General features: G+C 33.2%; 53 protein-coding genes and 1 other RNA gene (2 of these 54 cut by a window edge). 27 read left to right on the forward strand and 27 right to left on the reverse strand.

Annotated features, from left to right (window positions below):
• From V6246_RS03845 to V6246_RS03865, 5 genes are all read left to right on the forward strand, one after another.
• Positions 1-374, forward strand: the final stretch of a protein-coding gene (locus V6246_RS03845) for a glutaminase (RefSeq protein WP_341559034.1). It extends 541 nt beyond the left edge of the window; 374 of the gene's 915 nt are visible here — the last part of the coding sequence; its start codon lies off the left edge, out of view; the stop codon is at positions 372-374.
• 39 nt (positions 375-413) lie between these two features.
• A complete protein-coding gene (locus V6246_RS03850) occupies positions 414-1,247 on the forward strand; it encodes a sugar nucleotide-binding protein (RefSeq protein WP_341559035.1) in 834 nt (277 codons plus the stop codon).
• Between the two features lie 54 nt (positions 1,248-1,301).
• Entirely contained in the window at positions 1,302-1,598 is a 297-nt protein-coding gene (locus V6246_RS03855; RefSeq protein WP_042495300.1) for a 4a-hydroxytetrahydrobiopterin dehydratase, read from the forward strand.
• 148 nt (positions 1,599-1,746) lie between these two features.
• Complete coding sequence (locus V6246_RS03860) at positions 1,747-2,466, forward strand: YebC/PmpR family DNA-binding transcriptional regulator (RefSeq protein WP_341559036.1); 720 nt, start codon at positions 1,747-1,749, stop codon at positions 2,464-2,466.
• 56 nt (positions 2,467-2,522) lie between these two features.
• Complete coding sequence (locus V6246_RS03865; RefSeq protein WP_341559037.1) at positions 2,523-3,497, forward strand: Gfo/Idh/MocA family protein; 975 nt, start codon at positions 2,523-2,525, stop codon at positions 3,495-3,497.
• 13 nt (positions 3,498-3,510) lie between these two features.
• Here V6246_RS03865 and V6246_RS03870 read toward each other — a convergent pair whose 3' ends face one another.
• The 8 genes from V6246_RS03870 to V6246_RS03905 form a co-directional block, all read right to left on the reverse strand.
• On the reverse strand, positions 3,511-4,257 hold the full coding sequence (locus V6246_RS03870) for an NYN domain-containing protein (protein WP_341559038.1): 747 nt from the start codon (positions 4,255-4,257) through the stop codon (positions 3,511-3,513).
• A gap of 395 nt (positions 4,258-4,652) precedes the next feature.
• Positions 4,653-5,201 carry a 1-acyl-sn-glycerol-3-phosphate acyltransferase gene (locus V6246_RS03875; protein WP_341559039.1) on the reverse strand — a complete coding sequence of 183 codons (549 nt, stop codon included), beginning with the start codon at positions 5,199-5,201 and terminating at the stop codon, positions 4,653-4,655.
• A 1-nt stretch (position 5,202) separates the two neighbouring features.
• The gene (locus V6246_RS03880) at positions 5,203-6,285 is read right to left on the reverse strand and encodes an iron-containing alcohol dehydrogenase family protein (protein ID WP_341559040.1); all 1,083 of its coding nucleotides are present in this window, start codon (positions 6,283-6,285) and stop codon (positions 5,203-5,205) included.
• A gap of 48 nt (positions 6,286-6,333) precedes the next feature.
• Positions 6,334-6,951, reverse strand: a complete 618-nt coding sequence (locus V6246_RS03885) for a CatA-like O-acetyltransferase (RefSeq protein WP_341559041.1) — start codon at positions 6,949-6,951, stop codon at positions 6,334-6,336.
• Between the two features lies 1 nt (position 6,952).
• Positions 6,953-7,657, reverse strand: coding sequence for an HAD family hydrolase (locus tag V6246_RS03890; protein ID WP_341559042.1), 705 nt, complete (start codon positions 7,655-7,657; stop codon positions 6,953-6,955).
• Positions 7,648-8,376 carry a 3-deoxy-manno-octulosonate cytidylyltransferase gene (gene kdsB, locus V6246_RS03895; protein WP_341559043.1) on the reverse strand — a complete coding sequence of 243 codons (729 nt, stop codon included), beginning with the start codon at positions 8,374-8,376 and terminating at the stop codon, positions 7,648-7,650. Before kdsB ends, V6246_RS03890 begins: the two co-directional genes overlap by 10 nt.
• Positions 8,377-8,481: 105 nt before the next feature.
• Positions 8,482-9,048: a DUF4126 domain-containing protein gene (locus V6246_RS03900; RefSeq protein WP_159020474.1), complete on the reverse strand. Its 567-nt coding sequence runs from the start codon at positions 9,046-9,048 to the stop codon at positions 8,482-8,484.
• Positions 9,049-9,222: 174 nt separating this feature from the next.
• The gene (locus V6246_RS03905; RefSeq protein WP_341559044.1) at positions 9,223-10,662 is read right to left on the reverse strand and encodes an ATP-dependent DNA helicase; all 1,440 of its coding nucleotides are present in this window, start codon (positions 10,660-10,662) and stop codon (positions 9,223-9,225) included.
• Positions 10,663-10,792: 130 nt separating this feature from the next.
• Between V6246_RS03905 and V6246_RS03910 the strand changes: the two genes are divergently transcribed.
• From V6246_RS03910 to rsmD, 3 genes are read left to right on the forward strand one after another with little or no spacing between them, the layout of a single operon-like run.
• Complete coding sequence (locus tag V6246_RS03910) at positions 10,793-11,530, forward strand: hypothetical protein (RefSeq protein WP_341559045.1); 738 nt, start codon at positions 10,793-10,795, stop codon at positions 11,528-11,530.
• Positions 11,514-12,344: a DUF3822 family protein gene (locus V6246_RS03915; RefSeq protein ID WP_341559046.1), complete on the forward strand. Its 831-nt coding sequence runs from the start codon at positions 11,514-11,516 to the stop codon at positions 12,342-12,344. Before V6246_RS03910 ends, V6246_RS03915 begins: the two co-directional genes overlap by 17 nt.
• The gene (gene rsmD / locus V6246_RS03920; RefSeq protein WP_341559047.1) at positions 12,344-12,883 is read left to right on the forward strand and encodes a 16S rRNA (guanine(966)-N(2))-methyltransferase RsmD; all 540 of its coding nucleotides are present in this window, start codon (positions 12,344-12,346) and stop codon (positions 12,881-12,883) included. Before V6246_RS03915 ends, rsmD begins: the two co-directional genes overlap by 1 nt.
• A 74-nt stretch (positions 12,884-12,957) precedes the next feature.
• Here the strand turns inward: rsmD and rnpB are convergent.
• Positions 12,958-13,302: RNase P RNA component class A (gene rnpB / locus V6246_RS03925), an RNA gene on the reverse strand.
• 401 nt (positions 13,303-13,703) lie between these two features.
• Between rnpB and V6246_RS03930 the strand changes: the two genes are divergently transcribed.
• The 3 genes from V6246_RS03930 to V6246_RS03940 all read left to right on the forward strand — a co-directional run bounded on the left by V6246_RS03930 (position 13,704) and on the right by V6246_RS03940 (position 16,680).
• Positions 13,704-15,437 carry a DNA polymerase III subunit gamma/tau gene (locus V6246_RS03930; RefSeq protein WP_341559048.1) on the forward strand — a complete coding sequence of 578 codons (1,734 nt, stop codon included), beginning with the start codon at positions 13,704-13,706 and terminating at the stop codon, positions 15,435-15,437.
• Positions 15,438-15,717: 280 nt separating this feature from the next.
• Entirely contained in the window at positions 15,718-16,260 is a 543-nt protein-coding gene (locus V6246_RS03935) for a DUF4240 domain-containing protein (RefSeq protein ID WP_341559049.1), read from the forward strand.
• Positions 16,261-16,317: 57 nt separating this feature from the next.
• Positions 16,318-16,680: a hypothetical protein gene (locus tag V6246_RS03940; protein WP_341559050.1), complete on the forward strand. Its 363-nt coding sequence runs from the start codon at positions 16,318-16,320 to the stop codon at positions 16,678-16,680.
• A 20-nt stretch (positions 16,681-16,700) separates the two neighbouring features.
• Here V6246_RS03940 and V6246_RS03945 read toward each other — a convergent pair whose 3' ends face one another.
• From V6246_RS03945 to V6246_RS03955, 3 genes are all read right to left on the reverse strand, one after another.
• On the reverse strand, positions 16,701-17,177 hold the full coding sequence (locus tag V6246_RS03945) for a hypothetical protein (protein WP_341559051.1): 477 nt from the start codon (positions 17,175-17,177) through the stop codon (positions 16,701-16,703).
• Between the two features lie 144 nt (positions 17,178-17,321).
• The gene (locus tag V6246_RS03950; protein ID WP_341559052.1) at positions 17,322-17,798 is read right to left on the reverse strand and encodes an Hsp20/alpha crystallin family protein; all 477 of its coding nucleotides are present in this window, start codon (positions 17,796-17,798) and stop codon (positions 17,322-17,324) included.
• Positions 17,799-17,993: 195 nt separating this feature from the next.
• A complete protein-coding gene (locus V6246_RS03955; RefSeq protein ID WP_341559053.1) occupies positions 17,994-19,172 on the reverse strand; it encodes a DUF3095 domain-containing protein in 1,179 nt (392 codons plus the stop codon).
• 184 nt (positions 19,173-19,356) lie between these two features.
• Between V6246_RS03955 and V6246_RS03960 the strand changes: the two genes are divergently transcribed.
• Together V6246_RS03960 and V6246_RS03965 are read left to right on the forward strand one after the other, a co-directional pair.
• The gene (locus V6246_RS03960; RefSeq protein ID WP_341559054.1) at positions 19,357-19,926 is read left to right on the forward strand and encodes a hypothetical protein; all 570 of its coding nucleotides are present in this window, start codon (positions 19,357-19,359) and stop codon (positions 19,924-19,926) included.
• Position 19,927: 1 nt separating this feature from the next.
• Entirely contained in the window at positions 19,928-20,509 is a 582-nt protein-coding gene (locus V6246_RS03965) for a tRNA-(ms[2]io[6]A)-hydroxylase (protein ID WP_042501210.1), read from the forward strand.
• 49 nt (positions 20,510-20,558) lie between these two features.
• Here V6246_RS03965 and V6246_RS03970 read toward each other — a convergent pair whose 3' ends face one another.
• From V6246_RS03970 to V6246_RS03985, 4 genes are all read right to left on the reverse strand, one after another.
• On the reverse strand, positions 20,559-21,086 hold the full coding sequence (locus tag V6246_RS03970; protein WP_341559055.1) for a porin family protein: 528 nt from the start codon (positions 21,084-21,086) through the stop codon (positions 20,559-20,561).
• Positions 21,087-21,185: 99 nt separating this feature from the next.
• Positions 21,186-22,091 carry a Ppx/GppA phosphatase family protein gene (locus V6246_RS03975; RefSeq protein WP_341559056.1) on the reverse strand — a complete coding sequence of 302 codons (906 nt, stop codon included), beginning with the start codon at positions 22,089-22,091 and terminating at the stop codon, positions 21,186-21,188.
• A 1-nt stretch (position 22,092) separates the two neighbouring features.
• The gene (ppk1, locus tag V6246_RS03980) at positions 22,093-24,159 is read right to left on the reverse strand and encodes a polyphosphate kinase 1 (RefSeq protein ID WP_159020489.1); all 2,067 of its coding nucleotides are present in this window, start codon (positions 24,157-24,159) and stop codon (positions 22,093-22,095) included.
• Between the two features lie 176 nt (positions 24,160-24,335).
• Positions 24,336-24,821 carry a SixA phosphatase family protein gene (locus V6246_RS03985; protein ID WP_341559057.1) on the reverse strand — a complete coding sequence of 162 codons (486 nt, stop codon included), beginning with the start codon at positions 24,819-24,821 and terminating at the stop codon, positions 24,336-24,338.
• Positions 24,822-25,281: 460 nt separating this feature from the next.
• On the opposite strand from V6246_RS03985, the gene V6246_RS03990 reads away from it, so the two are divergent.
• The 10 genes from V6246_RS03990 to V6246_RS04035 all read left to right on the forward strand — a co-directional run bounded on the left by V6246_RS03990 (position 25,282) and on the right by V6246_RS04035 (position 43,336).
• Positions 25,282-25,812 (forward strand): hypothetical protein, encoded by a 531-nt coding sequence (locus V6246_RS03990; protein ID WP_341559058.1) that lies wholly within the window; start codon positions 25,282-25,284, stop codon positions 25,810-25,812.
• Positions 25,813-25,844: 32 nt separating this feature from the next.
• Complete coding sequence (locus tag V6246_RS03995; protein ID WP_341559059.1) at positions 25,845-34,424, forward strand: HYR domain-containing protein; 8,580 nt, start codon at positions 25,845-25,847, stop codon at positions 34,422-34,424.
• A gap of 11 nt (positions 34,425-34,435) precedes the next feature.
• Positions 34,436-35,362, forward strand: coding sequence for a PorP/SprF family type IX secretion system membrane protein (locus tag V6246_RS04000; RefSeq protein WP_341559060.1), 927 nt, complete (start codon positions 34,436-34,438; stop codon positions 35,360-35,362).
• Positions 35,363-35,453: 91 nt separating this feature from the next.
• On the forward strand, positions 35,454-37,379 hold the full coding sequence (locus V6246_RS04005; RefSeq protein ID WP_341559061.1) for an OmpA family protein: 1,926 nt from the start codon (positions 35,454-35,456) through the stop codon (positions 37,377-37,379).
• A 72-nt stretch (positions 37,380-37,451) separates the two neighbouring features.
• A complete protein-coding gene (locus V6246_RS04010; RefSeq protein WP_341559062.1) occupies positions 37,452-39,389 on the forward strand; it encodes an OmpA family protein in 1,938 nt (645 codons plus the stop codon).
• Positions 39,390-39,636: 247 nt separating this feature from the next.
• Positions 39,637-40,152 (forward strand): DUF3124 domain-containing protein, encoded by a 516-nt coding sequence (locus V6246_RS04015; protein WP_341559063.1) that lies wholly within the window; start codon positions 39,637-39,639, stop codon positions 40,150-40,152.
• A 79-nt stretch (positions 40,153-40,231) separates the two neighbouring features.
• Entirely contained in the window at positions 40,232-40,897 is a 666-nt protein-coding gene (locus V6246_RS04020) for a hypothetical protein (protein WP_341559064.1), read from the forward strand.
• A gap of 375 nt (positions 40,898-41,272) precedes the next feature.
• Positions 41,273-41,809: a DUF6933 domain-containing protein gene (locus V6246_RS04025; protein ID WP_341559065.1), complete on the forward strand. Its 537-nt coding sequence runs from the start codon at positions 41,273-41,275 to the stop codon at positions 41,807-41,809.
• A 281-nt stretch (positions 41,810-42,090) separates the two neighbouring features.
• Positions 42,091-42,552: a hypothetical protein gene (locus V6246_RS04030; protein WP_341559066.1), complete on the forward strand. Its 462-nt coding sequence runs from the start codon at positions 42,091-42,093 to the stop codon at positions 42,550-42,552.
• Positions 42,553-42,856: 304 nt separating this feature from the next.
• Positions 42,857-43,336: a hypothetical protein gene (locus V6246_RS04035; RefSeq protein WP_042503486.1), complete on the forward strand. Its 480-nt coding sequence runs from the start codon at positions 42,857-42,859 to the stop codon at positions 43,334-43,336.
• An 84-nt stretch (positions 43,337-43,420) separates the two neighbouring features.
• On the opposite strand, the gene V6246_RS04040 is transcribed toward V6246_RS04035, so the two are convergent.
• The 3 genes from V6246_RS04040 to V6246_RS04050 are packed head-to-tail and all read right to left on the reverse strand — an operon-like array spanning position 43,421 to position 46,046.
• Positions 43,421-44,914, reverse strand: coding sequence for a hypothetical protein (locus tag V6246_RS04040; RefSeq protein ID WP_341559067.1), 1,494 nt, complete (start codon positions 44,912-44,914; stop codon positions 43,421-43,423).
• A 12-nt stretch (positions 44,915-44,926) separates the two neighbouring features.
• On the reverse strand, positions 44,927-45,511 hold the full coding sequence (locus V6246_RS04045; RefSeq protein ID WP_341559068.1) for a hypothetical protein: 585 nt from the start codon (positions 45,509-45,511) through the stop codon (positions 44,927-44,929).
• On the reverse strand, positions 45,495-46,046 hold the full coding sequence (locus V6246_RS04050) for an RNA polymerase sigma factor (protein WP_042498780.1): 552 nt from the start codon (positions 46,044-46,046) through the stop codon (positions 45,495-45,497). Before V6246_RS04050 ends, V6246_RS04045 begins: the two co-directional genes overlap by 17 nt.
• Before the next feature lie 202 nt (positions 46,047-46,248).
• Between V6246_RS04050 and V6246_RS04055 the strand changes: the two genes are divergently transcribed.
• The gene (locus tag V6246_RS04055; protein WP_341559069.1) at positions 46,249-46,803 is read left to right on the forward strand and encodes a DUF2911 domain-containing protein; all 555 of its coding nucleotides are present in this window, start codon (positions 46,249-46,251) and stop codon (positions 46,801-46,803) included.
• Positions 46,804-46,883: 80 nt separating this feature from the next.
• On the forward strand, positions 46,884-47,969 hold the full coding sequence (gene meaB / locus V6246_RS04060; RefSeq protein WP_341559070.1) for a methylmalonyl Co-A mutase-associated GTPase MeaB: 1,086 nt from the start codon (positions 46,884-46,886) through the stop codon (positions 47,967-47,969).
• Here meaB and V6246_RS04065 read toward each other — a convergent pair.
• From V6246_RS04065 to V6246_RS04100, 8 genes are all read right to left on the reverse strand, one after another.
• On the reverse strand, positions 47,940-48,512 hold the full coding sequence (locus V6246_RS04065; RefSeq protein ID WP_341559071.1) for a phosphatase PAP2 family protein: 573 nt from the start codon (positions 48,510-48,512) through the stop codon (positions 47,940-47,942). The two genes, meaB and V6246_RS04065, sit on opposite strands and share 30 nt — an antisense overlap.
• 83 nt (positions 48,513-48,595) lie before the next feature.
• Positions 48,596-48,823, reverse strand: a complete 228-nt coding sequence (locus tag V6246_RS04070; protein WP_042503473.1) for a hypothetical protein — start codon at positions 48,821-48,823, stop codon at positions 48,596-48,598.
• A gap of 68 nt (positions 48,824-48,891) precedes the next feature.
• On the reverse strand, positions 48,892-50,271 hold the full coding sequence (locus V6246_RS04075) for an MATE family efflux transporter (protein ID WP_341559072.1): 1,380 nt from the start codon (positions 50,269-50,271) through the stop codon (positions 48,892-48,894).
• Between the two features lie 95 nt (positions 50,272-50,366).
• Positions 50,367-51,308 (reverse strand): NAD(P)H-dependent flavin oxidoreductase, encoded by a 942-nt coding sequence (locus tag V6246_RS04080; protein ID WP_341559073.1) that lies wholly within the window; start codon positions 51,306-51,308, stop codon positions 50,367-50,369.
• Positions 51,308-52,963 carry a S8 family serine peptidase gene (locus V6246_RS04085; RefSeq protein WP_341559074.1) on the reverse strand — a complete coding sequence of 552 codons (1,656 nt, stop codon included), beginning with the start codon at positions 52,961-52,963 and terminating at the stop codon, positions 51,308-51,310. Before V6246_RS04085 ends, V6246_RS04080 begins: the two co-directional genes overlap by 1 nt.
• Positions 52,964-52,987: 24 nt before the next feature.
• On the reverse strand, positions 52,988-54,175 hold the full coding sequence (mnmA, locus tag V6246_RS04090) for a tRNA 2-thiouridine(34) synthase MnmA (RefSeq protein ID WP_341559075.1): 1,188 nt from the start codon (positions 54,173-54,175) through the stop codon (positions 52,988-52,990).
• A gap of 213 nt (positions 54,176-54,388) precedes the next feature.
• Positions 54,389-55,093, reverse strand: a complete 705-nt coding sequence (locus V6246_RS04095; RefSeq protein ID WP_341559076.1) for a toxin-antitoxin system YwqK family antitoxin — start codon at positions 55,091-55,093, stop codon at positions 54,389-54,391.
• A gap of 92 nt (positions 55,094-55,185) precedes the next feature.
• On the reverse strand, positions 55,186-56,769 hold the full coding sequence (locus V6246_RS04100) for a S41 family peptidase (RefSeq protein ID WP_341559077.1): 1,584 nt from the start codon (positions 56,767-56,769) through the stop codon (positions 55,186-55,188).
• A gap of 322 nt (positions 56,770-57,091) precedes the next feature.
• Between V6246_RS04100 and smpB the strand changes: the two genes are divergently transcribed.
• Both smpB and V6246_RS04110 read left to right on the forward strand, forming a co-directional pair.
• Positions 57,092-57,550, forward strand: coding sequence for an SsrA-binding protein SmpB (gene smpB, locus V6246_RS04105; RefSeq protein WP_042498759.1), 459 nt, complete (start codon positions 57,092-57,094; stop codon positions 57,548-57,550).
• A gap of 6 nt (positions 57,551-57,556) precedes the next feature.
• Positions 57,557-57,671 carry the beginning of a hypothetical protein gene (locus V6246_RS04110; protein ID WP_341559078.1) on the forward strand. The gene runs 455 nt beyond the window's last position, so 115 of the gene's 570 nt are visible here — the first part of the coding sequence; the start codon lies at positions 57,557-57,559; its stop codon lies off the right edge, out of view.

Genomic DNA, 57,671 nt, shown 5'->3' on the forward strand with positions numbered 1-57,671 from the left:
CGGTAAACGATGTTTTAGATTTTTATTTTCAACAATGTTCATTAGAGATGACGTGTAGCCAACTGACAAAAACATTTTCGTTTTTGTCAAATAAAGGCACCTGTATGTTAGATAAAGTACGCCTTACAGAAACTCAAGCAAAACGTATAAATGCCATAATGCTTACTTGTGGGTTTTACGATGAGGCTGGAGAGTTCGCTTTTGAGGTGGGCTTACCAGGTAAATCTGGTGTTGGTGGTGGTATTGTAGCGCTTCTACCCGATAATTTTACTATTGCAACATGGTCTCCAGGACTAAATAAAAAAGGAAATTCTAAACTTGGCATGTTGGCTTTAGAGGCTTTTACGACTAAAACAAAGTTATCCATTTTCTAAGTTACTATTAACTTATAAATGGCTTAAGAAGTTTGATGTATGATAAAGCGAGAAAGTAAACATAGAATTCTAATTTTAGGAGTAAGTGGCTTTTTAGGAAGCGCCATTTACAAAGAGCTTCTTCCCTATTTCAGAACCTCGGGCACTTATAATACATCGAACAAAACCTTAGAAAAAAATCATCAGTTTTTCCATTATAATTATGAAGAAGATGATATTTACGAAATTCTAGATATTGTAAAACCAACTATCATTATTTCGGCACTTCGTGGCGATTTTTCTAAACAAGTTATGCTTCATCGTCACTTGGCCGAGTATTTACTATTAGAAAACACCAAACTCATCTTTTTATCTTCGGCAAACGTATTTGATGCCTACAGCAAATACCCAAGTTACGAACAAGATAAAACGCTTAGTAATAGTATTTATGGACACTTCAAAATTAAAATTGAAAACATGCTTCTGCGCTTACCAAAAAAGAAAGTGGCTATTGTAAGGTTACCTATGGTTTTTGGTCCACATGCCCCAAGGTTAACAGAAATACTTCAACTTATAGATTTAAACGAACCTATTGAAGTTTTTCCTAATTTAGTAATGAATGTCACTTCTGATAATAAATTGACACAGCAAATTCATTACATCATCAACCGAAATAAATCGGGTATTTTCCATCTAGGAAGTAATGATTTAGTACATCACGACGATTTTATAAAAGAAATTATAGAAACCCTTCATCTAGAACATAAAGCAAAATACAAACAAGTTTTCACAACCAACGATGAGCGCTATTTAGCTGTTTTACCAAAATTCAACAAGCTACCAAAACACTTACAATTGGTGAGTCAGGATATTTTATCAGAATTAAGAAAATGAGCATATTATCCGTAAATAAATCACTAATTTAGTCTCTTCAAAAACATATAAATAATGATGAAACTTTCCGAAGACGATATAGAAAAAAGATTGCTTCAATACCCAGATTGGGAGTATTATGAAAATGCAATTCACGCCGAATTTGAATTTGATAATTTTAAAGATTGCTTTAGCGCCATGAGTCGTATAGCCTTTGAATGCGAAGCTTTAAACCATCATCCAGATTGGAGTAATGTTTACAATGTGCTCAATATTTCAATCTCTACGCACGATGCAGATGGTGTAACAGCCAAAGATTTTAAACTAGCCAAAGCCATAGATAGCATTGTAGTGCCTGAAGACGAGGAATAATTTGTATTTCTGCTGAAGGTTTTTAACTTTGTGCGATTAAAATAATAGACGTGTTTTCGCTTTCGCGGAAATATAACAATAATAGTGAAGTTGATACATCTAAAATATCCAGATGCATTAAGATCACATCAACTAAAAGAATGTAATTATGGGAAGAGCTTTTGAATTTAGAAAAGCAAGAAAAATGAAACGTTGGTCTGCTATGAGCAAAGCCTTTACACGTATTGGTAAAGATATTGTTATGGCGGTTAAAGAAGGAGGACCCGATCCTGCAAGTAACTCGCGTTTACGTGCTGTAATACAAAATGCTAAGGCTGTAAACATGCCTAAGGATAATGTAGAACGTGCCATTAAAAAAGCAAGTGAAAAAGGCCAAGGCGATTATAAAGAAGTTCTTTTTGAAGGCTATGCACCACATGGTATTGCTGTTTTAGTAGAAACTGCAACAGATAACAATACCAGAACAGTTGCTAATGTACGTAGCTATTTTAACAAATGTGATGGTAGTTTAGGTACTTCTGGTTCTGTAGTTTTTATGTTCGACCATACTTGTAATTTTAGAATTGATGCGGAAGGATTAGACCCTGAAGAATTAGAACTTGAATTTATCGATTTTGGTGCAGAAGAAGTATTTGCCGATGATGATGGTATTTTAATTTACGCACCTTTTGAAAGTTTTGGAGCCATTCAAGCTGAATTAGAATCTCGAGAAATTGAAATTTTATCTTCTGGATTTGAACGCATTCCACAAGTAACAAAACCCTTATCTGCGGAAGAAGCTGCCGATGTAGAAAAGCTTTTAGAAAAACTTGAAGAAGATGATGATGTGCAAAACGTATATCATACCATGGAAGAAAGTGCTGAGTAATATTCAACTTAATATATTAAAGAGAACTTAGCGGTTCTCTTTTTTTTGCTTTTTATATGAAAACAATAAACTGGGGAATAATAGGTTGCGGGAATGTAACCGAAGTTAAAAGCGGACCTGCTTACAAACTTACAAGTGGTTTTAATATTGAAGCCGTGATGCGTCGTGATCGAGAAAAACTTGAAGATTATGCTAAGCGTCACAACATCAATAAAACATATACAGATGCAGATGCACTTATTAATGATAGTAGCATTGACGCCGTTTATATAGCAACGCCACCCGATAGCCATAAACTTTATGCTTTGAAGGTTGCTGCCGCTGGAAAACCATGTTGTATTGAAAAGCCACTAAGTCCAAGTTATGCTGATAGTTTAGAAATATATAATGCTTTTAAAGAAAAAAACATCCCACTATTTGTAGCCTATTATCGTAGATCTTTACCACGGTTTTTAAAAGTTAAGGAATGGTTAGCCAATAACTTTATTGGCGATGTTAGGCATATATCGGCACATTTAAGTAAACCTGCAAACCAAACCGATTTATTAAAAAAAGATAATTGGCGAACAGATTCTAAAATTGCACCCGCAGGTTATTTTGATGATTTAGCGAGCCATGGATTAGATTTATTCACCTTCTTTCTCGGTGATATTGAAAATACCAAAGGCTTTAGTTTAAACCAACAAAATTTATATTCTGCTAAAGATGCCGTTACCGCATCTTGGTTACATAAAAATGGTATTACAGGCTCTGGAACCTGGAACTTTGGATGTAGTGATCATGTAGACCATGTTACTATTTATGGTAGTAAAGGCACCATTGAATTTTCTGTATTTCATGAAAACCCAATTGTACTAAAAAGCGAATCTAAAACTCAATCGTTAGTTATTGAAAACCCCAAACATATACAAACACCACATGTGGAAAACATGAAAGCGGTTTTGTTCAATGAATTGGCTGCACATCCTTCTTCAGGAAAAACAGCATTGCATACCAGCTGGGTAATGGATAAAATTTTAGATAAGCTCTAAAAATACTACTTTACTATTTGTTTTTTACATAAATCAACTTAAAACGTCCGTTAGTTTGATCACGTTGCTCCATTTCAAATTGTGGTAAAGATTTAAACAGTGGTGTTAACTTCTGGAAACCAAAGTTTCGAGAATCGAAGTTAGGTTGCTTTTTAAGAATTAGAGAGCCTACATCTCCTAAAAATGCCCAACCATCATCGTCTGCAGCATCATCTACAGAGTTCTTCAACATCTTAATAATTTTTGGTGTTATGTTGTATAGATTCTCTTTTTTAGGCTTCACTCCTTTCTTGTCCTTACTAACGTCTTCATCTTCATCGCTATCCTTAGCAAGAATTTCTAGATAGATAAATTTATCGCAAGCCACAATAAAAGGGTTCGGTGTTTTCTTTTCACCCATACCATAAACCACCATAGCGGCTTCTCGTAATCGGGTTGCTAATTTTGTGAAATCGCTATCTGATGATACTAAACAAAAACCGTTTACCTTTTCAGAATATAGAATATCCATAGCATCGATAATCATTGCTGAATCTGTAGCATTCTTACCTGTTGTATAGCCGTACTGTTGTATTGGTGTTATAGCATTTTCCAAAAGCACATTTTTCCATTTGGAAAGATGCGGTTTTGTCCAATCACCATAAATTCGCTTAATTGTTGGTGTGCCATATTTGGCTATTTCCTCCATCATTTCAGAAATATATCTAGATGGTATGTTGTCGCCATCGATTAGAACGGCAATTTTTGTGTCTTTTATCATAATTATTAAAGATAAAAAAATATAATAGATTCTATATTTTCTTTTTATTATTTTTTATGGAATTTTCACTAAAAAATAACTGGCCTTTATTTTGGCATATTGTTACCAGATAAATTGCGTTAAGGATTGTAGCATTGTTGAAGCTCTTTTTGTGTTGTTGCACCTATTGCAACACAAAAAAGCGACTGCGGAAAGCCTGACCCTTGGGGAACGACGCCATTACAAAAAACACGTTAAAATTAGGAATAAAAAAAAGCTATATTCTTTGAGAGACATAGCTTTTGGAGTTTTAGTTGAAAATTCTGTTTCTTTTTAGGGACAAACAATTGTTTACTTTATGTTTCAGGATTCGCAACTAATCTATTAATTTCAAATATTATGCCATTTTTAATGACTTATGAATATTTGGATACTTTTCCTTTTACATCTTTAAAAAATGCTCTAAGCACTTCGAAATCTGCTTCGGCATTATCTGTTGGATAAAATGGTTCTGAAATTTTGTTTTGCTTATTTTCAAAATCTAGAGTAAACATGATTATTGGAACGTTGGCTTGTTTAGCGATATAGTAAAAACCGGTTCGCCATTGGTCAACTTTTTTTCTTGTGCCTTCAGGCGCTAGAGTCATTCTAAACTCTTCTTTTTCTTTAAAAAGTTTAGCTATAGCATCTACCTTATTCTCGTTATTTTGACGGTTAATTGGTGCGCCTCCTAAAGCTCTAAAAAACCATGCTACCGGAAATACAAATAACTCTTTTTTACCAACAAAATTGGTTTTAACTTGAATTACAGCACGCAATAAAACGCCAATATAAAAGTCATGCCAACTGGTGTGTGGTGCAGCAATAATAACCGCTTTTTTAACCGTATCTTTTGAGAAATCTGTGTTACCAACAATTTGCCAGCCTAAAACTTTAAAATAGATAACTTTGGCTAGCCATTGCATATTATATTTTTTTGTAAATTCCCTTTAATTTTTCTGGTGTTATAGTTTCTTTCCAGTTTTTACCTATTGCATTTTCCCAAAGTGGCTCTAAACTTAATGCCACACGAATCATAGTATCAAACTGCTCATCGGTTAATTTTGCACAAATACCTGTTGGTAACTCTATGTTATGTTTTGCTTTCATTTGTTTAAAAATGGCAACACCTTCTGGGTAAAACTCTTCTAAATGATCGAAAACTAAACAGTTACCAATACCATGTTTTACACCTAATAAAAACGATAAACCGTAACTCATGGCATGTGCCACACCTACTTGAGAGTAAGCAATACTCATACCTCCGTGCCAGCTGGCCATCATTAATTTATCTTGAGATTCTTCTTCAGATAAATCGCCATCTAAGAATATTTCTTTACATAAATCGAACGATTTTTCTCCGTACGTTTTACTAAACTCGTTTAAGTACGTACCGTTTAAAGACTCTACACAATGCACATAGCAATCCATACCTGTGTAAAACCATTGGTCTTTTGGCACATCTTTAGATAATTCTGGATCTAAAAGTACTTGATCGAAGGGTGTAAAATCACTATTAATTCCTAATTTAAGTTTTGGACCTGTAAGTATAGTTGTTCTGGATACCTCTGCTCCTGTTCCTGAAATTGTAGGAATACCAACGTGATAAATAGCTGCGTTTTTTACTAAATCCCAACCTTGGTAATCTTGAGCTTCGCCCTCGTTTGTTATTAAAAGCGCTACGGCTTTCGATAAATCTAACAAGCTACCTCCACCAATACCAATAATACCAGATGGACGCTCTTTAGATTTTAATATTATATCTTCAACAAGTTCGTCAACTTGCGTAGTTTTAGGCTCTTCTTTAGATGAAACAAATATAATTCTGTCATCATAAGAAAGGTCTATTCTAGATGTTAACCAAGCGTTGTTTTTAAAAACGTCGTCTATTAAGAAAATAAAAGGCGCATGGATACTAGATCGTTTTGGGGCTAAAACGTCGTTTATTTGATTGAAACTACCTCTGCCAAATATAACTCTAGGCACCATTGGAAAGTTTTTGTAACTCATTTGTTAGGTTTTCTTTTACGAAATGTAAAAATACTATTAATTTAAATTTTACTGGTTTAAAAACTGCTGAAATTTCTTAGAAAAAAGTCCCACATGGTATCCGTCGACTAAGGCGTGGTTTACATGTACGGACACATTCATAATTAATTCGTCATTTATAAGGGTTGCCTTCCCAAAAGATAATTTTGGAACGCTATCTACAAGCCCAGAATTAGGTTCTTTGTGTGCTATAAAATTGACCCAAGGTAATGCAGAACAATGAATACAATCCTGACCATTAACTGGGGGAAACAATTCTGTTGTACTTTTAATACGGTTTTTCTCTGCGTCTAAGTTTTTAGAAAATGTTTCTAAATTCTCATTATAAGTCACAAATGAAAAACCAAAGGTATTATCGTCTCTTAAAATGGTTGGTGATGTGTGTATCACATCATAAGCAACAACCTGCCCGTTTTCAATTCTATATTTAAAGTTTTCTATCGCGTTAATGGCACGCATACAATCGTGCAAATATCGAGTAAAAAAGCTTGTTTTTGTTTCCTTAGAAACTTGATATGCCTTGGTGACATTGAATGGTATAGTTACAGCAAACGAAGGGTCGGCTAAGCCCGAAAAATGTTCGAAATGCTGTTTTCTATTCCAAGTATTTATATCGATTACTTTCAAATTAATTAATAAGTTTTAAAAGTTCGGTTAATGTATTTATAGTTCTGTAATCTTTCCCGTTGGTTTCCTTTTCGGTAACTTGTTCGTGTGCCCAAGTGGTATGAAAAGGTACGTGTATAGCCTGAGCTTTTAAATTCACTAAGGGTAAAACATCTGATTTCAATGAATTTCCTATCATTAAAAATTCCGAAGGCTTCACATCTAAACGGTTTAACATTTGAGAATAATTATCTTCTTGCTTATCACTTAAAACTTCAATGTGGTGAAAATAATTGGTTAAACCCGATTTCTCTAATTTACGTTCCTGATCTAGTAAATCGCCTTTGGTTGCTAGAATAAGTCTATAGTTTTTTGATAGATTTTCTAAAACTTCTTCTACGCCATCTAAAAGTTCCACAGGTTTATTAAGCATATTTTTACCGATGTTTAAAATAGCTTCTATGGTTTTATTAGAAACCGTATAGTTCGATAGTTCCAATGCGACTTCTACCATCGATAAAGTAAACGCTTTTATACCGTAACCGTATAAGGGTAAATTGCTTATTTCTTTTTTGAAAAGTTCTTGATCAATTTTATTAGGCGTTTCATATTTTGATAATAACCTACCAATTTCATCTTCGGCTTCTCGAAAATAAGTTTCGTTTACCCAAAGTGTATCATCGGCATCAAAACCAATTACTTTAATGTTATCGTAATTTATTTCCATAATTTCTTTGCGCGCTCTAAATCTTCTGGTGTATCTATTTCTACACCTTGTACATCAGTTTCTACCATTTTAATACGTTTACCGTATTCTAAATAACGAATACATTCTATTTTTTCCGAAGCTTCTAACGATAGCATTGGCAACTTATAGAAGTCCATAATGGCTTGTTTTCTAAATGCATAAACACCTTTATGTTTAAAATATCGAACACCTACATCTTTATCACGAGGATAAGGAATTGGGCTTCTTGAAAAATAAAGTGCAAAATCGGACTGATCGACAATTACTTTTACCGTATTCGGGTTTTTAATTTCTTCTTCGTCAGTAATATGTACCATTAATGATGCCAAATCCACTTCTTTATTAGGGTCTTGTTTAAATACCTCAATAAGTTTAGTTAACGATTCTTTATCAGTAAAAGGCTCATCGCCTTGCACATTAATAACAATATCTACATCTAAAAGCTCTACTGCTTCAGCAATTCTATCACTACCACAATCGTGCTCCTTTTTGCTCATCATGGCTTTTCCGCCGTGGTTTACAATTTCGTTGTAAATAATATCGCTATCCGTAACCACAATAACATCATCAAAAAGTTTGGTAGCAACAGTAGCCTCGTAAGTTCTAAGAATAACAGTTTTCCCTCCTAGGTCTTGCATAAGTTTTGCCGGGAAACGTGATGCACTGTACCGTGCAGGAATCATTGATATTATTTTCATGTGAAATGTTACTGTATATTAAAACTGTATTTTAGTTTTTCATTAAAGCCATTATTCAGCTAAACCTTAAATCTTCATCAAAAATAAGATAAATAATAGAATGTTTTAAGGATTACTGGGCTTAAACTTCTTATAAACCTTAAAAATTATAAATAATATAAGAAGAACTAAAACAATAGCAAGAATTGGCATAAATATAGAAACAACCGACATTACCACAGATGTTCCTGTCTCTAAAGTGGCTACAATAGGGTTGGCTAAACCTCCCGTTGTTGCTGTTGAAGCTAAACGCGTGGTACTTGAAGTACCTGCTACCGCAGCAGCTGTACCTCCGCCAGCAATAATAGCTAGTGCCCAAGTTACTACCGGACTTAAATCGGCAACAGTAGACAACATAACAGCTGTACCAGCCAAGGCGGCCAACGGTACTGCAACGGTATCTAATAAATTATCGACATACGGAATAAAATATGCGCAAATTTCTACCAATGTAGCTACGCCAAGTGTAATTATAGCAGCGGTACTACCAATCCATTGCCAAGATTCGTTAAGCTCCCAAACATCAAAATAAGCAGCTAAGCTTAAAGCGAATAAGGGCATAAAAACTCGAAAACCCACTGATGCGGAAAGTCCGATACCTAAAAAAATACTTATTATTGTTTCTACTGTCATAAAAAAATTAAATCCTTTTAAATGAAATTCTTCACTATATCAGGAATATTAAAGTTACTAAAGATAAATAATTAAAAAAGATTAACGACATCTACCCTGTTGTAAAGAAGAAATCCGTTTCTAATTTTATTAATTTTATCAAAAACTGTGCCTTTACTTATCTTTTATACTGTGCTACTCGGAAAGCGGGTCTTCCTCAAAAAACTCATCTTTAAAACCAATAAGATATAATTTTTCTTTAGCACGCGTGGCGGCGGTATAAAGCCAGCGTAAATAATCTTTATCTATCCCGTTTGGTAAATAAGGCTGCTCTACAAAAACGGTATTCCATTGTCCACCCTGAGATTTATGGCAAGTTATAGCATAAGAGAACTTTACCTGTAAGGCATTAAAATGTTTGTTACTTTTTACTTTTAGAAATTTTTTATATTTAGAAGTTTCATTTTCAAAATCCTTCATCACTTCTTGGTACAATCGGTTAGACTCTTCGTAAGGTAACGAAGGTGTTTCGGCCTCAATAGTATCTAGAAGCAACACCGTTTCAAAAGGTTGCATTTTAGGATAATCTACCATACGCACTTTAACTTCCGCGAAGCGAAAACCATACAATTCCTGAATACTAAAAATTTCTAATACTTCAATAATATCTCCATTGGCTATAAAACCTGCTTCTGTAGTGGGCTTTAACCAAAAATAATTATTTTTAACTACCATCAAATAATCACCAGCAGACAACTCGTTCTCATTAAATAAAATACGACTTCTAATTTGTTGATTATACATATTAGCACGTTTATTACTCCGCACAATTATGGCCGTTTCTTCGTTTCCTAATTCACTGTAAGCGTCGTTTATAGCGTCCATAATTTCGTAACCATCAACTAGCCTTACAATATCTTTAAAACCGTTTAAATCGAACTTAAAATAGTCGTACATCTCTCTTGCCAACACATCTCTTAGTATAGTTGCATTAACTAGTATACCAGAATCTTGACCTTGCCTAACCACTTCGTCCAATTCCATTCTAGTCACCTCTTTGTTGTAATTTAAAGCTAAGGTGTTTTCGTCTAGAGCCGGACTAATATCCAATTTTACCGGAGGCAACTGCGCGGTATCACCAATTAATAATAACTTACAATTATGGCCAGCATAAACGTATTGCATTAAATCGTCTAAAAGCGATCCGTTTTCCATTAATTTAGATTCGCTTGGCGTATCCGGAATCATCGACGCTTCATCTACAATAAAAATGGTGTTTTTATGCTTATTGGGTTGTAAAACAAACTTTACACCACCACCAGCGTCTTTTTTTGGAAAATATATTTTTTTATGTATAGTGAACGCCTCTTTTCCAGAATAATTAGCGATTACTTTGGCCGCTCGGCCGGTTGGCGCCATCAAAACAGCACTCTTTTTTGCCTTCCATAAATTGTTTACAATAGCCCCTACAATCGTTGTTTTCCCAGTACCTGCGTAGCCTTTAAGCAAATACAAGGCGTTTTTATCACTTTTAAAGATAAACTCTGATAATTGCTGAAGTACAATATTTTGCTTAATTGTTGGATTAAACGGAAACTGCTGTTTTATAAGGGAATAGAATTCGGATGCTGTCATTAATTGAAAATAATTTTAGAAATTCTTCAAAGATAGAATGATTTTTATTCGCTTTGGTTTTTACGATTAAAAAAAAATTGTAGATTTGCTAAATAACGATTAATAAACTTTTTAAATTAAATAACGTATTATGTTGACATTTATTCTTATTGTGGTTGCGGTGATTTTAGGGACAATCGCCTTAGTTAAGCTGGTAGATAAATTTGTACCAAATAAATTAAAGCCTGTATTAAATATTGTGCTTTGGGCATTAATCGCCTTTTTTGGTTACCAGACGTACATGTCGATTTACGAGCCTATCCAATTTAACAAATTAAAAAACGAGCGTTACGTAGTTGTTATTGAAAGTTTAAAAGATATTAGAGATTCTCAATTAGCACACAGACAAGTAACAGGTAAATTTACTGATAGCTTTGAGAAATTAATTAAATTTATTGATACTGCAGAATATACTATTACACAACGTCGTGATTCTAGTGTTATTGATGAAGTTTTAACTAAACGTTACGGTGTAGATACAACAATGGATATTGTTATTATCGATACTTTAGGAACTGTATCAGTAAGAGATTCTTTATTCAAAAAATCTAATCGTTATAAAACAATGATGAATGTACCAGTTGGTAAAGAAGGTGCTACCTTCGATTTAAAAGCTGGTTTTGTAAACCAAAACGATATTAACATTCCTGTATTTGAAGCTTTAGTAAAAAAAGAAGTTCTTTTATACGATCAAAATCCTGATTTAGTAGCACAAGAAAACCAAGTAATCGCGGTAGACGGTGTTAATGGAGATGCTATAAAAGTAGGTTCTATGAACGAAGTTAAAACAAACGGAAACTGGCCAAAAACTTATGGCGATAACGAATAACAATACAGCTATTATTAGCAAATTAACAAATCTAGAACTGTCCATTCAAATAAGCTTGAGTGGACTTTCTTTTTGTATCCTACATCGAGATAATAATTCCATATCAACTCTAAAGGAAGTACGTTTTAAAAAGCAGTTAAACCCATTAGAATTACTGCAAGAACTAAAAGCATGTTTTGATACAGAACCTATGCTTAAAAATAAATTCGAAGCCGTAAACATCATTCACGATAACGAGTTATCTACGCTAGTTCCAAAAGTTATTTTTAATGAAGGCGCCATAGCCGACTATTTAAAGTTTAATTCTAAAATTTTAAAGTCCGATTTTGTAACCTTCGATGCCATAGAGCACAACCAAAGTGTAAATGTTTACATTCCCTATGTAAATGTCAACAATTATATTTTCGATTTATTTGGCGATTTCACATACAAGCACGCCTCTACCGTTTTAATAGAAACCATTTTAGAGGCCGATAAAAATACTTTAGAACCAAAATTTTACGTTCACGTCAATCATAATCGGTTCGAAATAATTATTGTAAACGAAGGTAAACTTCAATTTTATAATAGTTTTGAGTATACCACAAAAGAAGATTTTATATATTACATGCTCTTTACAGCCGAGCAACTTAAGTACAACCCAGAAACAATAAAACTTATTCTACTTGGCCATGTAATTAAAGACGATGCGTTATACAATATAGCCTACAAATACATACGCCATGTTAGTTTTGGAGACAAAAAAAACAACTATGTATTTACCGAAGACCCAAAAACAAACCATTCTAATTTCACTTTAACAAATAGCTTTTAATGCGCATAATATCAGGATTATATAAAAGTAGAAAAATACTAGCACCAAAAAACCTACCTGTTCGCCCAACAACAGATATGGCTAAGGAATCGCTATTCAATATTTTGAACAACACCTTTTATTTTGACGATGTTTCTGTACTAGATTTATTTGCAGGCACCGGAAATATAAGCTACGAATTTGCTTCACGAGGTACCGAACAAATTACTTGTGTAGACCAGGATTTTGGTTGTATTAAGTTTATAAACAAAACGGCCGAACAGTTCGATATGCCAATAAACACCATTAAAAGTGATGTCTTTAAGTTTTTAGAAAAATCGACCTTGCAAAGCAATATTATATTTGCCGACCCACCATACAATTTCGACGAAGATAAATTTGGGAAAATACCCGAATTAGTATTTAAAAACAACATGTTATTGCCCGACGGCGTATTAATTATCGAACACTCAAAACATACCGATTTATCTAAACTAAACAACTACAGCCACTCCAAAAGTTACGGAGGCAATATGTTTAGCTTTTTCGAAAACGCATAAAAACACCACAACTAAACTAAATCAATTTAAACCAGAAAAACCTTCGAGGCGCAAGCCAAGAAGGTTTTTTTTTATAGGTAAGTAAATCTATAAGCCGAATTCTGTACCCTTTAAACCACTTTAGGTAAAACCCAAAATAAGCCTTAAAAAGCCCTTATCATTTATCTGAGCGTTTTGTTGCCAAAACACTTTAGCTGCTTACCCTCCAGCATCGGGCGTTCAACCCTCAAGCACTGGTTTACATAACATTGCACCACATAGAGTTTACCTGGTTTCACTACAGCATAATCTGTACATTCTTTCTGTTGCACTGGTCCTAACCTCTCGGCTGGTGGCCGTTAGCCACTATGTTGAACTATGGTGTCCGGACTTTCCTCCATTTTAAAATAAATTAAAACAGCGATAAGGCGATTTACTAGCCGTCAAAATTACAACAAACAAATATTAAAATGCAACATAATAAACTTAAAACACAAAATAAAATTTGGGCGTTCCCCAAGGGTCGGGCTTTCCGCAGTCGCTTTTTTGTGTTGCAATAGGTGCAACAACACAAAAAGAGCTCCAACAATGCTGCAATCCCTAACGCGGGCAAGTCCGTAAAGGTTTTTGGTTTTGAGTTAACTACGGGCTTTCTTAACGATAAAATCAGCATCAATAAACAAGACATATTCAAAACTTATCATCTTGTTTCATACATCTAAAAATCTTAATTCACCCTAAAAAACGCCGTTGTTAATAACTCCCTTTAAATTTCGTCTTAACAATTTAATAATCCAATTTGAATTTTTAACTTTGTTACTTATTCAATAGCAACAAAAATTTGGAACATTTTATAGTATCGGCTCGAAAATACAGACCTCAAACATTTAAAGATGTAGTTGGGCAACAAGCCATTACCAATACTTTGTTAAACGCTATAGAAAATAATCATTTAGCCCAAGCCCTTCTATTTACGGGTCCGCGTGGTGTAGGTAAAACAACTTGCGCGCGTATTTTGGCTAAAATGATAAACAGTGATGGAAAAGAAACTGGCGACGAAGATTTTGCTTTTAACATCTTTGAGCTCGATGCGGCATCTAATAACTCAGTAGACGATATTAGAAGTTTAACCGATCAAGTTCGTATACCACCACAAGTTGGTAAATACAAAGTTTATATCATTGATGAGGTACACATGTTATCTCAGGCCGCTTTTAATGCCTTTTTAAAAACATTAGAAGAACCGCCAAAACACTGTATTTTCATTCTTGCAACTACCGAAAAACACAAAATAATACCAACCATATTGTCGCGTTGTCAAATATTCGACTTTAAGCGTATTACGGTAAAAGATGCAAAAAACTATTTAAAATACATTGCAGAAGAACAAGGTATAACAGCAGAAGACGATGCATTACATATTATTGCGCAAAAAGCCGATGGTGCTATGCGTGATGCACTTTCTATTTTCGATCGTGTGGTAAGTTTCTCTGGTAAAAACTTAACCAGACAAGCCGTAACCGAAAACTTAAACGTACTCGATTACGAAACCTATTTTGAAAGTACCGATTTAATACTCGAGAATAAAATACCCGATTTACTTATACAATTCAATAATACCTTATCTAAAGGTTTTGATGGTCATCACTTTATTGCTGGTTTAGCGTCGCATTTTAGAGATTTGCTAGTAAGTAAAATACCAGCAACTATAGAACTGCTAGAAGTTGGTGAGCAAACACAGGTAAAATACTTAGAGCAATCTAAAAAAGCCTCACAAGAGTTTTTAATGCAAGGTATAAATCTTGCTAACGACTGCGATCTCAAGTATAAAACCAGTAAAAACCAACGACTCCTCGTCGAACTTTGTCTCATGCAGCTTGCCTCTATCACTTTCGATGGAGAAAAAAAAAATAGCAAACATTACATAATTCCAGCGTCTTACTTTAAAAAGAAAGGTATTACTCCTATTCCGGTTACTGTTCCTGCAGCGAAGCCAAGTACCCAACCTGCCACAGAAGTAAAAACCGAAACAACCGCTAAAGATCCGGCAGCCAAAAAAGTAGAAGAAAAACCGGCTATCAACACGCGCATAAAATTAGATTTAACCTCGGGCAGTAAACGTCGTTCTGGGTTATCTTTAAGTAGTATTCGTGCTAAAAAAGAACACCAAATAAAACAGCTAGAAGTTGTTGTTGATGAGGAAAACTTACCAACCGAAGACTTTACAGAAGAAGCTTTTATGGAAGCTTGGTACTTTTTCTTGGATAAACTTAAAAAGGATGGCAAGCATAATTTAGCTTCTATCTTAAATATGGATACGCCTAAACTAAAAGGCACCGATATCCATTTAACCTTCCCTACGGAAACTAATAAAAAAGAAGTGATGCAAGGTCAATACGACCTCATGACTTATATTAGAACAACGCTTAATAATTTTGATATTAGCTTAGTAATTACCGTAAACGAGGTAATGAATAAAAAATACGTTTTTACTCCTCAAGATAAATACGAAAAGCTTGTTGAAGCTAATCCGAGTTTAGAGCTTTTACGTCGTACTTTCGATTTAGATTTATAAACTTCACTTCCTATTACCAGTATCCTATTTGTTAATTACTTTGTTTAATACTAAGCTATTAAATAAGGCCTTTCTTGCTTTTTATTTATTAAGTTTATGGCTTGAATGAGGTTATTTTGTAGTAAAAATAAAATAATTCTTATTAATTCAATATCTTGATTAATTCAAATTAATACCTTTTTAGATTTTTATGCATCCATTAATACCAATATTAATTATTTTGACCATCGTGTTGTTCAATTATTTAAGGAAACAAAGGACAATAGAAAAACACAACGAGTTGAAAAACGAATATACCGAATTATTAAAAAAAATAAAACCAAGAGAAAACTTAAAAGAATATAACGAATCTAAATTTTGGGAGTTAGTTGATAAAGCTAACAAAACAGCTGGTAATAACTATAACAACAAAATTGGGGTAATGAAAACTTTATTAACAAATTATTCCGCAGATGATTTAATAGAAATAGACAATTTACTTAATAGACTTATTTCTTCTAAAATCAGTCATACCATTATTGCTGCTTCACAAATAATCTTTGAAACCTCTGAATTTAGAGCAACAACTTTGCTGATGAATCTTTTTATTCTAAAAGGCGATAATTATTTTCAATATGCCTGTCAAAACCCCGAATTAATTGTTAAAGAGGAAATTATTGGTTTTTCTTATGAAACTATTGGAGATATTATTGAAGAAAAATATAAGCTTAAAACGAATGAGTTATTACCAACAATTAATATTGATTTACAAATTTCTGGAACTCCACTTTCATTAAAAGATTATCCTATTAAGCTTCCTAAAATTTGGGAGAAATTTGGTTAAAAAAAATTACACGTAGGCATAGAGCTAATACTAAGCCTTAAATTATCATTAACCTAAATGAGAAACTTAATTCTAACTGTATTAATAATAATTCTTTTACCTAGTTGTTCATCAAAAAACATCAATAATGACTTACTAGGAAATTGGAAATCTACAAAAAGCTCAAATATTGTAGAATTACAATTTTGTAAGGATTCTTTAATATCTAATGCTTGGGGAAAAAGAACAAAATTCTCATGGCAAAATGATGAAACGCAAATTTATTATACTCAACTAACAAACCTTATTCCTGACCTTAAAACTGATTTTATTCTTGAATATAGATTAAATTCAGAAAAAGATACTTTATTTTTAAAAATTGAAAATTCAGAATTCATATACGAATTTGTTAAAAGATCAAATACAAGTATTAACAACTAACACATAAAGAATAGCTCTCGCTATTCTTCATCTTCTTCTGGTAAAACAAACTCAGACTGATACTTTTCTAAAAATTGTTTTTGTCTCGAAAACAGGTCTTGAGTTATTTGATTTATATCCATAAAGTCCGTACCGAAATCACTTCCGAAGAAATCATCATTAAAGAAATGTTTACTAAAAAGGGAATCTTCAGAAAACATATTCTCAAAGCCTTGATGTTCAAATCTCGAATAATTATTAAAAAACTTCGACTTAAAACTTTGCATTAAACTATCTCTATCCATAGCCGATAACTCGTCTATATTGTTGCTAGAAGACCAAGAATAGATACTATCGTATTTAATTAAATTTCCATTTTCATCAAATTCTTTGTCGACTTTCCAAGATCCTTTTGGTTTTTCTATTTCGGTAATTTCTACTTTTTTATCTTCACTTTTTTGTCCGCTGCAATTAATACTTAATAATGCAACTGCTAATAATAAAACACACTTTTTCATGATTTTAAGTTTTGAGTTAAACATTTATCTACATCTAAAAACAACATAGTTTACTAAACAAAAAGGATTTAATAAAGTAAGGCTGAAAAAATTCAGCCTCACTAATAATCTAATAATCCGGTTGCTTAAAGTTTAGTTCTACTGTTAAGAAATTTTAATTTGTCGCGCAGGCTTTTGTTTAGCCTCTTCTTTTTTTGGTAAAAGAATATTTAAAATACCATCTTGATAATTGGCCGAAATTTTATCATCGTCTACCGTTTCGGGTAAGGTAAACGTTCTTTTAAAGGCCGAATAACCAAACTCTTTGCGCGTATAGTTTTCTTGTTGCTCTTCGTGCGTTTCTTTTTTCTCTGTGGAAATAGATAACACATGGTGATCTAAATCTAATTTGAAATCTGATTTTTTTAAACCAGGCACAGCCATTTCAACGACATAGTTATCGGCTGTTTCCTTTATATTTACTTTTGGTAAAGAGACACCTGTATTAAAATTAGAGGTAAATACAGAGGGTAAATCTCTGTTAAAAATATCATCTAACCAATTAGAAGTACTTGGGAAGCTTGCATTTGAATTTGTGTTTGCTAAACTTCCGTTTTTAGGAACATTTACTAAGTTGCTCATAATTACAAAATTTTAAATTAAACATGTTTTTCAAACTTGAAACCTTTTCGGTTTCGGAGTGTATAAAACAAAAAAAATACCAAACGCATTTTTTTTTATTTTAGCTAAATATTTCTGTCATTTTTTCAGAATACTTGTCAGAAATTCATATAAAATAATGAAATATTGACATTTGAAGATGGTATAAATCGGGTGTTATCGTCTTAACTGAAGCTTCTTCATTTTTTCTTTAAACATGATGGCAGCACTGGTGTAACCACCTTCTGTACCATCTACAAAATGAATGTGTTTTTCCTGACGATCTTCTATATAACAAGACATTATAGAGGCGTGCGTAATATGTATACCGTAAATTATTTTTCCTTCGGTCTCTAGCCTATTTAAAAACCTTTTTAAGGTTTCCACCTGAGCTTCTGTTCCCGAAATTACGGTGTTTAAAAACCCATCCAGCATAATGGTATCAGTTAATTGAGCAATACGCTTTTTCTGAAGTTTTCCAACTTTAAAAAACTTAAAAGAAACAACGCCAATTAAAGTAATTAACCAATTACTAATTAAATATCTCAGGCTGTATTTACCAATTCTAGCATACATTTCTTTTTTAATTTTCCCTAAAGACGGATCGAGTTTTAGCTTATCACTAGAAATGGGGTTTCGGTTAATTAAAGTCCCAAAAACTTCATCAATTTCTGCCATAATCTCAGCATATACTTCAGCTTGGATACTTTCATCATCACAATCTACAAGTAAGCAAATTACCTTTTTATCGGTTTTGTTTGGGTATATTTCGTCCCAACGACATTCCATACCATTTAAATTAAGCTTGGTTGCTTTTTCGCTATAAATATCCGATGCTTTAAAACTATCTTTTATAATCTGCTCGGCATATTTAAGGCCATTTCCTAGAACTACTGGTGTGGTTAAATATTTATTATGCCTAAGTTTAGTGATTATTAAGTTTACATTGTTTGCATAAACCTTTTCAACTCCTAAATATCCTACTCTTAAATTTAACTCTGTCGATTTTTTAATATGTTGGCTATAATTATTTAAAGCCAACAGTATAGGTTTTAAAACCCTATTTGGTACAATAAAAGTAGAACCATCACCTCCAAAAAAATAAGGGATTTTAAGCTTACTATTTACAAATTTTAAAGTATTCAATACAGTAATGATACTTCCGGTGGCACTTAAATTTACATCATTATGAAATCCACGAGCAACAGCATCTGTAGAATTTTCAATATCTGTTACTACTATAGACCAGTTTTCTGGTACATTGAAAAACAAGGTTTTATCTTTTAAAAGTTCAGCCAAAGGCAAACTGCTTTTAGAAATGTTTTTGTAGAAATTTAAATTGCTTTTCTTATTCAAACTAATCGAGGGTATCTAAATATATGAATTTAAAGGTAACACTTATCAATGAATAATAATACCCGAATTTAAAACCAACTATTATTATCAAAATTTCATTTAATCACCCTTTTATCAATTAGAGCATTCGCCTGATTTTTGGTATCTTTGAATGTCTTTAGTCGTATTAATTTCTATAAAAAACATGAAGAAACTTATATTTTTAATATTTATTATTTCCATTGTTTTTGCACATTTCGATGGACAAGAGCGTAAGTATAGTAATAACCGTGATGTTTTACAAAGCTCGAATTTATTAGAATCTTTTTCTAAAAAAGTAAAGTATACACCAAGCGAACCTGTTGAAATTTTAACCGATACCCTTTTAAGCACAGGATTTGAAGTGAAATTAAAATACCATTCGCTTGAAAACAACTTTATATCAAATATTACTACAGATGAAGATCTAAGCGCTAAAGAAACGCATTATAAAGACTTTGAAGCGCAGTTAAAGGTTTTAATACATGGCGAATTAATTACTGAAAGTTTAATAAATAAAGGTTTGTTCGAAAGCTACGCCAATGCGGAATTTTGGAAGCAAGCCATTATGCAACATGTTTGGATAGATTATCAAAATTCTACAGATCAATATGTGCAATTAAACACCTCTTTTCGAGTTCTAGAAACCGAAACTTACAAAGACTTTAGTATTTTAATTAATTCGTTAGGATCAATTGAAATTAAAGAAATAAATTTGCTCTCAAATACCATTTAATATGTTAGGCTTAAAATTACCAACCGACCCACGCTGGGTAAATATTGTAGAAAAAAACATTAAAGAAATATTAATCGATCATGCCTTTTGTGAGCAAAAAGCAACGAGTACGGCTATTTCATTAATTGTTAGTTTTCCTGAATACACCGAGTTGGTGCAAGAAATGGTAGCTTTAGTAAAAGAAGAAATTAGCCATTTTAAAATGGTACATGATAAAATTTTGGAACGTGGTTGGGTTTTAGGACGTGATCGTCGTGACGACTATGTTATTGAGCTTTTAAAGTTTTTCCCTAAGGGAGGAAGTAGAACAACACAATTGGTACATAGATTGCTTTATGCAGCTTTAATTGAAGCTAGAAGTTGCGAGCGTTTTAGATTACTTTCTGAAGAATTAGAAGATAAGGAACTTGCAGAATTCTATAGAAATCTAATGGTAAGTGAAGCGAACCATTACACCATGTTCTTAGGTTTTGCGAGACAATATGGCGAAAAAAAAGAAGTTGATACCAAATGGCAGCAACTTCTTGAATATGAAGCTAAAATTATGCTTAATTTAAGTAAGTCTGAAACGATACATGGTTAGAAATAACCACATTGTTTTTTCAACTTAATTAAGCTTAATAATTTTTTGTTTAGAATTTATAACCAACACCAAGTTGGATGTTTCTGTTTTTAGCACCAATACCTAAGTGCTCATCAAATATATTAGAGAAACCGTAAGTATATCTAATATCTGCAAAAAGCATTAAGTTAATTTTATACTCTACAGAAGCCACTCCAGAATATGCGAAATTGCGAATACCATCTTCGTACTTATGGACTTTTAATCCCACTTGCGGCCCAAGACCTGCGTGAAACTTTTCGCTTATTCTGTAACGCAATAAAACAGGCATTTGTAAATAATCTAGATTAATTACTTCTTCCTTTGCCCCTTCCGCAGAAAATTGAAATTCTGGCATTAATGACAATGTTTTATTTAGGCTAATGGTTGCAAAAGCTCCGAAATAAATACTATTTCTATGTTTATTTTCTATTGAATATGGTTCGTCGAAATCTAAATTAGAAATATTATAACCACCGCGAACTCCGTATTTTATATCTTGTGAAAAACCATAAAAAGACAGGCTTAGTAAAAGAGTAAAGAGTAATATTTTTTTCATAACAAATAGGTTTGGGTTTGTAATTTATACCACAATATGTGTGCGAATATATATTATAAAATTAAAAGCATACAATTAATGTAGGTAAAGTGCAAGATTTTACTGTGTATTACTCGAAACCGTATCATAGTAAATACTTTTTATGATTCCATCGGCTAATCCAATTTTAGGAACATAAATATTTTTGGCTCCACTCCACTTCATGGCAGACATGTATATACGCATAGCAGGTATAATTACATCGGCTCTATCCTGATTTAAATCTAACTCCGTAATACGTTCCTCGTAAGAGTAACTTTGAAGTGTGTTGTAATAAGAAGTCATGTAAAAGTACGTTAGCGGTTTCCCCATTGCCTTACCAGAAATCTTGAAAATTTTATTAATATTTCCACCAGAACCTATAACTTCAATTTTATCATAAACTTTGGTGTTATCACCAATCCAGGTTTGTAACTCTTGCCAGGTTTCCTTTCTAACCATATCGTTAAGCAACCTTACTGTACCAATTTTAAACGATCTAGAAATTACTTGTTTTCCATGATCTATTACAGTAAACTCAGTACTACCACCACCTACATCTACATATAAGTATATTTTGTTTGGCTCTATAAATTTATTTAAATCTGTTGCAGCAATAATAGCAGCTTCTTCTTCACCATCAATAACATCGATTTTTATCCCAGCGTGTTTTAAAACAGCTTCTACCACTTTAGCACCATTATCAGATTCTCGCATTGCAGACGTTGCACAGGCTTTATATTTAACTACTTTATGAGATTTCATAAGTAATTTAAAAGCCAACATAGTATCTAAAATACGTGCTGTATTTTCTTTAGAAATTTTGTTTTTAATAAATACATCGGCTCCCAAACGAATAGGCACACGAACCAACGAGTTTTTTTTAAACTGAACAGGCCTGCCCTTTTGCTCAATAATATTTGATATAAGTAACCTGACTGCGTTGGAACCAATATCTATGGCCGCATATTTTTTTATTGAAAGCATATTACTTTTCTAATTTTTTAAGATAATAATCGTAAACCACAAACTGAGATCTCAATGGCTCTTCATCATTTACTTTATATTGATTTTCTTGTGAATCGTTCAATATTCTCGCTTTCACGTTATCGTTCCAACTGATATCGAAGGTTTCTATTATTTCCTTTTTAACATCTTCATCATAAATAGGACAACTTACTTCTACCCTATTTTCTATGTTTCTACTCATCCAATCGGCAGAAGAAATATAGATCTTCATATCACCATCATTTCCGAACATATATACTCTAGAATGTTCTAAAAATTTATCGACAACACTTATCACTTCAATATTTTCGCTCATGCCTTTAATTCCAGGGATTAACGAACATATGCCACGAACAATCATTTGAACTTTTACACCACCACGACTCGCCTCATACAATTTATCAATCATAGTATAACTCGATACACTATTCATTTTTAAACGTATTAAACCTTCTTTACCATTTTTTACATTTTCTATCTCTTTATCAATTAATTTGAAAATAGATTTTTGCGTATAATGTGGTGAAACTATTAAATGTTTATAGCTGTAGATTTTATAATTCGCTTGGAAGAAACTAAATATTTTATTAACGTCTTTTAAAATACGTTGGTCTGCTGTAAACAGTGTGTAATCGGTATAAATTTTGGCAGTAGACTCATTAAAATTCCCTGTACTTATAAAACCGTAACGCTTAAGTTTTTTCCCTTCTTCGCGCTCTACAATACACATTTTACTGTGTACCTTAAGCCCTGCTACACCAAATATAAGGTTAATGCCTTCGCTCTGCATTTGCTCGGCGTAATCTATATTGGCTTGCTCATCAAATCTAGCACGTAACTCAATAGAAACTGTTACCGCTTTTCCGTTAATGGCTGCATTAATAAGTGAACTCGCAATATGAGAAATTTCAGCTAAACGATAAATCGTGATTTTTATAGTTTTCACTTGTGGGTCTAATGCTGCTTCTCGCAAGAACTTAACAACATAAGAAAATGTTTGATAAGGCGCATAAAGCAAATAATCCTTTTTAGTAATCGCTTGAAAAATACTCTCTTGAAAAGTAAGTCCTTTAATTGGTAAAGGCTCTATTTTATCATAAAGTAAATCTTGTCGGCCTAAACTCGGGAAGCCCATGTAATCTCTACGGTTATGGTAACGCCCACCAGGAATTATACTATCGGTATCATCAATGCCCATTTTAGACATTAAATACTGTAATGTTTCTTTATGTATAGTTTTATCGTAAACAAAGCGGACAGGCTCGCCAACTTGTCTGTGCTTTACACTATCGGATATTTTTTCAATAAAACTTTTACTTAAATCACTATCAAAATCTAGCTCACCATCTCTAGTGATTTTAATCATATGAGCCGAAATAGTCTTATAATCAAAAATGTTAAAAATGTCTCTTAAGCAATAGCGTAATAAATCGTCAATCAATATAATATAACTTTTATTACCTTGTTTCGGTAACTCTACAAAACGATCTATAGATTTTGGTATTTCAATTAAAGCAAATTGCTTGTGATCGCCAGCCATAAGCATACGCACAGCCAAATATGCAGCACTATCTTTTAAGTTTGGCAGTACTACCAAATCGTTAAGTATAATGGTGACCAAAGCAGGACTTACTGTTTTAATAAAGTAATTCCTTATAAATTCATGCTGAGATTCATCTATTTGAGTTTCGTTTATAATGTAAATATCTTCTTTTTCTAGTTTACATTTAACATCATTTAAAATGTCTAAACTTTCACTCTGTTGCTTAATTACAATTTGTGTAATTATATCTAATAATTCCTTGGCTTTTATACCACCTAACTCGTTTTTACCACCTTTACCAGCTTCTACAATTCGTTTAACGGTAGCGTAACGCACTTTAAAAAATTCATCTAAATTATTAGAAAAAATACCTAAAAAACGAAGTCGTTCTATTAAAGGTACATTGTTACAAGTGGCTTCTTGCAGTACACGTGCATTAAATTGCAACCAACTTATTTCTCTATTTATATAACTATTATTATGGACGGGTTCAGTTTTTATCATTGTACTTTTAATTGAAACATGTAAAAAACAAATATATTCTATTTACATGTAAAAAAACAGCAATTTAGGGTTATCAAATATTTAATTTTAGAGGAATATAATTAATTTTTATCCATTGACAAATACCTTTTATCGAAGAATTCGAAAAAACAAAACCTTAAAAAACTTTAACTCTCTTATTTTAAGTCTTTTGGAAATATTGTAGTGACAGTTTCCCCATTTTCAATAGCTTCCCAGTTATCAACATTAAAATCTATAATAACCAAACCACAGGTAGGAACATTGTCAATAAACTTGCTTCCAAAGGAATTTACAAAATCTGTAATAGCATGATTATGACCAAAAACCATAAGCGTATTTACAGATTGTGGACAAGATTTGATAACACGCGTTAACATTTCGCCTGAAAAGTCATACGCTTCATGGTTATACTGTACGATTTCCGAAGAAATTTTAAGTTCAGAAATAAAAATATCTGCTGTAGTTTTTGCTCTTGTAGCATCACTAGAAATCACTAAATCGGGCATTAAAATAAAATCTTTGAAGTGACTAGAAACAAGACTTGCATCTTCTAATCCGCGTTCATTTAATGGTCGTTCGTGATCTATTACATTATGTTTCCATGAAGATTTAGCATGGCGGACTAGTATTAATTTTTTCATTTTTATCGATAAAGCACTAAATTTCATCGACATATAGTTTTTTGACTCGATGAAATTCAATTTATTTGCACATAAATTTATTAAAAAAATTGAGTTGCTCAGAATTTCTCTCAAATATATTTATTTGAAGCAAGGGCAATCGTTCAAAATATACTAATAACCGATTAAGTGAAAGCAAAGAACCTTACAACGACTTTATTAGTGATTTACCATTTATATTTGATTAACATGCTTTCAATGCTTTCTTTTGATGAACCTATAAAATATAAAAAATTATGATCCCAAATCTAATTTTAAACCTAATATCTGTATTGTTTTGCAGTGCTTTGGCATTTTGTTTCTTCCCTAAGAAGACTTTGAACATATTATTTGACATACACAAATAGTGCATACCTGAGACTTATTTGAACTTGAATGTGCCCTAAAGTGTTATTATATATTAAAAATTGACTGAATGATTATGAAAAACAACTTATCTAACCTACTTAAAAGTATCGCACTGTTTTGTGCTGTAGTACTTTTATCTAATCACGAAAGTAACGCACAAGAACATGGAATTTATGAGTTAAACGCTTCTAGCCAATTTTCTAGAGCCACAGCAAGTAAATCGAAAACTTCAGATACTAGAACTGAATTTTATAATCTTTCTCAAAAACTTTATCCAACAGCTTATCTAGCTAACAATAAATTAAAGAACACATACGGTGATGGTGACGTAGTAAAACTCACCCTTGATGATGTTGCTTCTTTAAACTTAGTGAAACAAGATACAGGAAATTACGAAAATGTTGAATTAATTACAATTACCTTAAACAGTATTGCTGATTTAATTACGCCTATTAATTTATCTAGTGAATCTGGATTATCAAAATTAAAGTACCTATATATTAGATGCCATTTTGATTGTAATAACGAACAAATTAAAGGTTTTGTAAAAAACATATCGAACAGCAATGTACGTGTGTTTTATACTTCAGTTAGGCCTTCATAACATAATATTTCGATTTTAATAAAAATTAAGAAATGAAAAAATTCTACACTAAACAATTTTCAGTATTTAACACATCACTTAGTTTGATGTGTTTTACTGTTTTGCTTCTCTTATCTGTTTTTAACGGTTATAGCCAAGTAGTTGAATTTACTCCGAGAGTAAGTTCTTTTAATATAAAGGGTGATTTTTCCATGATTGGAAATACCAACCTTACTCTTACCGATTACGATGAAACCTCTAGTAATGGTGAAGACATGAGATATGTGGATATCGATGGTGATTCTAGAACCTTCAACTCATCGTCTTCCGTTTTAGAATTTTCAACAGAAAATGGAGCACTTCCAGAATGTTCTAATATTATCTATGCCGGACTTTATTGGACCGGTAGAGCTAGTCTTGACGGACCAGATGCAAACGAAGATGGAGATGGAAACCCTAATACATTTAATGCAACTAAGGGTACTGAAACGAAAAGCCTTGATAAAACTAAAGTACTATTTAAAGGTCCTGGTTTTGATTACGAAGAGATTACAGCGACAGGTATTGAATTCCCAGACGATGAATCGAACAATATGTATGCTGCTTTTGCTGATGTTACTCAATTAGTAATTGATAATGCTGGTGCTGGAGTATATACCGTTGGAGATATTGCAACTATAGAAGGTAACGGTTACCCTACTGGTTATTCTGGTGGTTGGGGTTTAGTTGTTGTTTACGATAACTACAAAATGAAATGGCGTGATATCACTATTTTCGATGGCTTTGCCTATGTGAGTTCTGGTGGTGGTGATGAATTTATTGATGTAAGCGGGTTTAAAGCCGTTCAAACAGGTGATGTAAATATTAAGCTAGGTGTAATGGCTGGTGAAGGTGATGTTGGAATTGGTGGAGATAGACTTGCCATGATTATTCCTGATACTGATGATGTTGAAGGCATACCTGCTACTTTTCTAAACAATTCTTATCGCGATTTAGTACACCCTGGTAATACTGTGGGGAACTTCTTTAACTCTTCAATATACACACATAATGGAGCTTCAGGAAAACGAACTCCAGATCTAAAAAATAATACAGGTGTTGATATTGCAATGTTCAATATTGAAAACTCAGATAAGTCCTTAATTGATAACAACCAAGATTATACTCGATTTAAATATAACTCTACACAAGATACTTATATTATTTTCAACGCTACTTTTGCTGTAGATGCTTATATTCCAGAGCCAGAAGGTGTTATAACTGCTACAAGCGTCAGTGGAACTGCTCCTACAAGTTTGGAACCTACTGACAGTGCTGAATATATTATTGAGATAACAAATAGAGGAACTGAAGCAACAAACAATACCGTTGTTACAATACCACTGCCTGATTCGGTAAATCCTGATAATTTAAATATAAACATAAAAAGTAGTATTGTTCCTGCTCCAACTTCTAAAATAGATCCTACCATTGGAACCAATGGAGCTATTGTATGGGAAATTGGCACGCTACCGGTAGTAACAAATTCAGATACGGTATTAGCAAGTATAAGCTTCTCTTTAACAGTAACCACAGATTGTGATTTTTACCAAGATGGTGAAGATAAATCTGTAGCTGTAAACGGAAAAATTAGTGGTGTAGGTGCTATTTCTGGAGCACCATTCGATCTTACTTTAATTCAAGGTTACGAAATGTCTGGTAATTGTATTGGAGCAAGTATACCAGCACCAATAACTATACCTATCAATTATAAAAGTTATGTAGACTCACCTCCTACCGGAGATGCGCCAGAAGATTTAATGATTAATTGTGGCGAGGTTGTACCTGTTGCAGATACCGCTTTAGTAACTAACTTACAAGATAATTCAGGTGAAACACCTACAGTTGCTTTTGTTGGAGATGTATCAAACAATGCAACACCAGAGGTTATTACAAGAACATATAGTATTACCGATGATTGTGATAATATTACCAACGTAACACAACAGATAACAAGAATGCCATCGCCTCCTCCAACGGCGGTTTGTAAAGATATAGACGTCATATTAGATGCTGCTGGAAATGCAACTATAACTGCAGATCAAATAAACGACAGCTCTTCTGCTTGTAATGGAGAGGTTACATTATCCGCTTCACAAACTGAATTCACTTGTAGTAATGTTGGTGTAAACACCGTTACACTTACCGTAACAGATGAAAGTGGACAAACAGCAACCTGTGATGCAACGGTAACTGTTATTGATGACATCAATCCCGAAGCACTTTGCCAATCTGCTACAATTTATTTAGACGCAGCGGGCTTAGCAACATTAGATCCAAGTGATGTAGACAATGGTTCTAACGATATCTGTGGAATTAAATCTTTAGAAGTTGATAAAGAATCTTTTTCTTGTGCAGACTTAGGATCAAACACCGTAACACTTACAGTAACGGATAATAATGATAATGTTTCTACTTGTACTGCAGAAGTTACTGTTGTAGATAATATTCCTCCAACAGCTATTTGTGCTAATATAACGATTGAGCTAGATGCTAGTGGTAATGGAAGTATTACTGCTGCCGATATTGATAATGGTTCTAGTGATAATTGTTCAACAATTACACTTTCTGCTTCTAAAACAACTTTTACTTGTGCTGATTTAGGTGTAAACTCAATAACACTAACTGTTACAGATGCTAATAGTTTAGAAACTACATGTACTGCTGAAGTTACTGTTGTTGATAGTATTGCTCCTGAAGCTATATGTTTTAATGAAATAGATGTTGCTATTGATAGTTCTGGTAATGCCTCAATTACTGTAGCAGATATAAATAATGGATCGACCGATAATTGTTCTATCGATAGTATCACGATAGATAAAACAGATTTTGATTGTAGTAATCGTGGAGCAAATACCGTAACCTTAACAGTTACTGATATCTCAGGAAACATTGATACCTGTACTACTACAGTTAATATTATAGATAGTCAAGGACCTGATGTTGCATGTAAAAGTATAACTGTTGAATTAGATGCAAATGGTGTAGCTACTATTGTGCCGGGAGATGTGGATGATGGTTCTAGTGATTGTAGTGGACTAAGCTCTACAACATTATCGCAAACAACATTCGACTGTTCTAATTTAGGTGCTAACAATGTTACCTTAACTGTTACTGATAATGGTGGCAACGTAGAAAGTTGTATTGCTGTTGTAACTGTTGTAGATAATGTTAAACCTACTGTTATTTGTCAGAATATTGTAGCGCAATTAGATGCTACAGGAAATGTAACAATTAATGCTACTGATGTTGATAATGGCTCGAATGACGCTTGTGGAATAGACACACTTACTTTAGATGTTACAGATTTTACTTGTGATAATATTGGTGCAAATACAGTAACATTAACCGCTACAGATGTAAACGGAAATTCAGAAACTTGTACTGCAACTGTTACGGTTGAAGATAATGTTGCTCCTACCGCTCTATGCCAAGCCATAACGGTTCAATTAGACGCTACAGGTAATGCAACCATTACTCCAAGCCAAATAGATAATGGTTCTACAGACTCATGTGGAATTGATACGCTTACTCTTGACATTACAACTTTCGATTGTTCAAATATAGGTGACAATACTGTAGAATTAACAATAACCGATATAAACGGAAATGCTTCTTCTTGTACTACAACAGTAACAATAGAAGATAATGTAGCTCCTACAGTTCTTTGCCAAGCCATAACAGTTCAATTAGATGCTGCTGGTAATGCAAGTATTACTCCAGAACAAATAGATAATGGTTCTACAGATTCATGTGGAATTGATACCCGTACTCTTGATATTACAACTTTCGATTGTTCAAATATAGGTGACAATACTGTAGAATTAACAGTAACCGATATCAACGGAAACGCTTCTTCTTGTACTACAACAGTAACCGTAGAAGATAATGTAGCTCCTGTTGCAATTTGCCAACCTTTTACAGCACAATTAGATGCTTCAGGTAGTGTTACCATTACTCCAGACGACGTTAATAATACTTCAACTGATGCTTGTGGTATTCAATCGCTTTCATTAGATAAAACAACTTTCGACTGTACTAGTATTGGAGACAACACTGTGGAATTAACAGTAACAGATAGCAACGGAAATACATCTACTTGTACAACAACAGTAACCATTGAAGATAATATAGCGCCAGTAGTGTTATGTAAAGATGCTACGGTTCAATTATCTGGAGAAGGTTTTATTACTATTTCTCCAGCTGATATTGATAATGGATCTTACGATTCATGTAGTACTGTAACAATGACTGTCTCTCCAAGTATTTTAGAATGTTCTAATGTTGGTGAGAATACAGTAACTTTAACTGTAAAGGATTTAAACGGAAACGAAGAGAAGTGTACTGCGACAGTAACTGTGGAAGATATTACACCGCCAACTGTTTTATGCCAAGCTATAACGGTTCAATTAGACGGTGATGGTAATGCAAGTATTACTCCAGAGCAAATAGATAATGGTTCTACAGATTCATGTGGAATTGATACACGTAATCTTGATATTACAACTTTCGATTGTTCAACCATAGGTGACAATACAGTAGAATTAACAGTAACCGACATAAATGGTAATAGCGCAACTTGTACAACAATAGTAACTGTTGAAGATAACATTGCTCCAACTGTTATTTGTCAAGATATCGTTGTTCAATTAAATAGTTCAGGAATTGCAACTATTACTGCTGAAGATGTAGATAACGGATCTAATGATGCTTGTGGTATTCAAAGTACTAGTTTAGATATAACAACTTTCGACTGTTCTGACGTTGGAGTAAATACAGTAACACTAAAAGCTGTTGATGCAAATGGTAACGAATCGACTTGTGATGCTTTAGTAACTGTTGAAGATAATGTAGCTCCAGTTATTGCTTGTAAAAATATTACAATCCGTTTAGATGAAACAGGATCTGTATCTATCGAGCCAAGTGATATTGATGATGGTTCTTCAGATTGTAGTAGTGAAGTAACACTTGAGGCTTCTCAAACCATATTCGATTGTACCAACATTGGCGCAAACACTGTTACATTAAAAGTTACAGATGCTTATGGAAACTCGGGTACATGTGATGCACTTGTTACAGTACTAGATATTGTACCTCCAACAGCTATCTGTCAAGCCATAACGGTTCAGTTAGATGCCGATGGAAATGCAACCATAACACCTGAACAAATTGATAACGGATCTAATGATGCTTGTGGTATTCAAAGTACTAGTTTAGATATAACAACTTTCGACTGTTCAAATATTGGAGATAACACTGTAGAACTTACGGTTACAGATAACAACAACAATGTTTCTACATGTTCTGCTATTGTAACTGTTGAAGATACCACTGCTCCTGAAGCGATTTGTAAAGACATTACTATTCAATTAAATAGTGCTGGAAATGCTGATATTCTTGCTAGTGATATAGATGGAGGTTCTACCGATAATTGTGGTATTCCTGTGCTAAGCGCATCTCAACTTAACTTTACTTGTGCAGATGTTGGCCCTAACACGGTTACACTTACCGTAAAAGATTCTAGCGGTAACGAAGATACTTGTACCGCTACAGTAACTGTTGAAGACACTATTGACCCAACAGTTGTATGTAAAAACATAACAATACAATTAGATAATACAGGCACAGCTTCAATTTTACCAGAAGATATTGATAATGGTTCTGCGGATTGTAGTGGAGAAGTTTCTCTTTCTGTTTCTCAAACAACATTCGATTGTACTAACATTGGCGAAAACACAGTAACACTTACTGTTACCGATATAAATGGAAATGATAGTTTTTGTAATGCTATTGTTACTGTTGAAGATATTACACCTCCAACAGCAATATGCCAAGCTATTACAGTTCAATTAGATGCTGACGGAAACGCAACAATAACTACTGACCAAATTGATAATGGTTCAAATGATGCTTGTGGTATTCTAAGTACTAGTTTAGATATAACAACTTTCGACTGTTCAAATATTGGAGACAACACGGTAGAACTTACGGTTACAGATAACAACAACAATGTTTCTACATGTTCTGCTATTGTAACTGTTGAAGATAACATTGCACCAGAAGCTATATGCCAAAGCATTACAGTGCAATTAGATTCTAACGGTACTGCTACTATTGTGGCCGACGATATAGATAATGGTTCTAAAGATAACTGTGGAACAGTAACACTTGTTGCTTCTCAAACCATTTTTACATGTACAGATGTTGGAGATAACAGCATTACATTAGAAGTAACAGATGCTAATAACAATGTTAGTACTTGTACTGCCATTGTAACGGTAGAAGACAATCTTCCGCCAACAATTTTATGTCAAGATATCACGGTTCAATTAGATAGCGATGGTTTAGCTACTATAGTGGCCTCAGATATCGATGGTGGATCTACAGATGCTTGCGGAACAGTTTCATTAACAGCTTCACAAACTAGTTTCGATTGTTCTAACGTTGGAGATGTTATTGTTACATTAACTGCAACTGATATAAATGGAAACTCAAGTACTTGCGATGCTACAGTAACTGTTGAAGATAATATTGCTCCTACTATCACTTGCCCTGCCGATGTTGTTATAACAGCCGATGTTGGTCAATGTACTGCAACTAATGTAGATTTAGGTCTTACAACAACAAGCGATAATTGTGAAGTAGCCTCTATTACAAATAATGCTTTAGAGCCATTTGTTTTAGGTGAAACTATTGTAACATGGACAGTAACTGATACATCAGGAAACGAAACGACTTGCGAACAAAAAGTAACTGTAACAGATGGTAATTTACCAGAAGTTGTTTGTCCTGCAGATGTTTCAGTATTTGTAGATGCAGATTCTTGCAACGCAACAAATGTAGAATTAGGCACTTTAGATATTCAAGATTGTACAAGCGTTATTACAGTAAACGATGCGCCGGAAGCTTTTCCTATTGGAGATACGCTAGTAACTTGGACGGTAACAGATTCTGAAGGTAATATTAGCAACTGTACACAAACAGTAACGGTTGTAGATAATATTCCACCAACTTTTGTTGAAGAATTACCAGCAGAAACAATCACAATAGAATGTAACGTAGTTCCTTCTCCTGAAACATTTACAGGAGCTGATAATTGCGCTACACCAGTTGTTACTTTTAATGAAGAACGCACAGACGGATCTTGTACAAACAACTATACTCTAGTTAGAACCTGGACGGTAACAGATGCTGCTAACCTTATAACTAGCTTTACACAAACTATAACGGTACAAGATACCACTGCTCCAACATTTGTTGGCGATTTACCAAGTCCTAATTTAGTAGCTGAATGTGACGCGGTTCCTACGGCAGAAATATTAACTGCTGAAGATTCTTGTGGAACAGCAACAGTTACTGTACAAGATATCATTACAAATGGTGATTGTGCTTCTAATTATACTATTGCAAGAGTTTGGACTGCGGAAGATGAATGTGAAAACAAAGCATCTTACACGCAAATAATTTCAGTTCGCGATACTACGCCTCCTGTTTTCGATGCGCCTTTACCTGCTGAAACATTAGAAGTGGAATGTGATGCCATTCCTGATGCTGAAGTTTTAACTGCAACTGATAATTGTGGTAATGCTGCTGTAGAAGTTAACGATGTAAGAACAGACGGCGATTGTCCTTCTAATTATATCATAACAAGAACATGGACAGCAACAGACGATTGTGATCTTGTAACAGAACATACGCAAATAATTACTGTTATCGATACTACAGCGCCAACACCTACTACTACTTTCGATGCGATACTAGATGTAAGTTGTACAGATATTCCAGAAGTACCAACAGTTGAGTTTACAGACAATTGTTCGGATAATGTTACTATTGAATACAGCGAAACGAATTCATTTGATAAAACGGTTTTAGTAAATTACCAAATTGTAAGATCTTGGAAAGTTACTGATTCTTGTGATAATAGTGAAACTTACACACAAACATTAAACGTTGCTTTAGATGAAATTTATAGCGATATCGTTGCACCAGACTGGTGTTACAAAGAAGGTGTTTTAGATTTAAATGAATTTATTGATCCTGCCTTAGATACCGATGGTACTTGGGAGTTATTAGAAGGTGATTTAAGAGCTACTTTAACGAATAACTTATTCGATCCTTCTACTCTAGAGCTTAGCGCAGATTTCTTACCTAATGATGGTGGAATTGATTATGTGTTTAGATACTCTACAACAAACAGTGGTTGTATCAGCATTACAGAAATTACCATGAATATCCATGCGGATTGTGATGTATTACCTTGTGGTGAAAATGATATTGCAATTTCTACTGCTATTACACCAAACGGAGATGGTATAAACGATACGTTTGATATCTCAGGAATAGATTTATGTGGCTTTGTTGCTAGCGTAAAAATATTCAACCGTTGGGGAGCAATAGTTTATGAGTCTTCTAACTACACTTTAGGTAGTATGTCTACTTCTGGTAGCGAAGGCGATTGGGATGGTTACTCTCCTACTTCTGCAATAGGAAACAATGGAAAATTACCTAACGGAACATATTATTATATTATTCATTTACAAGATAGTGGATTAGCACCTTTAACTGGCCCAATATATTTAGGAACCAAATAAAATATTAACCTATGAAATTTTTAAAACAAAACATAATAGCTATTGCATTGTTTAGCTGTACAGTTGGAATTGCGCAACAACTACCGCAATTTACCCAGTACATGTACAATACAATCTCTATAAACCCGGCTTATGCTGGTAGTAGAGAAGCATTAAGCATTGTTGGATTGCACAGAAGCCAATGGGTTGGTTTTAAAGGCGGACCAATTACACAAACTTTATCAATACACACACCGTTAAGAAACGATCGTATTGGTTTAGGTTTATCTTTTATTGAAGACGATTTAGGGCCCCAGAACTTTTCATATTTATATGCTGATTTCTCTTACTCAATTCCAACAGGTAAAAACGGTAAATTGGCATTCGGATTAAAAGGTGGTTTTACACAATTTAGTTTTGATACTGATTTTAGATTAGAAAGTTCTAACCTTTCAGATCCCTTAATTTTTGGAGCTGAAGACCGTTGGACACCAAATATTGGAGCTGGTGTATACTGGAGTACAGATCGTATTTACGCAGGTTTATCTGCACCTAGAATCTTAAATAATGACATTAACAACAAAAATGACTTCGAAGCCTTAGAGCGTGTAAGTTATTACTTTACTGTTGGTGGTGTTTTAGATATTAGTCAAGATTTTAAATTCAAACCAGCAGCATTAATTAAAGCAACTAATGGCGCTCCGGTATCATACGATTTAACTGCTAATTTCCTTTACAAAGAAAAAATATGGTTAGGCGGATCTTATAGAATAAACGAACAAACAGCTGCTATTGGTGGTATTGTAGATTTTCAAGTATCTAGACAATTACGTTTAGGTTATGCTTACGAAAAACCAATTTCAGAAATTGCCGATTACACAACAGGAACACATGAAGTTCTTTTAATTTATGAATTCAAATTCTTGAGTTCTAAATTAAAATCTCCTCGTTATTTCTAAAAAACTTTACTATGTCTGCCAAATGGCATAATAGAAATTTTTCAACGCAATCGGCTTAACTAACAAACTAAAAAGAAATAAAACCCTATATATGAAACTAAAAAATTACATATTAGTTTGTATAGCCTTAATATTAAGTATTAATGGTTTTGCTCAACAAGGAAAACAAAAAAGAGCAGACACCCTTTTTAATAAATTTTCGTTCGTTAAGGCTTCTAAAGTATACAGAGAACTTATTCAAAATAACTATAATAGAGATTACGCTACTAGGCAATTAGCAGATTGCTATGCCCTACTTCGTGATCCTAGAAATGCATCTAGATATTACAAAAGTGTTGTAAAACAGGATAATGTTCCTGTAGAATATTATTATAAATACGCACAATCTTTACGTGGTATGAAAAAATATGACGATTCTCGCGAATGGTTGCAAACCTTTAAAGATTCTGGTGGTGTTATAAATTCTAACGATTTTTCTAAAGACTTAAATTTTATAACAAGTGTTTTCAATTCACAACAACAATACTTTTTAGATAAGGTTAGATTCAATTCTAAGTATAGTGATTTCGGTGCTTTTGAAAAAGGCGGACAAGTTTATTTCGCTTCCGCAAGAGATGAAGGTGTGGCCGTAAAAAGAGTTTACGGATGGAACGAGCAACCATTTTTAGATATCTATGTCGCTCAAGCAGGAACAAGACGTAATGTAAACCATACAGCCAAACTTAAGGGGGATGTAAATTCCATTTATCATGATGGTCCTGTGGTGATTACTAAAGATGGAAAGACCATGTACTTTTCTAGAAACAACTATAAAGATCAAGTTGAAGAAAAAGACGCAAAGGGTTTAACCAACATGAAAATATATAGAGCTAAACTACGTGATAGTCTTTGGACAGACGTTGAAGATTTATCTATCAATAATGCCGATTATTCAACACAACACCCCGCTTTAAATAATGATGATACAAAATTATATTTTGCATCAGATAGACCAGGAGGTTTTGGCGGTTCGGATATTTACGTTGTAGATATAAATGCTGATGGCACTTTAGGTGAACCCGAAAATGTTGGCCCAGTAATTAATACAGATCAGGCCGATGGTTTTCCATTTATTAATAATGAAGGAACCTTATTCTTCTCTTCTGGAGGACATGTAGGTTTAGGTTTGTTAGATATTTTTGCCACCATTAGAGGTGAAGATGATCAAGCAGACGAAGTTGTAGATGTTATCAATTTAGGCGTTCCAATTAACTCGAATAAGGATGATTTTTCTTTTAGCATGAATCCCAACGGTATTACGGGCTATTTCGCTTCTAATCGTGTTGGCGGTCGTGGTGACGATGATATTTATGCTTACCACAGAAAACCTGTTCTACATGTAGAAGGTGTGGTTAGCGACGCTATTAACTCTAAACCAATTCCAAATTCGGTTATTCAACTTATAAACTCAAAAGGAGAAAAAGTAGCTTACATGACTACAGATAAAAATGGTTTCTATCAAATAAATATAGACAGAAATCAAGATTATAAAATTATTGCAAGTCAGAAAAAATACATCGACGATTACAGAACATTTACATCTAAACACCTGCAAACCGAGTTAACCTCAATTACAGCCAATTTACTTTTAAACCCTGTACCAGATGTTATAAAGCTAGCGGAATTAAACACCATTTATTTCGATTTCAACAAGCATAACATTCGTCCGGATGCGGCTTTAGAATTAGATAAAATTGTAGATTTAATGTTGAATGTTTATCCAGAAATGGTAATTAGAATTGAATCGCATACCGATTCTAGAGGGCTACTATCTTACAATGATAAACTATCTATAGATAGAGCAAATTCAACTTACGAGTATATAATCTCTAAAGGAGTAAACCCTGAAAGAATTACAGAACATGAAGGATTTGGTGAGCGTAGATTAACAAATGGTTGTGAAGATGGGCAAAATTGTGAGGAAAAAGACCACCAGTTAAACAGACGTACACAGTTTATAGTAATAAAAATGGAATAATAAAGACATGTAATCGCATGTGTTTTATAATACCTAAAACCTACTTATATTTTTTTAATTAAATATAGACCCATGAAATTAAAAAACTACTGCTTAACAAGTATGTTCTTACTTGTTTCCATAACAGTGTTCGCACAATATGGCATGCAAAAAAAAGCAGATAAGCTATTCAATACATTTGCTTTTGCCGATGCAACAGAGGTATATACTAGGTTAATTGATAAAGATTTTAATACCGATTATGCCACTAGGCAATTGGCCGATACTTATGCTTTTATGAGAAACCCAGACAGTGCTGTGGTGTATTATCAAAAAGCTGTAGAACAAGCAAATGTGCCTATAGAATACTATTATAATTATGCACAAGCTTTAAGAGGTGTAAAAGATTATAAAGGGTATCGCCAATGGATGCGTGAGTATAAAGATAAAGGTGGTATTATTAATGAAGCTCAATTAGCTAGCGATAAAGACTTCTTAAAATCTGTAGTAAACGCTAAGCAAAGTTATTTTTTAACCGATGTAAAGTTTAATTCAGAATTTAGCGATTTTGGAGCCGTTGAACATAATGGTAATATTTATTTCACATCTGCTAGAGATAAAGGCGCATTAACAAAACACGTTTACGGTTGGAATAAAGAACCGTTTTTAGATATTTATGTTACCGAAAAAGGGACTAACGATTCTTTAGTAAATCATAAATCAAAACTAAAAGGTGATATTAATTCTGTTTTTCACGATGGACCTATTACAATTACCAAAGACGGAAAAACCATTTATTTTTCTAGAAATGATTTCAATAAAAATGTCTTAGGTAAAAACACAGAAGGCATTACCAATTTAAAAATATACCGTGCCACGCTTACAGATGGAAAATGGAAAAACTTAGAAGAATTATCTTTTAGCGACAGCTCCTACTCTACTGGTCATCCAGCGTTAAATAGCGACGAAACAAAATTATATTTCGCATCAGATAGACCTGGTGGATTTGGCGGGTCGGATATTTATTACGCAAATATTAATGCCGACGGCAGCTTAGGAGAACCTATAAATGCAGGTGAAATTGTAAACACCAATAAAAACGAAAAATTTCCTTTTGTAAATAGCGAAGATGTATTATTCTTTTCTTCCGATGGACATCAAGGTTTAGGCTTAATGGATGTTTTTGCAACCGTTTACAGTAAAGACAAAACCATTACAAACGTTGCTAACTTAGGCGTTCCTGTAAATTCTAGTAAAGATGATTTTTCATTCTTTTTAAATGAAGATGGACTTTCTGGTTACTTTGCATCAAACCGTGAAGGCGGTGTAGGAAGCGATGATATTTATGCATTCGATAAAACACCTCAATTAAAAATAGCCGGTAAATTAACCGATTCTGAAACCAATCTTCCTATAGAAAATGCAACCATAACTTTGTTGGATACTGATGGAAACACTATTGCTTTTGTTGAAACCGATAGCGATGGCAATTACGATATCAATATTGATAGAGATACCGATTACAAACTTCAAGTAAATAAAGACGGATATATTGAAGACTCTCGAGATACAACTTCTAAAAATGTAGACAAGAATGTATCAACTATTACCGAAGATTTTGTTCTTAATAAAATACAGGAACCAAAACCAACTGTGGAGCCTTATCCAATTGTGGAGTTAGCTCCTATTTACTTCGATTTCGATAAATCAACTATTAGAGATCAAGATACTGATGAGCTAAATAGAATTGTAGATTTAATGCTTAACACGTATCCAGAAATGGCAATCGAAATTGAATCGCATACAGATTCTAGAGGACCTGCGGAATACAACAAAAGGCTCTCTGTTAAACGCGCAAAATCTACTTACAATTATCTTGTAGAACATGGAGTGAATAAAGAAAGAATTCTGTCCTTTAAAGGTTTGGGAGAAGAACAACTTGTAAACCAATGTGATGGTAGCATTAAATGCTCTAATGCTCAACACGAACTAAACAGACGTACACAGTTTATTGTTTCTAAAATAAAATAATTTGGCATTTTAAATGCCCTTTTAAAAAAGCACCAATATGTTATTCATTTTGGTGCTTTTCTTTATTTTCTGTAAATAAAATTTTACATTCTAAAATATCAATAGATACAATTATTAAAGCCTTTACTTCATTATCTTTGTATATATCACAGCTTAAATAATAGATTTAAAATTTCTTTAACAGCAAAAAAAGTTTATTTTAAAGCCTTATTTTAATAAGTATCAACTCATGTTAATAAAGTCTTCTATGCATACATCTAAATACCTTCTTATTATTTTTACAGCTTTACTCTTTACAAGCTGTAACAACGAAACTAAAATGAGTTCGGTAAGCACCGAAAATTGGTCGAAACGTAAAGTATCTAAAACGCTTACAGATTCCTTAGAATACGGAAAGTCTTACTTGTCTACCTATTCTCAAATTTTTAGTATGTCTGAGCATAAAACACACAATTTAACCACTATGGTTAGTTTAAGAAACACAAGCGATGTAGATACCATTTATGTGCTAAGTGCTAAGTATTTTGATACACACGGTAAACATGTGCGCCCTTACATTGGTCATGCTATCTTTTTAGCACCTATGGAAACCTGCGAAATTATTATTGATGAAATTGATAACTCTGGAGGTACCGGTTCTAATTTTGTATTTGAATGGAAAACACCGAAAGATTGCCCAGAACCTTTATTCGAAGCAATTATGAATTCTACTGTAGGCCAACAAGGCTTATCTTTTGCAACGCAAGCAAGAAGGATTAAATAATACGAGGAACATTCATTGAAATATAAGCTTATCCTTAAGTTGTATACAATTTGAGAAAAACCCGAACTGAAATTAAAAAATGAATAAAGTTGACAAAACTGGAATATCATTAATAGTACTTGGATTTTTAATTCCATTTTTTATTTATTTTGGTTTCATTATCGGACTTCCTATTTATATAATTGGAATTATTACCCTTCTATTTGGAAATTTAAAGACTAAACAAAAATTACTTTGGATTTTAATACCAGCAGTTTTATTTTATCCAGTAATGAAGGGATACTCTGCTATTTCATTTTATTACGCTGATATTCAAAAAGTAGATTTAATACTTCCATTTGGCTTTAAAGGAACTGCAATAATTGTTGATAATGCTGATTTTGGACAAACATTTGAGAAAAAGGATAGACGAGAACAAATAATATTTGAGGAAAACGGAATTGCTTTTTATCCAACTGAATTGGAATTACAAAGCTCTCGATTTAGAGTCTTTCTTAAACAAAAAAATGGAGAATTAAAAAGAGTTTTATTGAGTTCTGAAAGTTCTGAAAAGACAACACTTTTAGCTTATGGAGAAAGTAGTTTTGAAAAAACCATCGAATCAGAAAAAAAATATATTCCTTACGACTTTGTGAAAATTGGAGAGAATTTAACAGAACAAAGTAATTCGGAAAAAAGGAGCGAATTAATTGAATTAATAAAAAAAGGAGAAATAAAAACTGTGTACAACACCATGTATAATTAATCGCTGGTTATAGCCTACCCGCGAACATTCCTACAAAATATTCTATCTGTGATTTATTTGCTAACTTACCTCTTTAAATCACGCAACTAACTATACATAATCACGTTGCCAAATATAAATAAGGCTTAGTGTAAAGGATATCCCTTATCATACATTAAGTACTGATAAATATTTTACTTAAAACTTTCACCCTAAAGTAGCTTGTGCTTTTCTACCATCTCCTAGTATACCTTTGTCGGACCATGTAGTGTTTTGATTAGTAACCCAACGTATATTATTTGTAACTTTGCTTACCCAAACGAATTGAAATGCACTTGATTACTTCTAAGCGGTGCAGTACGAGTTTGAGATAAATGATAATTTGAAATTTAAATAATGGCAATAATATACTGTACCCAAAAATTTGAAACTGTAGTTGGTAAATCACGTATAGCTAAATCGGATAAATCTTCTCCTCTTGGTAACTGGAACGCTAATGTGTTTACGGTTAGCAGGAAAAACTGTGTAATACTAATGAATGATGTTTCTTATTATTCTGTACTTTTAATTGATTTCAAAAAAATTGATTTAATGAATTTTCATGAAGTATTTGCTGAGCGCTTTTTTAAGCAATTAGAAAATGATGAGATAAGCTTTCCATCTAAATTTACAGACAAAATCACGACAGAGTTACAGCCAATTTTTTTAACTACCAATAATAATAGAAAGGTATTGGGCGCTATACAGGATGCCACCCTTGATATGAAGAGATATATTACCGAAGACTATAGTGACAATATTGATGATATAGACGTGGACGAATTGAATTCCAATATTAATGAAAAGATTTTAAGCGTTCTTGGTAAAAAGAAACGTGGTTATGGGTATCCTAATGATGCAATACAGGATTTGTTGAATAAGTTTTGTGCGTAGCAGATTGGTATTGAGTTTTAAATCTCGTTTATAAAAAAGTAATAGCGCTCATTTCTATAGTTTCGATTCCGCTTGGTTGTGTGTTGCTGTAAAGAGAGAAATAATATATAATTAAAAAATAAAACATTTACAAACAATGTATAAAAATAATTACTAGATTTTGGGCTTAACTAAAGGTAGTTGCAAGTTTATTACGTCTGATTTTCCTGCGGAAAATCCTCGCATACAGCACTATTTTATACATAAACGCTAATACTATAAACATATCCAAAAAATAATATATGAATATAATTGATTCTCTTTTTGGACAAAAAAAGACTTTTAAACATCCCGTAATTGGAGTTTTAAAAAGTCAGAGAATTAGAGGTGTTAATCATGCTAAAAGTTATACTTGGCATGGTAATATATTATTAAAGAACCAACTACTTGAAACAACAATTATTTTAGAAGGGAATAATACAAGTCCTTTTCCTAATCACCTAGATTTTATTAGTCAATTAGTGACGAATTGGGAAAATGAGTATTTACCTAAAATTGAAAATAAAATTAACGCTAGCGAAATTGATAATATTGCAAAATATTCTAATTGGAAAAATGAGTTTTATTTATCTGCTATCTATCCAATGCATGATAAAAGCTCTGAATTTGAATTAACATTAGAACCAATAGATAAGAAGAAAACTGATTCTTTAGGAATAGAAATTAAAAATAACATTATTACAAAAATTGAAAAATATGAGTAATAATAAAAGGCAGCTAGTTTTATACTAATAAATATGGGTTTCTTTATTTATTGGCTTTTGAAATTCCTTATGAAAATCCTATCATACAAAAACACACTATTCTTACATATAAACACTAAAACCAACCTCCAGCCTCTCCCCAACTCTCATTTTTAACCCAAAAAAACAAATAAAGACCGCTTACGCAATATTTCTTTAAATATAATTCGAAATTTCACGTTATTGCAGTGCATTTAATATGTAGACAAAGCATGGTCTTTTTAATATGAAAGGCCGTATATCAATAACAAATACTATTTAAACTATGAAAAAATTATTTTTATTATCAATTACATTATTAGGTTTTACATTTGCCTCTAGCGCACAAAATATTGCAGATAATGCTTTAGGGTTACGTCTTGGAGATAGTGATGGTTTAGGAGCTGAAATTACTTACCAACGTGCTCTAGGTGATAACAATAGAATTGAAGCTGATTTAGGTTGGAGAAACGGAAACGATTACAGCGCTTTTAAATTAGCAGGTTTATACCAATGGGTATGGAATATCGACGGCGGATTTAACTGGTATGCTGGTGCTGGTGCAGGTTTAGCATCATACTCTGGAAGAAATGATAATAACTTAGATGATGATTTCGGATTTTTTGCTGCTGGAGATGTTGGTATTGAATACGATTTTGATATTCCGTTATTAATTTCTTTAGATTTTAGACCAGAAATTGGGAACAATCGTTTTACAGACAATACACTTTTTGATATCGCATTAAGTTTAAGATACCAATTCTAATACATTTAGATATCAATAATAAAATTTAAGCGTCTTTTTAAGGCGCTTTTTTTATGCTGAAAAATTAGGGTTAATTATATCAACCTACTCCATTTCAACATTACTATACTTTGCATTTATAATAATACTTTTTCCGCTAGATCCGCTTTTAGAAAAAGAAGACGACGATTGATTTTTAGCCGATTGATTTGGATGCAAGAATTTAGAATAACTCCCCTTATATTGCACGTTAACATCTACATTTGGTAATTTTATAAAGGCATTACTATTTTGAAGAATAATGTTTAAATTACTAAAACTATCTTCTATTTTAGAAATGTTTAAATCACCAATATTTCCATCAATTATAGCGCTACCGCTTAATTTATCGATATCGATATTAGATGATGTGGCATTTAAAACTAACTGCTTTACCTCTTTTATTTCAGCATTGTTTACGTAATTTAAATTCAGTTCTCCTAAATTCCAGAATTCTACATTTACCGGCGAATAAGAAGCATTAATGGAAGTAGAACTCCCATTAACACTATATGCTGTAAATTTTGAATGTGATAAATTAGCTTTTAAATCATTAACATTAGAAGCAAATTCTACTTCACCATATTTAATATTAACTTTTAACTTGGCATGGTTTGGCATTTTTATTTTAATGGTTTTCTTGATATTAGAATCTCCATGCCCTTTCATTAATTTTTCAACTTCTTTCTGGCGGTTTTTCATTAAAGTTGCACGTTCTTCATGGCGTTCTCTATTAGCCTCTGCACGTTTACTTTGTGCTTCAACACGATTGGCTTGCGCCTCAATACGCTCTGCTTGTGCTTCCATTTGCGCTCCAAAACGTTCTCCCCAAGCTTCCATTTTCTCTTCAAAATCACCTTCATTAAATCGTTCTTCAAAAGCTTCTCCCCAGGCTTCCATACGCTTGCCAAACTTCTCTCCCCATTCTTCTCCAAATTTTTCGCCCCAAGCTTCCATTTTAGCTTCAAAATCTTTTCCGTAAGTAGCTTCAAATTTCTCTTCATATTTTTTTAGATACTTTTCACCATCCTTTTTATAGGCTTCATAATCAAACTCCATAGCATGTGCGCCTGCAGGAAGTTCTGGTAACTGTGGCATTTCTGGCATAGCAGGAATTTCAGGCACGTCAACGGTTAACCCATTCATGATAGCTTGAGGTAAATCGGCCAATTCGTATTTTAATTCGTCAAAAATTATGGTTAATAAATCGCCATCACTATCATTGTTCTTTTCAACCCAAACCACATTAGGCTTTGATTTATTTGTATTTATCGAAACCTTATCAAAAGTGGCATCAATATCAACATCCCAAGATTTTAAAACACTTTCAAGCGCCTCTTTCGATATTTTTTCACCTTCAACATAAGCTTCAATTTCAATGGTGTTTTTATTCCACGTATCGAAAACAACATTACAATGGCTTGTGTTTAAATCGATAACTACATCTTTATTTACCTTAATACTTTGCTCTAGTTTTGTTAACTTTTGTTGTCCAAAAGCACTTGCCGTTAAAACAAAACTCAGTATTAATAATTTAATTTTTATGATTGTACTATTCATTTTTTGATTGATTTAGATTGATTGTTCTTTTTCTGATAAAGCATCAGATGATTTTAATTCTTTTAATTGTGTGCGTAATCGATACATTAAATTTAATCTGAATTTTAAATTATCAATTAATGCATTCACTGTTAATTCCGATGGCCCAGACTCTGTAAGATCCAACGATAATCGTTTGTATTCTTTATCCAATTCGTCTAACTGCGCCAAATACCCATCGAATAATTCTTTGGTTTCTGGCGTGTATTTCATTTTAGATAATTCTAAATTAATACTCGCTAAATAATAGTCTTCCACTTTTTTAAGCCCCGGAGATACATCACCCAAAGTTTTTGTTTCCGTTACTTTAGTAGTTGCAACGGTCTCAATAGTTTCGATGGTTTCAGTGTCTCCTTTAAAAAAGGAATAAGCACCAAAACTTAAACCTAAAAACACAACAGCACTAGCTGCAATTTGCATCCAGCCCAAACCAGATTTTTTAGGAGCTTCAGGTAAAGCCTTATCTAATTTTTCAAGAAAGCGCGCTTCATGCTTGGTTGGCATTTCATCATGTACAACCTTTTCATTCTTAAATAAGTCTCTAATATCTTGTGCCATTATTTTTGTGTATTAACAGTTCTTGTAATTTTAATTTTCCCCGCGATAGTTGCGTTCTAGATGCTACTTGTGTTATGTTCAAAATTTCCGATATTTCCTGATGGTCGTATCCTTCAATTAAATATAACATTACCACATATTGATATTTTTGCGATAATTTATTAATAGCTTCTTTTACATCGTGCAACGTTACCGCATCGTCAACTAACCATTTGTCGTCTTTTGTAGTATCAATCACTTTCAGGTGCACCTCTTCTAGTTCCACAAGTTCTTGTTTTCTAGATTTCAAGAAATCGATACTTTTATTAACAACAATACGTTTTAACCAAGCTCCAAAAGTAACTTCCGCTTTATACTGATCCAGTTTTGTAAATGCTTTTATAAAAGCTTCCTGCACCACGTCTTCGGCATCGTTAGCATCTTTTAAAAATCGTTTAGCAACAATATACATCCCGTCGCAGTACTGGTTGTATAACTGCAATTGCGCTTTCCGATTGTTTTGTTTACATTTTTCAATAATGTCAACTTGAAACATACTAATTTTGCTTTTGGTTGGTTAGGCCAATTTATCATTATATTGGCTTAGGTTCGTTTAAAAGACGACAAAAAAAACAAAGTGTTGCAAAAACTATTAAATTTTACTTAAAATATAACAAAATTGTACAAATGTGCGTTAGGTTTTTTAGTAATCAATACTTTTTAAAGTATCTTTATTGCCTTAATAAATTGCTCCGTAAATGAACACCTTTTTAAAACGCGTTTTGATGTCCTTGGCTGTAATAGCTTTAGGCTTGTTTTTATATTCAACTTTCGTTGAAGACATATTTGCTCCTCGATTAAGTCCGAAAGACACCGTGAAGTTTGAGTTAAACGACTTAGAACTTAAGGTGTTTTACAACCGCCCTTATAAGAAAAACCGTGATGTATTTGGAGCCTTAGTGCCTTTTGATAAAGTATGGAGAACGGGTGCCAACGAAGCCACAACCTTCGAAACCAATAAACCTCTAGAAGTTAAAGGCATGCCATTACCTGCTGGAAAATATACCTTATGGACCGTTCCAAAAGATTCTGTTTGGACTGTAATTTTTAACACTAAGCAATATTCTTGGGGTGTCGATTCTGAAATGAAACCGATGTGGGATCCTAATTATGATGCTTTAAGCATTGAGGTTCCTGTAAGAGATTTAAGGAAACCTGTAGAGCAGTTTACCATTGCTTTTGATAACTCTACAGACGATTTATTTTTAACTATGGCTTGGGATGTTGTAAAAGTGTCTGTGCCTTTAAAATAATTTCATTAAAAAATTCTTCCAAAGAAAATCAAAATACCCTATTGAATAAATTTGTAAATTGAAGTTCCAAAAGGACTATTTTGACTAAAAAAAACAAATCGGCGCTTTCTGAACATACAGGGATTTCTTCTCCAGAAATTACAAGTTCTAATGCCATTGAAACTCTCAAAGCAAAGCGCAAAGCCCGAATTAACACCAACACTTTAGTTACTTCTATTCTCGACAAAAACATAGCGGCTTTAAGTCGTGCTATTACTTTAGTTGAAAGTGAAAACCATAAACATTTAGAACAAGCTAACACCATAATAAAAGCGTGTTTACCACATGCCAACAAATCTATTAGAATAGGCATTACAGGTGTTCCTGGTGTTGGAAAAAGTACATTTATTGAAGCCTTTGGAAAACATTTAACATCGCAAGGTAAACGCATTGCCATACTTGCTATAGATCCAACAAGTTCTATTACAAAAGGTAGTATTTTAGGTGATAAAACACGAATGGAAACTTTGGCCAAAGATGAAAATGCCTTTATTCGTCCCTCGGCTTCCGGAACGTCTTTAGGTGGTGTCGCTAGAAAAACTAGGGAAAGTATTATTTTATGTGAAGCCGCAGGATTTGATGTGATTTTAATTGAAACTCTTGGCGTGGGGCAAAGTGAAACCACTGTACATAGTATGATTGACTTTTTCTTACTACTAAAATTAGCTGGTGCTGGTGATGAACTTCAAGGAATAAAACGTGGTATTATTGAAATGGCCGATGCTATTGCCATTAATAAAGCCGATGGAGAGAACCTGAAACAAGCTAAACTAGCCAAGGTTGAATTTAATAGAGCACTTCACCTCTATCCTCCTAAAATATCGCAATGGTCGCCAAAAGTGATGCTTTGCAGTGCATTAGAAAATGAAGGCATTAAGGATATTTGGAAATTAATTTTAGAATATAAAACTAAAACTACCGAGAATAATTATTTTGAAACCAATAGAACGAAGCAAAATAAATTCTGGCTTATTCAAACGATAGAAAATGAATTGAAACGGTCCTTCTTCAATAAAAAAGAAATAAAAGAAGCACTCGAAGCGCAATTAAAATTAATTGAAAGCAACAAAACAACGCCTTTTGCTGCTGCCGATTATCTACTCAGTCTTAACAAATCGCTTCAATAAATACTTAGCTATTTTATAAAATAACACTCCAGAGATTGCTCCAAAAGTTAATCCACATAAGATATCCAATGGATAATGTACGCCAACATATATTCTACTAAATGCAACAATAAGACTCCAAGACACCATTATATAAATTAATTTTTTATAAAATGGTCTTAATGTTAAACCTGCAAAAACAGCTGCAGCCATAGTGTTAGAAGCGTGCCCAGAGAAAAAACCATATTTACCACAGCGCACTGCAATAAAACGAACTCTATCTACCAAATCTGCCGCACCACAAGGTCTTGGGCGTTGAAAACTACGTTTAAAGACATTGGTAATTTGATCGGTAAAGGTTACCATTAAAGCAATAACCACCACGAAAATTAATAGCGATTTTAGACCAAACTTTTTATAAAGTAAATACAACAAAACAGCATACAATGGGATAAAAGTAAGCTTATCTGTAATAGCCAACCACAAGCCGTCCCAAGGTTCGGAACCCAAATTATTTAAGAATACAAATAACTCGGTGTCGTTTTTTAAAAGCTGATCTATCATTACTGTTTTATTTTAGCATTAGCCCAGGGCCTCTGTTTTACTCGTTAATTATTATTACCTTTTTAAGGAATTATCAAAAGGTATTACTCGTCGTATTTAGCAACTTCTGCATCATAAAAAGCCGTAGCTTCCTTAATTGCATTTTCTGTTTCTGTTTCTAATTCTTCTTGATCGTCAGCATCAAAATCTTCAAACCATTCAACTTCATCATCTTCAAGGTTAATTATAAATCTTGGAAATTCAGTATGAATAACAAAAATAGCGTTTGGAAACTCTGTGTTATCCCCTAATATAAATTTTGGTAATGTCATGTTTTCTTTTTTTGTTAATTACTAGTTTTTAGTAACAGACTAAATATTATAAATTGTTTACTTCCGTCCTACTCGACGTTCGACAAAATTAATCTTTTTGTTAAATAATTGAACCTTATATATAATAAAATAGAAGCCGATGTTAAACCTGCTAATAAGCCTAGCCAAATCCCGAAACTTCCATAAGCATCTTCCGTTCCAAAAAACCAACTTATAGGAAAGCCAATTATCCAATACGAAATGAACACTAAAACCATAGGAATTTTTACATCTTGTAAACCTCTTAAAGCTCCAAGAAAAACCACTTGTATACTATCACTTATTTGAAAAATAGCGGCAGCAACCATTAATTTAGATGCTATAGTAACTACTTCTGTATTATCGGCTAAGTTCTTTAAATCATCCAAATCTACATATAATCTTGGTAAATAATCGTGCAACAGAAAGAACATAATCGCAAAACCAAATGCAATTATAACACCTAATAGAAATATAGAATATGCAATACGACGTAAATCTACATATTTTTTCAAACCTTTTTGATTTCCAACACGAACCATACATGCCACACTTAATCCCATGGCTACCATAAAGGTCATGGACGATAAGTTTAATGCTATTTGATTGGCTGCTTGTGGATTTTTACCTAACAAACCACTTAACCATATCGCTGAAGTAAAAATAGCTACTTCAAAAAACATCTGCATAGCGCTTGGTGTGCCTAAGTTTATAATTTTTTTTAGCATTAATTTATCAAGCACAAAAAACTTTATATTCGTAACGTATTCCTTAGATTTTTCTCGTCCTTTTAATAAATACCACAAGTACCAAACCATTACAAATCGAGATACTAAAGTTCCATAAGCCGCACCAACAATACCCATTTCTGGGAAACCGAATTTCCCAAAAATCAATAAATAGTTTAAAACTACGTTTATAAGATTACTTAAAATGGTAGCATACATCGGGAATTTAGTCAACGTTAGTCCATCACTAAATTGCTTAAAACCTTGAAATATTATTAATGGGATAAGTGAAAATGCTACTAAATCTAAATAAGGAATCGCTAACTCAACAACCTCAATAGGCTGCTTCATTAAGTACATTAAAGGTTTTGCAAAAAACACAACCAAAAACAATAATACCCCTAAAACGGAACATAAAAATAAACCATGTTTAAAAGACGATTTTCCTTTATCAAAATCTCCTTCAGCATCAGCTTCTGCAACCAATGGCGTAATAGCCGTAGAAAAACCAATTCCTAAAGACATCGCAATAAACATAAAACTATTCCCGAGTGATACTGCTGCAAGTTCGGCTGTACCTAATTGGCCAACCATAATATTATCTATAAAACTGACAAAAGTATGGCCTAGCATACCTAACATGACTGGCGCAGCAAGTTGCCAGTTGTATTTAAATTCTTTGGTGTAGTCGGTTAATTGCATTTGGCAAAAGTAAACTTATGCTTTGTTTAAAGCAATTTTGTGTTCTTAATTTAAAAGGAAATATTTAAGTTAATTTATTGGTAAAATTATGAGTTTTAAAGTTGAGAAACATCACGCTTTGCATCTTCAAATTCAGTGATGATTTCCGTAACAATGTCTGCCACAGGTTTTATTGAATGAATAATACCTGCAATCTGCCCGATTTCTAGTTCACCATCATCCAAATCACCTTCAAACATACCCTTTTTGGCACGTCCGCGACCAAGTAATTCTTTTAATTGATCTACACTTGGAGCTGTTTTGTATAAATCTTGTACCTCATTAAAAAAGGCGTTTTTTACTAAACGTACTGGCGCCAATTCTTTTAACGTTAACTGCGTATCACCTTCTTTAGCATCAACAACCACTTGTTTAAAGTTAGCATGTGCAGAACTTTCTGTACTAGCAACAAACCGACTTCCTATTTGAACACCATCTGCTCCTAAAACCATAGTGGCCAACATAGCTTTACCTGTTGCGATTCCGCCAGCGGCAATTACTGGTATCGTTATTTTTTCTTTAACCATCGGAATTAGTGTCAAGGAGGTTGTTTCATCTCGCCCATTATGTCCACCAGCTTCAAAACCTTCGGCAACAACGGCATCTACAACAGCTTCTTGAGCTTTTAAAGCGAACTTTAAAGAACTCACCACGTGCACAACAGTAATTCCTTTGTCTTGTAACCAAGAGGTCCACGTTTTTGGATTTCCAGCGGAAGTAAACACAATTTTAACGCCTTCTTCAACTATAATATTCATGATTTCCTCAATGTTAGGATATAACATTGGGACGTTTACTCCAAAAGGCTTGCTTGTTGCTTTTTTACATTTTTGAATATGCTCGCGTAACACCTCAGGATACATCGATCCTGCTCCAATTAATCCTAAAATATCAGCATTACTAGCAGCTGAAGCTAATCTCCAACCACTATTCCAAATCATTCCAGCCTGAATTATAGGGTATTTAATTCCAAAAAGTTCGGTAATTCTATTTGCCATTATTCTTTTATAAGTCTAAAGGTATCAATTCCATTTGCAGTTTCAAGTCTAACAATATAAAGACCTTTGGACAATTCTGAAGTATTAATCCAATTATTTTCATTTGAAACTTGATACGTATTAATCTTTTTTCCTGCAACATCAAAGAGATTTAATGTTGCAAAATCATCGTTAGGAAGGCTCACAAACAAACGCGCATTCATTGGATTAGGATACAGCGTAATTTTATCGTTCATATTGGCATTTGTAGTATCAAGCGCATAGATATTTGCCAAAGCTTTCTCTAAATCTGGAATACCATAACCTAAATAAAAATCAGGGTTATTGTATTGTGATGCTGATTCTCTAACCAAATCCATAATTTCAGAATTGGTTAAACTTGGGTAAGCTTGCCACAAGCATGCAATACCACCAGCCAAAATTGGCGCACTAAAAGATGTACCACTATTGGTGATAATATTATCAAATTCATTAATTAAATAACTACTAGCGCCTTGCGCAACAACATCAGGTTTTATAGTCGGCTGATAGGTCGTACCTATAGAACTAAACATGGCATAATCACCATTAGAATCAACAGCTCCAATAGTTAAAACATTTGGAGAATCGGCTGGCGCGCCAACACTAGCTCCCCAAGCATTTCCTGCCGATGTTACTAAGAGCATTCCTTTTTCAAAAGCAATATTAGCTCCTTTTGTAATGTATGCTGTTTGCCCATCCATATCCGATGGCTCGTAATCGTACTTAGTTCCTGGATCAAAATCATCATACCCTAAAGAGGTATTTATAATATCTACCCCTAAACTATCTGCACGTTCAGCAGCTTCCACCCAATAACTTTCTTCTACTGGGTTTTCATCATTATTATCTTCAGTAATAAAAAGATAATATGATGCATCTGGCGCTGTACCAACGTAATTTTTAGTTGCAGTGTCAATATATCCGGCCATAGCACTTAAAACCAAAGTCCCGTGATTTGTAGATGTATTGGTGTAAACATCATCATCACGGTTTACAAAATCGTAATCGTCAAGTAGTCTTCCATTATTTCGAAGTGCTTCAAACGAACTCATGGTATTAACATTTGGAAATCCTCCATCCATTATGGCAACTGTCATCCCTTCACCTGTAAAACCTGTTTGATGCAACACATCGCCATTAATCATTTTAATCTGATTATTTTGGTTGGCATTACCGTAATTATAATCGGTTAAAATAGTTTCGAACTTATACCTTCGTTTTTCATTGGTCGATTTCTCTAAAGCGCCTTGAGATCTATCTGCAAAAACAATTTTACTTATAAATGTTCTTTGAGGTTCAATCAAGTTATTTTGATTGATAAATAAGTTTTCAATGGCTGTTTTTTCACCACGAACATGTACAGCATTGAACCATTTAGATTTGGCTAAAACGGATATGCCGTCAGCACTTTTAATAGCTGTAATGTAGTCTTCGTTTACAGGTACGTCACGTGCATCTATAGATACACCATGCCTAGCCTTTCTATCTAGTGCTTTTTGAGTGAGCATAGTTAGTGGGTTGGCAATAAAAGTGGTTTCATTTTCTTTATCCGTCAAATACACCCAAGCATCTTCTTGAGCAAATAATTGACATGAAAAAGCAAGTAGACTGAGGGAAAGTATAATTCTTTTCAATATAATTAATTTAGTTGCACTAAGTTACGAAATAACTCCGGAACCAAGCAACTCATCTTCAAAATACCACGCAACAAATTGACCTTCTGTAATAGCAGATTGCGGATTTTCAAATTCTACATACATACCCGAGTCTACTTTATGCAAGGTAGCTTTCTCTAAAGCTTGGCGATAGCGTATTCTAGCAAGCACTTTCATGGTTGCTCCATTTGCTATAGCTAAGTCTTCACGTACCCAATGTAATTCCTCATTCGTTACAAAAAGAGCGCTTTTAAACAATCCTGGATGTGCTTTTCCCTGGCCTGTGTAAATTACATTTTCATTTACGTCGGTATCAATTACAAATAAAGGCTCGATGGTACCACCAACACCTAAACCTTTTCGTTGACCTTTTGTAAAATAATGCGCACCTTGATGCTTGCCTACTGTTTTTCCTAAATCGACTTTATAATCAATTTTACGAGATAAATAGGCTAATTTTTCTTCTTCGGAAGCAAAACTCTGCTCTGTTTCCTTATATATATCGAGATCATTAGAAATCTCAACAATAACACCTTCTTTTGGTTTTAGCTGTTGCTGAAGGAAATCGGGTAATTTTACCTTTCCAATAAAACAAAGTCCTTGAGAATCTTTTTTCTCTGCAGTAACTAAATCTAAACTCATAGCGATTTCACGCACTTCTGGCTTAGTTAATTCCCCTATAGGAAATAGTGATTTTGCAAGTTGCTCTTGTGATAATTGACATAAGAAATAAGATTGATCTTTATTTCCATCGACACCTGCTAATAGTTGATAAACAGATTCACCATCTTTTTCAAGTGTTCCTTTTCGGCAATAATGTCCTGTAGCAACATAATCTGCTCCCAAATCTAGAGCGATTTTCATGAAAACATCAAACTTAATCTCTCTATTACAAAGTACATCAGGATTTGGCGTACGTCCTTTTTCATATTCATTGAACATGTAATCTACAATACGCTCCTTATATTCTTCACTTAAATCTACAGTTTGAAAAGGAATACCAAGTTTTTCGGCAACTAGCATAGCATCATTACTATCGTCTAACCACGGACATTCATTAGATATGGTAACCGTATCATCGTGCCAGTTTTTCATAAATAGTCCGATAACTTCATAACCTTGCTCCTGTAATAAATACGCAGCAACACTAGAATCTACACCTCCCGAAAGTCCAATAACAACTCGTTTCATGCTTTATATAATAAAATATATGTACTGATAATCTAGATATAACCTAGAAAAACCAGCAAATACATTGTTTTAATTAATGGTTTGTTGTCTAAAAAAATTAGTTTACAAAGGTAGGTATTCTAGATTGTTTTTAAATTGAATTTCGATAGTAAATAACTATCCTATTTATAAGCAAAAGACATACAGTTTTCAAGCCTTAAAAGTGCAAGCGTATTATTGTTTTTTAATGTACTTTGGCACGTAAGTAAAATCTTTTTCGTCTGTTAGTTGGCCGTTTTCGTAGTACTTCCAAACGCCATGTTTTTTATCGCGTTTGTATTGGCCATCGATAAGTAATTCGCCTTTACCGTTATAAATTTTAGCAGGTCCGTGAATTTCACCATTTTCATAAACATAAGATTTTAAAACCACTTTGTTTTCCGAATACCAAAACGATTCGCCATCAAGTTTTCCGGCTTTATAGTTTTCTCTTTGGGCTATTTCTCCATTTTTATAATATACCAAACGCTCCCCAGTTAACTGACCAGAATTATCAAAGTGTTCCAAAATTAGTAGATTGTTATTACTTTTTTGGTAGTATTTCCAGGTGCCAATATAGGTTTTACCATCCATTTCACCTTCACTAATTACTTTTCCGGTAGAAGCTAAAAACACCACTTTTACAGTGTTATTATCTTTATTAAATAGCTTTGTGGCTGATAGTATCGCTTTACCTCTAACGTTTTTATAAAATTTGAATTCTCCTATTTCTTTACCATGTAAAAAAGTACCTTGATAACGCATTACTTCTGTATTATCGAAGTTTTTCTTCCAAACTCCATCACGTTTTCCTGCACTATCAAATTGATTAATACTTTGCGCAGAAAGAATTAAAGTGGAAACAAAAAATAGTAAGGTTGATAATTTTATTAATTTCATAAGGAAAATCTTGTTGTATATAGATTGTAAACAATTTGAAAACGAAATTATTGTTTTCAAATTGTTTTAAGCAAATACATTGCCAAATATTTTTAATTTTTAGAAATATTTGACAAAACCCATTCGAGTTCTGGATCGTTACCTGAAAGTCTATCGGAAATAGTCGGTGTTATTTCAATATTAGGTTTAACGCCAAAACCATCAGGATTTTGTTTAAATGGTGCTTCTATTTGCATCAGGCCCATTCTAATTTTTAACTTCGTTTCTGGTAATTGATAAATTTTATACAAACCTGCTACACAACCATTATAGGCGCCACCAGTTTCTTCTCCAACAAAAACAGCTCTTTTAGTTGCTTTTAAATGCGTAGAAATTAAAGCCGATGCAGAAAACGAGTTTCCGTTTGTTAATACATATAAATTCCCTGTATAGTTTTGGTCTCTAGGTTCTTTTTCTTTGGAATATGGAAATCTATAATAGAGCTTTCCATCTTGCTTTTTTGTTTTTAAAAGATTGTCTACCGCTATAAAAGGTGATGCAATACCCATAAATATTTTAGTAGCAACCGAAGAGGTGTTATTCATAAACGCAGGAAAAAATGATAAACGTCTATTTACTTCGGCAGGTGCCATAAATTGGTATTTTGTTTTCGCTAGATAGCTGTATAAATAGTTTATTTCGGCTATGCGCCCGCCTCCATTATCTCTTAAATCAAGTACCAAGTTTTTAGTTTTAGCAGAATCTAACTTTTTGAAACTTTTTTTATAAAACTTACGATAGTTACCATTATTGAAGCCTCTAATTTTAATGTAAGCCGTGGCGCTGTCTTTACCAATAAAACTAAAATTACGTGTGTACTCTTTACTTTTAGCTATAAAACCTAACTCTCTATGCTTTTTGCGCTTATTTCTTTCTGCAATTCTATTTTGTTTTTTTTCCGCTTTACTTAATTTTACTATAGGTTTTGGTTCTGGAGCAATGGAATCGTTTTCTTTAGTTTTTTCTTTTTTATCAATACGCTTTAGTGTTTTTATAAACACAGAATCCTTTAGTTTGAACTGTACTTGTAAACTATCGATAAAACCTTTCTCTTTAAAATAAAATGTTGAAAAATTTCGGCCTACCAATCTGTTTTGTAAAGTTTGATTGTAACCATCGGAAGCAAAACGTGATTTAAACCCAGTTATTAAATCGGATGCATTTTCGTTTTCCAGTTTAAGCACTTCTGCTCCTACTAAAGATGAATCTTTACCTCTAGTTTCTATAACCCATAATTTATGGTCTAAATATTCGAAATCGAGATCGTAAAACTCAAACTTTTTCTTTTTTAATACTTTTAGTTCTTTTCTTGTATACTCTATATATGCCGACCCTAAAGATACGTGTCCTTGCTTTACCTGCGCTACTACTGGTGCTAATTTTTTATAAAAATCTCGCGAATTAATTGGTGTATTTATAGCTTTTTTTAGGCTATCGAATTTAAAATCTAAATCGGTTTTAGAGGTGTATTGATAAAGGTTTGGGTGATGTTTTTTTAATTGATTGTAAACTCGATCTATATCCCTATGTAGGCTTTCTGGCATGTGTAATGCTTCTATTTGTGCATTATGTTTTTTGGCACTTACGCATGAAATACAGAAACTAATTGAAATTAAAAATAAGAGGATTTTACGCATGTATACAGAACAATGTTTTTAGTGTTGTAAATGTAATTTATTTTTTTGACAGGTTTATCTCTTTTAGAAAAACGCTATGATTCTAGTGTTTTTAAAATGAAAATTGATTAACCAAGGTCTCAGTAATTATTGATAACCAAAACCTTAGCACTCGCATTAGGGATAGCAGTGAAAAGCCCACAGTGCTGCCAATGGTAATTGGCGGCACGAGGACTTGTAGCGTATAGCCCGACGTTTTTTAAAGCTAGAAGATTTTATTTTTCGAAAATCTTCTAGCTTTAAAAAAGGGAATGCCATAATAATTTTTGTAATTTTGTTGGTCATGCAAAATAAGATAAACATACAGAACAAAAAGGCGCGCTTTCTATACGAGATTTTAGATAAGTACACCGCAGGAATTGTACTTTCGGGTACTGAGATTAAGTCGATTAGAAGTAGTAGAGCATCTATTGCCGAAAGTTTTTGCGAGTTTAACGAGGCTGGCGAACTTTTTGTGATAAATATGACGGTTGAGGAATATATTTATGGGAATTATTACAACCATAAACCCAAAGCGGAACGAAAATTGCTACTAAACCGAAAGGAATTAAAAAAATTGCATAAAGAGGTGCAAAATACAGGTTTAACTATAATTCCGTTACGTTTATTTATTAACGAAAAAGGTTACGCTAAATTAGTTATTGCTTTAGCAAAAGGTAAAAAACTATATGATAAACGTGAAACTATAAAAGATCGTGATAATAAACGAAACTTAGATCGAATTAAGAAAATTTACAAATAAACAACCATGAAGAAATACGTTTTTATACTTTTTTTAACTGCATTTTCTATTACTATTCAGGCGCAAAAAGGGCCTAAAAAAGGACAAGGAAAAGACCAAGAAAAAGCTGTAGAGCCAATTG

It is taken from the genome of Algibacter sp. TI.3.09, assembly GCF_038154905.1.
Classification (GTDB): domain Bacteria; phylum Bacteroidota; class Bacteroidia; order Flavobacteriales; family Flavobacteriaceae; genus Algibacter.

What these genes read in the sequence shown, in the direction of transcription:
- V6246_RS03850 (WP_341559035.1), top strand. Translation starts at nt 414, where the DNA reads ATGATAAAGCGAGAAAGTAAACATAGAATTCTAATTTTAGGAGTAAGT.
- V6246_RS03855 (WP_042495300.1), top strand. Translation starts at nt 1,302, where the DNA reads ATGATGAAACTTTCCGAAGACGATATAGAAAAAAGATTGCTTCAATAC.
- V6246_RS03860 (WP_341559036.1), top strand. Translation starts at nt 1,747, where the DNA reads ATGGGAAGAGCTTTTGAATTTAGAAAAGCAAGAAAAATGAAACGTTGG.
- V6246_RS03865 (WP_341559037.1), top strand. Translation starts at nt 2,523, where the DNA reads ATGAAAACAATAAACTGGGGAATAATAGGTTGCGGGAATGTAACCGAA.
- V6246_RS03870 (WP_341559038.1), bottom strand. Translation starts at nt 4,257, where the DNA reads ATGATAAAAGACACAAAAATTGCCGTTCTAATCGATGGCGACAACATA.
- V6246_RS03875 (WP_341559039.1), bottom strand. Translation starts at nt 5,201, where the DNA reads ATGCAATGGCTAGCCAAAGTTATCTATTTTAAAGTTTTAGGCTGGCAA.
- V6246_RS03880 (WP_341559040.1), bottom strand. Translation starts at nt 6,285, where the DNA reads ATGAGTTACAAAAACTTTCCAATGGTGCCTAGAGTTATATTTGGCAGA.
- V6246_RS03890 (WP_341559042.1), bottom strand. Translation starts at nt 7,657, where the DNA reads ATGGAAATAAATTACGATAACATTAAAGTAATTGGTTTTGATGCCGAT.
- kdsB (WP_341559043.1), bottom strand. Translation starts at nt 8,376, where the DNA reads ATGAAAATAATATCAATGATTCCTGCACGGTACAGTGCATCACGTTTC.
- V6246_RS03900 (WP_159020474.1), bottom strand. Translation starts at nt 9,048, where the DNA reads ATGACAGTAGAAACAATAATAAGTATTTTTTTAGGTATCGGACTTTCC.
- V6246_RS03905 (WP_341559044.1), bottom strand. Translation starts at nt 10,662, where the DNA reads ATGACAGCATCCGAATTCTATTCCCTTATAAAACAGCAGTTTCCGTTT.
- V6246_RS03910 (WP_341559045.1), top strand. Translation starts at nt 10,793, where the DNA reads ATGTTGACATTTATTCTTATTGTGGTTGCGGTGATTTTAGGGACAATC.
- V6246_RS03915 (WP_341559046.1), top strand. Translation starts at nt 11,514, where the DNA reads ATGGCGATAACGAATAACAATACAGCTATTATTAGCAAATTAACAAAT.
- rsmD (WP_341559047.1), top strand. Translation starts at nt 12,344, where the DNA reads ATGCGCATAATATCAGGATTATATAAAAGTAGAAAAATACTAGCACCA.
- V6246_RS03940 (WP_341559050.1), top strand. Translation starts at nt 16,318, where the DNA reads ATGAGAAACTTAATTCTAACTGTATTAATAATAATTCTTTTACCTAGT.
- V6246_RS03945 (WP_341559051.1), bottom strand. Translation starts at nt 17,177, where the DNA reads ATGAAAAAGTGTGTTTTATTATTAGCAGTTGCATTATTAAGTATTAAT.
- V6246_RS03950 (WP_341559052.1), bottom strand. Translation starts at nt 17,798, where the DNA reads ATGAGCAACTTAGTAAATGTTCCTAAAAACGGAAGTTTAGCAAACACA.
- V6246_RS03960 (WP_341559054.1), top strand. Translation starts at nt 19,357, where the DNA reads ATGAAGAAACTTATATTTTTAATATTTATTATTTCCATTGTTTTTGCA.
- V6246_RS03965 (WP_042501210.1), top strand. Translation starts at nt 19,928, where the DNA reads ATGTTAGGCTTAAAATTACCAACCGACCCACGCTGGGTAAATATTGTA.
- V6246_RS03970 (WP_341559055.1), bottom strand. Translation starts at nt 21,086, where the DNA reads ATGAAAAAAATATTACTCTTTACTCTTTTACTAAGCCTGTCTTTTTAT.
- V6246_RS03975 (WP_341559056.1), bottom strand. Translation starts at nt 22,091, where the DNA reads ATGCTTTCAATAAAAAAATATGCGGCCATAGATATTGGTTCCAACGCA.
- ppk1 (WP_159020489.1), bottom strand. Translation starts at nt 24,159, where the DNA reads ATGATAAAAACTGAACCCGTCCATAATAATAGTTATATAAATAGAGAA.
- V6246_RS03985 (WP_341559057.1), bottom strand. Translation starts at nt 24,821, where the DNA reads ATGAAAAAATTAATACTAGTCCGCCATGCTAAATCTTCATGGAAACAT.
- V6246_RS03990 (WP_341559058.1), top strand. Translation starts at nt 25,282, where the DNA reads ATGAAAAACAACTTATCTAACCTACTTAAAAGTATCGCACTGTTTTGT.
- V6246_RS03995 (WP_341559059.1), top strand. Translation starts at nt 25,845, where the DNA reads ATGAAAAAATTCTACACTAAACAATTTTCAGTATTTAACACATCACTT.
- V6246_RS04000 (WP_341559060.1), top strand. Translation starts at nt 34,436, where the DNA reads ATGAAATTTTTAAAACAAAACATAATAGCTATTGCATTGTTTAGCTGT.
- V6246_RS04005 (WP_341559061.1), top strand. Translation starts at nt 35,454, where the DNA reads ATGAAACTAAAAAATTACATATTAGTTTGTATAGCCTTAATATTAAGT.
- V6246_RS04010 (WP_341559062.1), top strand. Translation starts at nt 37,452, where the DNA reads ATGAAATTAAAAAACTACTGCTTAACAAGTATGTTCTTACTTGTTTCC.
- V6246_RS04015 (WP_341559063.1), top strand. Translation starts at nt 39,637, where the DNA reads ATGCATACATCTAAATACCTTCTTATTATTTTTACAGCTTTACTCTTT.
- V6246_RS04020 (WP_341559064.1), top strand. Translation starts at nt 40,232, where the DNA reads ATGAATAAAGTTGACAAAACTGGAATATCATTAATAGTACTTGGATTT.
- V6246_RS04025 (WP_341559065.1), top strand. Translation starts at nt 41,273, where the DNA reads ATGGCAATAATATACTGTACCCAAAAATTTGAAACTGTAGTTGGTAAA.
- V6246_RS04030 (WP_341559066.1), top strand. Translation starts at nt 42,091, where the DNA reads ATGAATATAATTGATTCTCTTTTTGGACAAAAAAAGACTTTTAAACAT.
- V6246_RS04035 (WP_042503486.1), top strand. Translation starts at nt 42,857, where the DNA reads ATGAAAAAATTATTTTTATTATCAATTACATTATTAGGTTTTACATTT.
- V6246_RS04040 (WP_341559067.1), bottom strand. Translation starts at nt 44,914, where the DNA reads ATGAATAGTACAATCATAAAAATTAAATTATTAATACTGAGTTTTGTT.
- V6246_RS04045 (WP_341559068.1), bottom strand. Translation starts at nt 45,511, where the DNA reads ATGGCACAAGATATTAGAGACTTATTTAAGAATGAAAAGGTTGTACAT.
- V6246_RS04050 (WP_042498780.1), bottom strand. Translation starts at nt 46,046, where the DNA reads ATGTTTCAAGTTGACATTATTGAAAAATGTAAACAAAACAATCGGAAA.
- V6246_RS04055 (WP_341559069.1), top strand. Translation starts at nt 46,249, where the DNA reads ATGAACACCTTTTTAAAACGCGTTTTGATGTCCTTGGCTGTAATAGCT.
- V6246_RS04065 (WP_341559071.1), bottom strand. Translation starts at nt 48,512, where the DNA reads ATGATAGATCAGCTTTTAAAAAACGACACCGAGTTATTTGTATTCTTA.
- V6246_RS04070 (WP_042503473.1), bottom strand. Translation starts at nt 48,823, where the DNA reads ATGACATTACCAAAATTTATATTAGGGGATAACACAGAGTTTCCAAAC.
- V6246_RS04075 (WP_341559072.1), bottom strand. Translation starts at nt 50,271, where the DNA reads ATGCAATTAACCGACTACACCAAAGAATTTAAATACAACTGGCAACTT.
- V6246_RS04080 (WP_341559073.1), bottom strand. Translation starts at nt 51,308, where the DNA reads ATGGCAAATAGAATTACCGAACTTTTTGGAATTAAATACCCTATAATT.
- mnmA (WP_341559075.1), bottom strand. Translation starts at nt 54,175, where the DNA reads ATGAAACGAGTTGTTATTGGACTTTCGGGAGGTGTAGATTCTAGTGTT.
- V6246_RS04095 (WP_341559076.1), bottom strand. Translation starts at nt 55,093, where the DNA reads ATGAAATTAATAAAATTATCAACCTTACTATTTTTTGTTTCCACTTTA.
- V6246_RS04100 (WP_341559077.1), bottom strand. Translation starts at nt 56,769, where the DNA reads ATGCGTAAAATCCTCTTATTTTTAATTTCAATTAGTTTCTGTATTTCA.
- smpB (WP_042498759.1), top strand. Translation starts at nt 57,092, where the DNA reads ATGCAAAATAAGATAAACATACAGAACAAAAAGGCGCGCTTTCTATAC.